The sequence below is a fragment of the Akkermansia muciniphila genome, from assembly GCF_018709685.1.
GTDB classification, from domain to species: Bacteria; Verrucomicrobiota; Verrucomicrobiia; order Verrucomicrobiales; family Akkermansiaceae; genus Akkermansia; species Akkermansia muciniphila_E.
Window position 1 is genome coordinate 1 of the sequence record NZ_JABDHQ010000017.1, and the last position, 45,950, is coordinate 45,950.

Sequence of the window (45,950 nt, forward strand, 5' to 3'; positions counted from 1 at the left end):
CGGATTCCAAATTCGTTATTTGTCGCGGAATGGAAGTGGCGTTTCATCATTTCCAACCACATATCCCATAGACACCATGAAGAAAACATTATTCATTCTGGCAACCATGGTTGCGGCGGCCGTTGCGGCCGAAGCCTCTACGGTTCTGATCTCCTTCGGGATCAATTCAAACAGTGGCACTGCCGTTGTGGACGGCACGTATTTTGGAGAAACTGGGCAAAAAGTGAACACGATTTCGATCAGCGGAAGCAGTGGAGTTAATTCTGCAAGCCTGGTAACTACTGGCGGAGCCAGTTCCGGCATTTCCCTGACGACTAATGGGGGTTGCTGCGGCGCCCCAGGTGTGATGACCGATTCTTCCGCCAAGGCGTCTGCACTGGGTACCAGCGATAAATTCTACGGCGTCTTCGGTGTGGACATGTCCTTGGGGAATTCCATGGGGGGAGTTCTTAATTCCAGCAATGATATAAGCATGCAGATGTCGGGATTGTCCATGGGGACTTATACCCTCACCATTCTGGCAGGCCGTGGAAATTCGTTCAATGGAGGAATTTCCACGTACAGCATTGGAGGAGATGGGATCGGCAATATCTCGGCCAGCCTGGACGATTATTCCGTGGATTCCGGCGCATCCCGAAATGGCACTTCCATTTCCGCCAATACCGATAATGGTAAATGGGTATTGATGACCTATACATTTGAAGTTACGGCAGACAATACTACTCTGAACATCAACAGTAGCGGCGCCCAAGGAAATATCAACTGTCTGGCGCTGGCCTCCGTTCCGGAGCCGGCCACGGCCAGTCTCGGCCTGCTGGGCCTGGGCGCTCTGCTGATGCGCCGCAGGCGCGCGTAATGTTGTTCTTCATGCAGGCGCCGGCGGTTCGTAAAAGGGACAGCCGGCGCCTGTCTGTTTACGGAAGGGAAAATCATGATGAGAAAACTGAATTGGTGCGGATGGATTCCGGCCGCAGTGGCCGCCTGCTGTCTGGCTCATGCGGAAGAAATAGGGATAGGGGTGCTGAACGGAGCTGCTGCCACGGAGACTGCATTCCAGCAGGCGCAGCCCGGAACTGTGGCGGAGGAAGGGAAAACCTGGAATTTCATCAAGCCCGCGGCCAATGCCACGACGACCGCCTCCGCCCTGAAAACTACGGAGGGAGTGTCCACGGAAGCCTCCTGCGCCATCAAGCCGGGTTACTGCGCCAGCAACGGCGTCTTTGCGCCAGGCAAAAACCGCGATTATCTTCTCATGGATTCCTGGGCAGGCATCCGGGGGACGGAAAATGTCGTGATTTCCCAGCTTCCGGAGTCCATGGCGGAATACTGCCATGTGGAAATTTACGGGGATTGCAATGATTCGGACCGGGACATGGTTTATACGGCCAACGGCCTCTCCGGCGTCATTCAGGACCGCGGCATGTTTTCCGGCGCTTTTCAGGAAGGTGCCAACAAGCTGACGCTGAAATATGTTCCGGTAACGAACGGGACCATCACCATCACGGGCAACGGGGCTTCCCTGACCCGTTCCGCCATCAATGCCGTCCGCCTGGCGGCGCCCTCTCCCGGCATCGTGTCCTTTACGGCTACTCCTGCGGAAATCATGGAAGATTCGGCTTCCGGAGCCGTGCTGAGCTGGAAAACCTGGAAATGCGGAGCGGTCACGCTGAGCACCAGGGACGGGCAGGACATTCCGGCCACCACGGAGAACGGCGCAGGCTCCGTCACGGTAAAGCCCGGAACCACGACGACTTACGTTCTCCGCGCCGCTTGTGAGGACGGGACCGCTTCCACGGAAGAAGTAACGGTGACTGTCAAGAAGCAGGAACCGGAGATACTTCTCTTTGAATCGGACAAAAAGAGGATTGTTCCCGGCAGCCATGAAAAGGCCACCCTGACGTGGAGCACGGTGAAGGCGCAAACCCTCACCCTGACCGCCAATGGAACGGAGGTGCCCGTCACCAGCACGGCGGGCGCCGGCAGCGTGCAAGTGGCTCCTGCGGAAACCACGCAGTACACGCTGACGCTGACCGCGGCGGACGGCACGGAGAAAAGCAAGTCCCTGATCATTTCCGTTCTGGCGGAGAATACGCCCAACGTTCTGGTGTTCCTGGTGGACGACATGGGCTGGCAGGATACGTCCGTGCCATTTTACTACAAGGACGGCCAGCCCGTCATCACGGAGCTGAACTCCTTTTATAAGACGCCCTCCATGGAAAGGCTGGCGGCGCAGGGGATGAAGTTCACGAACGCCTACTCGTGCCCCCTGTGTTCTCCGGGCCGCACGTCCCTGATGACGGGGAAGACCTCCGCCCGCCACCGGGTTACCAACTGGACGGCCGTGAATGCCCCCACGCTGAATGAATTCAGCGGCGGGCTCCCCCACATCCGGGCTCCCCAGTGGAACATGGCCGGGATGAGCCAGCAGGAGATTCCCCTCCCCCGGGTTCTTCAGGAAGCGGGTTACAGGACGATTACGGTAGGGAAGGCCCACTTTGCTCCGTCCAACCAGCGTTATTCCAATCCGGCCAATCTGGGATTTGACGTCAACATTGCCGGCTGTTCCGCCGGGCAGCCCGCCTCCTACCGGGGAGAGGACCATTTCGGCTCCGGGAATACCCATGTTCCGGACCTGGAGGAATATTACGGAACGACCACGGCGGAAGACAGGAAGAAGAATTTCCTGACGAATGCCCTGACGCTGGAGATGAAGAAGCAGATCAAGGCCGCCGTGGATGATAATGCGCCTTTCTTCGCGTACATGACCCATTACGCCGTGCACCAGAGGCACGACCAGCCGGACCCCAACGGGGATTATGATACCTACCCCTCGGGAACGACGTTTGAACCGGGAGTTTCCATCGGCGGCAACCTCCGCAACTTCGGCACCCTGATCGGGGGCATGGACAAGTCCCTGGGGGACCTGATGGATTACCTCAAGGAGCTGGGTGTCGCCAACAGGACGCTGGTCATCTTCATGTCCGACAACGGTGGGGACGCACCCATCCAGCAGAGCTATGACGGGAATATTCCGTGGCTTGAGAAGATAAGCGCCGTGGCCCCCCTGAGAGGACGCAAGGGCAGCCGGTATGAAGGGGGAACGCGCATCCCGATGATCGTGGGATGGGCGGAGGCGGACCCCTCCAGCTCCATCCAGCAGGAATACCCCATTCGGCAGAATGCCGTGAACCATGACATCGTGGCTATTTGGGATATTTATCCCACTATCCTGAATATGCTGAAGCTGAAGGTTCCGGTGGGCCAGCAGGTGGACGGGGAGGATATCAGCCCCTATTTCAGGGGAGACGCCTCCTTCCACCGCACCCAGAAGATATTCCAGCATTTCCCCCACCACCATTCCTACGCCAATTTCTATTCCACCTACCGGGATGGGGACTGGAAAGTCATTTACAATTACATGGACCAGTACGCCCATACGGACCTGTATTCCGGCAACGGCTACAAGACGGCGGGCCGCTTCCCGTGGCAGCTCTTCAACCTGAAGGACGATATAGGAGAGAGCAATGACCTGGCCCGGGACCCGGCGCAGCAGGAACGCCTGATGCGCATGGCGCGCGCCCTGATCCGGGAGCTCCGGCAGGTGGATGCGCAGTATCCCGTGCTTACCAGGAACGGCCAGGCGGTCGGCACGGCCTATATCCGCATGCCCGACCTTCCGGACGTGGATTCCGACGGGGACGGCGTTCCCGACCTTGTGGAAGACGCCAATGGAAACGGCCTTGTCGACCCCGGGGAAACGGACCCGGACGATGCCTCCTCCGTGGTTCCCATCCGGCAGTAAACCTCTCACCAACTGGACAAGACTTATGAAGAAAACACGTTGTTTTTCCGTTCTTTCCGGCCGTCTGGGCCTTCCCGGGGCTGCCCTTGGGGCCGCCGTCCTCCTTTCCGGGGCGCTTTTGCTGGCGGATGTGCTGGTCAATGCAGGCGGAGGTTCCAGCAATGCGGATAAAACCGGCAACGGCGGCGGCACGCTGGATTACGGCCGGGTCACGTTCTCCGGTTCCGCCTCCTATGACAACAATACGGTGCGCGGCTTCTCCCAGGGCGGAGCGGTTTATGCCGGCTCCGTGGTGCAGCAGGCCGCCGTTTCCTTTTCCGGCAACAGGGCGGAGCAGGGCAGCGGCGGGGCCATGTACAGCCGTGGAAACGTGCAGATAGCCGCGGGTTCTTCCTTTTCCGGCAACGCGGCCGGCCATAATGGGGGCGCCCTGTGCCTGGACGCCAATGACGGCGAGGATGAGCGCACCGTGAGTGTGGAAGGCGGCTGTACCTTTTCCGGCAACAGCGCCGGCAATCTGGGCGGTGCCGTTTATGTCTCCGGCAACAGCGCCGCGGCTCCCACCGTGCTCAATCTCCGTTCCACGGATTCTTCCCGTCCCGTTTCCTTCAGCGGCAATTTCCGGGGGCGTTCCGTGGGGGCTGCATCGGGCGGCGTGCCCAACTCCATCACAGTCATGGGCCATGTGCGCATGGTGGCGCATGCGGACCGGGACTGCCTGGTCAGCATGGAAGATCCGCTTTATTCCTTCGCCGGGTATTCCTCCACCTCCAGCCTGAGGAAGACGGGGGACGGAACGCTGGGCTTCGGCGATGGCGTTTCCCTGTGCCATTTTCCGGTAAGCGTGGAAGGCGGGACGGTGCGGCTCGGCACGAATGCCGCCATGCGGGGGATGACGCGGCTGGACGTGGCTGCGGGAGCATGCCTGTCCTTTTCTCTTCCCCGGGACCCCGGCCGGGAGGCCAAGTGGAGCGCGGAGGGGCCCGTCTCCCTGGACGGCGGTGCGGAGGTCCATGTGGCTCTCCCTGCCATGGACGGGAAGGAACGGGAGCAGAGCTGGAAGCTGGTGGAGGGTACCACTCTTTCCATGGCGGCGCTTCCCTCCGTTTCCTATGACGCCGCCAGCGCGGAAGCCTGGAAGCAGGCGGGCGGTTTTTCCCTGAAACAGGAGAATACGGCGGGTAAAAGCGCTCTGGTGCTGGCGTGGACGCGCACGCCTTCCCCCTATGACCAGTGGAAGAAAGACCATTTTCCCGATGGAACGCCGGAGGACCAGACGGCCCCGGACGCCTGCCCGGCGGGCGACGGCATCACCAACCTGATGAAGTACGCCACGGGGCTGGACCCGGACAAGCCCTGCGGAAGCGTCACAGCGCTGGCGGCCAGGGAGGAAAACGGGGGGCGCCGCCTGGCGCTGGAATGGCCCGTGAACCCTGCGGCCACGGACGTGACGTTCAGCGTGGAAAGCTCGGAAGACCTGGTTTCCTGGAGAGAAGAGGCGGTGATTGAGCCATCCGGAAACCGGGCTGAATACCTTGATACGGTGGTGATAGACGGCAATGCTCCGGCGCGGAGGTTTTTACGGCTGAAGGTGACCAGGGAATAGGCCGCCTTCCCCGCTGATTCTCCGGGCGCAGATAGATGCGGCGCAGGCTCCACGGGGTTTCAGGACAGGAGCGGCCAGCCCTTCTCCCGTTCTGAACCGCCATAAGCAAAGGGCTGTTTCACACGCGGTGAAACAGCCCCTGAAAAGGAATAACGGCAAAATGCCGCAAGTTATTTGGAGAGCACTTTTTGAACGGCGGCGACGACGTTGTCCACGTTCATGCCGAGTTCTTCCAGCACCTGTGCGCCGGGTGCGGAAAAGCCGAAGCGGTTGATGCCCACGGCTTCACCCTGGCAGCCCAGGTATTTCCACCAGAGATCCGTGACCCCGGCTTCCACGGACACCCTCTTCGCGCAGGAGGAGGGGATCACGCTTTCCCGGTATTCCGCGGGCTGGGCGTCAAAGCGGAAGAAGCTGGGCATGGAAACCACGCGGATTCCTTCTCCCACCTGTTCCGCGGCTTTCAGGGCCAGTTCCAGTTCCGAACCGCTGGCCATAATGACGGCTTTCAGTTCCCCCTGTTCCCGCCGGGCGATGTAGCCGCCTTTCAACACGCCCTGGCGGCGCGTTTCCACGGGAATGTCATTCAGGGTGGCGACCTTCTGCCGGGTCAGGATCAGGGCGGTGGGACCCTCGGCGCGCTGCAGGGCGGCCATCCAGGCTCCGGCGGTTTCTTCCGGGTCTGCCGGACGGATGACGTCCAGGTTGGGAATCACGCGGAGGCCGGAAACGGTTTCCACCGGCTGGTGGGTGGGGCCGTCTTCGCCCACGGCCACGGAATCGTGCGTCAGGATGTAGGTGACGGGCAGGCCGCTGAGGGCGGCCACGCGGATGGCGCCGCGCATGTAGTCCACAAACACGCAGAACGTGGCGGCGCTCACGCGGAACAGCCCGTCATAGGCCATGCCGTTGCAGATGGCGGCCATGGCATGTTCGCGGATGCCGAACCAGAAGTTGCGGCCTTCCGGATTTTCCGCGGAGAAATCCCCCGCGCCGGAAAGGTAGTTCTTGTTGGAGCTGTACAGGTCCGCGCTGGTGGTCAGGAACCACGGGTCCGCCTTGGCAACGGCGTTGATGGCCACGGAACCGGCGGAACGGGTGGCGTCACTGTAATCCGCGGGGAAGGGGGGGATGTCCTTGTCCGTGATGGCGGCGTCCACTCCCCTGGCGCAGGCGTCCATGCCGGAGTCCAGCTCTGCGGCCAGTTCCGGATAGGTGGCGCGCCATTTCCGGTACGTGGCTTCCCAGGCGGTGAAGGCGGCTTCCCTCCCGGCCCGGAGGCCGTTGAAGAAGCTGCGGACGTCTTCAGATACATAATAGCGTTCCCCCGCGGGAATTCCCCAGTTGGCGTGCGCTTCCTCCTGGAGCTTGGCGCCGCCTTCCCCGTGGCCCTTGGTGGTGCCTTCAATGCCGGGAATGCCTTTGCCGATGACGGTCTTGGCAATGATGAGCTGGGGCTTGCCGTTTTTGGCCGCCTTGGCGGCTTCCACCGCTTCCGCGATGGCCTTGAGGTCATGGCCGTCAATCTGGCGCACGTCCCAGCCCAGGGCTTCATACATGGCGCGCGGGTCCGCAATCTGGGTGCGGTCCGCCGGGGCGTCCAGCGTGATGTCGTTGGAATCGTAAATGAGAATGAGGTTGTCCAGTTTCAGGACGGCGGCCAGGGCAATGGATTCGCGGGCCACGCCTTCCTGAAGGCAGCCGTCCCCCGTCAGGCAGAAAACGTGCTGGGTGAAGATGTCCATGCCGGGCCTGTTGAACCGAGCGGCGGCGCGCCTGGCGGAAAGGGCGAAGCCTACGGCGTTCGCAATGCCCTGGCCCAGGGGCCCCGTGGTGCATTCCACACCCTCCGTATCCCGGAATTCCGGGTGGCCGGGCGTGATGGACCCCTTGTGGCGGAAGCCTTTGAGGTCTTCAATGCTGATGTTGAATCCCGACAGGTGCAGCCAGCCGTAAAGGAACATGGAGCCGTGGCCGGCAGAGAGAATGAAGCGGTCACGGTTGAGCCAGCGGGGCTGCGCGGGACAGATGTTGAGCAGATCGCCGAACAGGACGGCCCCGATTTCTGCGCATCCCAGCGGCAGGCCCAGGTGGCCGGACGCGCAGTCGTGAACGGCATCCATGGCAAGTCCCCGCGCCTGGTTGGCGGCTTTTTGGAGAAGGTCAAGATTCATGCCCGGGCAATATGAGCAGATCAGCCACATATTGAAAGCCTAAAATGCGTCTCCGGCAACAGGGCGGAAACGCGGAAAGCGTTGAAGATGGAAGCGCCGGACATCCCCTCCCGGAAGCGCCGGACATCCCCTCCCGGAAGCCCCAGGTAGCCCGCCCGGCATGCGCTGGCGGTTCAGGCCATGGTGCTGCGGGGTAGCGTGGCGGGCGCCTTACCCCATTTCTCTTTCACGGCTCCATTTGACCCTGTTTTTGATGGCTCTGGCCGGGTTCCCCGCCAGAACGGTGAATTCCTCCCGGAAGGGTTTGGTGACGACCGCTTGCAGGCCTACAACCGTATTTGCCGGGATGATGGCGTTTTTGGTGAAAACGGCTCCCTGCCCAATCCAGCAGTGGTCGCCAATGAAGACGCCCTGCGGCCGGCCGTTGAGCAGTTCCCCGGTGTCCGCGTCCATCAGGCGATGTGAATCGTTTGCCCAAATGGTGATTTTGGAAGACAGCATGCAATCGTTCCCAATGAGGCATTGGCCGCCCGCAAGGACGACCGTTAGTCCTTCGATGCTCGTTGAATGGCCGATGGACAGGGCGCTTCCGGATGCCGCCGCCAGAATGCTCACATTGTTCCAGTGGCTGTGATCGGCCGCGGAAGAGCCGAATTCCATTTTCACGCCGCGGACATGCTTCCAGATGTGGATGGAAACATTGTTTAAGGAGAGCGGGGCATGGAAGATGAGCGTGTTGTGTTCCCCCTCAATGTTGAGCCGGACGGAACCGGGAATCTGGAACGGCTCCACAAGCTGTTTTTCTCCGGAAGGATGAATGAGAAAAATACGGTTTCCTTCCGGGTTCACGTACCCTTCTCCCCCTGGCTTCAAGCCCAGGCGGATACGGCGTTTCTTTCTTGTTTGCGAAGAAAAAGAGAGGCTGCAATAGATTGCTGCAAGAAAACGGTTCATGATGAAAAACCCGATTCTTCATCGAGAAAAGCACTGTCCCGGATTCTCCATTCAGGGTCAAGTGGAAAAATGGTGGAATGGGCCGCCTCCGGAACGCCGGTTTTCCAGGCGCGGCGGAATTCCCCGGTCCGTTTTCCCCTCCGCGGAAGGAGGCCGGAGGCAGGTTGCCTTCCTTCCCGGGATTTGAAAGAAACTTTGTTGACACCATTGAAAAAATTAGTTTATAATAATTATAAATAAAAAACCATGAGCGATCAAAAGAATTTGACAACGTCGGTCGGGGCTCCCGTTTCTGATAATGAAAACGTGCTTACGGCCGGCCCCCGCGGCCCCATGCTGTTGCAGGACGTATGGTTCCTGGAAAAGCTGGCCCATTTTGACCGTGAAGTTATTCCGGAAAGGCGCATGCACGCCAAGGGCTCCGGAGCTTTCGGCACCTTTACGGTGACTCATGACATCACCCGGTATACCAGGGCGGCGCTGTTTTCCGGGGTGGGCAGGAAGACGGACCTGCTGGTGCGGTTTTCCACGGTGGCCGGGGAGAGGGGCGCGGCGGACGCGGAACGGGATATCCGCGGCTTTGCCATCAAGTTTTACACGGAGGAAGGCAACTGGGACCTGGTGGGCAACAACACGCCGGTTTTCTTCCTGCGTGACCCGCTCAAGTTCCCGGACCTGAACCACGCCATCAAGCGTGATCCGCGCACCAACATGAGGAGCGCGCGCAACAACTGGGACTTCTGGACCTCCCTTCCGGAAGCCTTCCACCAGGTCACCGTGGTCATGAGCGACCGCGGCATTCCCGCCTCCTACCGCCACATGCACGGCTTCGGCAGCCATGCGTTCAGCATGCTGAATGCGGATAACGAACGGGTGTGGGTGAAATTCCATTTCAAGACCCAGCAGGGCATCAGGAACCTGACGGATGCGGAGGCGGAAGCGATCATCGCGAAGGACCGTGAAAGCCATCAGCGGGATTTGTATGAAAGCATTGAACGGAAAGACTTCCCGCGCTGGACGATGTACATCCAGGTGATGACCCAGGAGCAGGCGAAGGCATGCCCCTTCAATCCGTTTGACCTGACCAAGGTATGGCCGCACGGGGATTACCCCCTCATGGAAGTGGGCGTGCTGGAACTCAACCGGAACCCGGACAACTACTTCGCCCAGATTGAGCAGGCGGCGTTCAATCCGGCCAACGTCGTGCCCGGCATCGGTTTTTCCCCGGACAAGATGCTCCAGGGGCGCCTGTTTTCCTACGGGGACGCCCAGCGGTACAGGCTGGGAGTGAATCATAACCAGATTCCCGTGAATGCTCCCCGCTGTCCGTTCCACAGCTACCACCGGGACGGCATGATGCGCGTGGATGACAATGCGGGAAGCACGCTGGGTTATGAACCGAACAGCTACGGGGAATGGAAAGAACAGCCGGAGTTCCGGGAACCGCCGCTCGAGCTGGACGGCGCGGCCTGGCACTGGGATTTCCATGAGGACGACCATGACTACTATTCCCAGCCCCGTGCCCTGTTCCGCCTGATGACGCCGGAACAGAGGGAAGCCCTGTACGGCAATACGGCCCGCGCCATGGGGGATGCGCCGGATTTCATCAAGCAGCGCCACATTGACCACTGCATGGAATGCGACCCGGAATACGGGGAAGGCGTCGCCAGGGCCCTGGGCATGTTTCAAGGGTAGCCGTACCCGCTGAACCTTTCCCGGGCGGAAGCTTCCTGTTGCGGAAGCTCCCGTCCGGTTTTTTCTGGTGTTGGGGCGCCCTGTCCGGCGCTTGCCGGGAGGAGGTTCACAGATGTTCCGGACCCCGGAGGCCCTTCTGCCCTTCTTCCGCGAAAATGGAAGAGAAGCGCACAGCTCCGGCGTGCAGAAGGGAAAGGGCCCCGGGCATGGTTCCACCATGCTCCCTGCATGCGGTCGAGTCAACGGTTGTCTTTTGCCGGAAGTCTTTGTTACTCAAAAGTTATTTTGAATGAAACCTCCCGGGGGAAAGAGGGGGCGGGATTCGCAAGGTTTTTTTGATGGAGGGAAACCGTTCCTGATTCCTGAGCCATGCGGCAGCCGTTTTTCCGGGAAGGGACGGCACCGCCGTGCGGATGGGACTTTGGCCGGGAAGAACGTGCTTTCTTCTTCCCGCAGGAACGGCGTGTGAGGTATAATAGGGCAGACGTATGAAAATCGTAGTGAAGGTAGGGACGGGCGTGCTGACCCGTGAAAACGGGACATTGGACGGTTCTTCCATCGTGCATCTGGTGAGCGCCCTGGCGGACCTGATGCAGCAGGGGCACCAGGTGGTTCTGGTGAGTTCCGGCGCCGTCGGTTCCGGAGTGTCCGTGCTGGGGCTGCCGTCTTATCCGCAGGAGTTGTCATTGAAGCAGGCCTGCGCGGCGGTGGGGCAGACGCGGCTGATGCAGACGTATGAGAATCTTTTCAGCCATTTTGACGTGGACGTGGCCCAGCTTTTGCTGACGGCGGAGGATTTGAAGCGCCGCCGCCCCAACGTGCAGGCCACGCTGATGCGCCTGTTTGAGCACGGCAGGATTATCCCGATCGTGAATGAAAATGACACCGTTTCCGTGGAAGAACTGAAGTTTGGGGATAACGACATTCTTTCCGTCCACATGGCGCGCATGGTGGGGGCGGACGCCCTGTTCATCCTGACGAGCGTGGACGGCCTGTATCCCCCCGGCGGCAGCCGTGACGCCATCATTCCCCGGGTGGAGGATGTGGACGCCGTCCTGGCGTTTGCGGAGGATGACCGTGGCCGCTTTTCCATGGGCGGCATGAGCGCCAAGCTCCAGGCCGTGCGGGAGGCCGTGAATGCGGGCATAGGCACTTACATGATGCATGGGCGCCATCCGGAACGCATCAGCCTGCTGCTGGAGGGTGGTTCGGAAAGCGCCGGAACGTTTTTTGTGCCGAAAGGAGCGGGAAGATGAGTGCGGAAAATCCTCTTGAACCGACGGGACGCGCCGCCCTGGCGGCTTCCCGGGAGATGCTGGCCCTGGGGCCGGAGGAAAAGGCGGACGCCCTGCGCCGCATGGCCGCGGCGGTACGCTCCGCCGCGCCGCGCGTCTTGCAGGAGAACGCGCTGGATATGGAGGAGGCCGGGGCCGCCGGGCGCAACGCCGCGTTTCTGGACAGGCTGCTGCTGACCCCTGACCGCGTGGAGCGCATGGCGCACGGCATGGAGCAGGTGGCGGAACTGCCCGACCCCGCGGGCGACTGCATCCGTGAGTGGACGCGCCCGAACGGGCTGCATATCAGCCAGGTGCGCGTGCCCCTGGGGGTGATCGGCTTTATTTATGAGAGCCGCGGCACGGTGACCTGTGACGCCGCCGCCCTGTGCCTGAAGTCCGGCAACGCGGTCATTCTGCGCGGCGGGAGCGAGTCCCTGCGCACCAACCGCGTTCTGGCGGAGGTGTTGCGCGGCGCGTTAAAGGAGTCCGCCGTTCCGGTGGACGCCCTCCAGCTTCTGGCTTCAGGCAGCCGTGACGAGGTACGGCAGTTGTGTGAGCTGGATTCCTGCCTGAACGTCATTATTCCGCGTGGCGGGAAGGGGCTTATCCGCACTGTCATGGAATACGCCAGAGTGCCCGTGCTGAAGCATTTGGACGGCGTTTGCCATGTGTACGTGGACGCCGCGGCGGACCTGGAGATGGCCGTCAACATCCTGGACGACGCCAAGACGCAGAGGCCGGGCGTCTGCAACGCGGCAGAAACCCTGCTGGTGGATGCCGCCGTGGCGGAACGTTTTCTTCCCATGGCGGCGGAACGCATGCGCCTGCGCGGCGTGGAGTGCCGCGTGTGCGGACGGAGCAGGCCGTTTTTCGGTCCGGAAGCCGCCGCCGCGTCAGAGGAAGACTGGTCTGTGGAGTATGAAGACCTGATCCTGTCCGTAAAGGTGGTGGACGGCGTTCGCGGCGCGGTGGAGCATGTGAACCGCTACGGCTCCCACCACAGTGATTCCATCGTGACGGAGGATGCGCAGGCCCGTGATTATTTCATGCGCCGGGTGGACAGCGCCTGCGTTTACCATAATTGCTCCACGCGGTTCAGTGACGGGGAGGAGTTCGGCTTCGGCGCGGAAATAGGCATAGGCACGGACAAGTTCCATGCGCGCGGGCCGATGGCCCTGCGGGAGCTGACCTCCTACAAGTACGTTATTGAAGGCAGCGGACAAATGAAGGACCCCTCCCGGATTCCGGGGAAGAACCACTCCTGAACAGGCGCGCCCGCCATGAAAAAGGGAGCACCGCAGCATGGCCGCGATGCTCCCGCTTGTACACACCCCTGAAGAGGTCCGGTCAGAACGTCATCCGGTAGCCGATGCTGCCGTTGACGCTGCTGGCCCGGCTGCGGAAGTCCGCATTAACGTCCGCAAAGACGGAGCTTGTGTAACCCACCGGAATGGTGAGCCCCGCGCCCACTTGTAAGCCGGTGGCTCCTTCCCGGGAGCCGTTCACGCGGAAACCCGCTCCCGGCGCGCCCGCGGGCGTCAGCGCAGCCGCCGTCTTCCGGTCGCCCAGGTTCTGAACCACCTGTGCCCGCAGTTCGCCCATGCAGGCGCGGCCCGCCAGGTTGCTGGAGAGTTCCCCCCGCAGCCTGCCGCCCAGCCCCACGGTGCCGTAGGTGGATTCCATGTCGTCCACGCTCATGCCCAGGCCGCCGGATTCCGTAAAGCCGTCCATGCGGCTCCTGTAGACGGAGGCGTTTGCCAGGGGCTGGAACACGGAGGTCTTGTTTTCGTTCAGGTACAGGTCATAGGTGCCTTCATAAAACGCGCCGTAGCTGCTGCCGCTGGTGCTGCCGTGCATGGTGTACAGGGCGCCGGGAACGCCCGCCGTGCGGTCCAGGGAGGCATCATTCCACCCGTAAGTGAGAATGACGTTGTGGGCCCAGCGGCCGGACTGGATGCGGAAGAACAGGTTGCCGTAATAGGAGTCCAGATCGCCGTTCGCCATGTAGGCGTCCAGGTCCCCGTAGCTGGCGGAGAAGGCCGCGCCCCACACGAAGCTGTCGCTGCAAGTGACGTCAAAGCCGAAGGTGCCGCCCCAGGTGTTGAGCTTGTAGCCTGATTCGTCCGTGCGGTCGTCCAGCTTGCGGTAGCCGCCTTCCCCTTCAATCCAGGCGTTGAAGCGGGGCAGGTCGTCATTGATGTACTGTGTGGAGGCTCCCATCTGGGTGAGACGGTTGCGCAGGTGCAGCACCTGGTCCTTCAGGGCTCCCTTCTGGGCGGAGTGCAGGGCGGTCACGCCGCTCCCCGCATAAGAGGAAAGGGCGGATTGGATGGTGCCCGCGTCTCCCAGGGCCTGGGCCGTTCCCACGGCGTTCAGGAATTCCAGCATGGCCGGGGTGATGTTTTCCGGGGAGGAGGTAACGGCCCACAGGCTGCCCGCCGCGGCTTTCTGGTTGTCCGTGGAGGCGTAGCCCTTCAGCGGGCTGTCCCCCAGTTTGGTGAAGTGGACCTGGAACAGCTTGCCGTCGCCGGAGACCAGCTTGTCGATACCGTAAACCAGGTTGGCGAAGCCCGCATAAGTCAGATTCACCATGTCCGCGGTCCAGGTATCCCCGTCAGCCGTGACCAGGCCGTTTTCCGCATAAAGGGCGTTGACGGTGAATTCCGGCAGAATGGCCCAGTCCCCGGCGGTGCCGAGGCCGTAAATGCTGACATTGATGGACGGTTCCGCCCCGGTGATGCGGATGGAGCCGTTTTCCGCCTTCACGGAGGCCCAGGCGTTGTCCGCCGTGTGGGCCAGCGTTTCCGTATTCACGGTAATATCCAGGGTGGAGCCGGAAGCCAGGTCCGCCGCCACGCCGCCGTTATTGCCGGTCAGCACCAGCTGCACGGCCCTCTGGTTGGGATTGCCGCCCAGGTACAGCTTGCCGTTGGAGGCGACGGAAAGCGTATTGGCCGTGGTGTCGTTCAGCAGGGAGAGGTCCGCCGTGACGTCCGGATTGGCGGCGTCACGGGTATTGCTGCCCAGGGAGATGTCCCGGTAGGCCATGGAGCCGTCCGCGGCCAGGCCGCTGTCTCCCAGGACCAGGTGGCCTCCCGCCTGCGTATGGCTGACGTCCACATGGCCGTTCCCGGAGGAGAGGATGATCTGCGTGCCTTCCCCGCGGTGGGTGATGGAGCCTGTGCCGGTGATGTCCCCCTTGAAGGAGTAGGTTTTGCCGTCGCCGGAGGCCAGTTCCAGATGGCCGTCCGCCCCCAGGTGGAGCGCGCCGCCCTCCCGGTCCTGGTGCAACCCTTCCAGGGCAATCGTGGAGCCGTCCCGCAGGAGCAGGCTGCCGCCGCCCAGATGGAGCAGTACGTCTTCTCCCAGGTTGCTGTCCGCGCCCAGAATCAGGTTGCAGTTGTCCAGCTTCAAGGTTCCCGTGCCGGTGATGGCAGCGTTAAGCGTCAGGTCTGAAAGCGTGTCCCTGGTGATGGTGAGCAGGGCGCCCCCGTTCAGGTTGACCGTTCCGGAGCCCGTCAGGTCCGTAGCGGCCAGCGAGGCGGAATTCAGGGTCAGCGCGGCATCCTGTTCCACATTCAGCGCGCCGGAAATGATGGAGCTCTGCGTCCGGTTTTGCAGCACCAGCTCCCCGGCCTGCACGTCCAGCGCGGAGGCGGTGACCCGGCCGTCAATGGTCAGCCTCTGGCTACCGTCCTTGACAAGCTGTGCCGCCCCTTCAATGGAGCCTGCGTAAGCGGTATTGCCGGGTTTGTCCGGGTCTGCGGAGGTCTCATTCAGCAGCGTGATAACCACGCCGCTGTCCGTCCCGGTATTCACCATGGCATCCGATTCCGTTCCCGCCAGGTAGCGGAGGGTGGTCTTCTTGTCTTCCGGTGCGGTTGCCCCGGACAGGTTGATATTCAGCGTTCCGTTGTTGGTGACGCTGGGCGTTGCCCCCAGCGTGTCGGAGGAGGTGATGGTCTTGATGCCGCTTTTGTCAATAATCAGGGCGTCCAGCTGGCCGAAGGAGATAATCACCTGGCCGCCTTCCGTCCGGGTGATGTCCCACGCCATGCCGTTGTATTCGCTCAGCGTAATGTAGTTGGTATCCGCATGCAGCGTGCCGTTGGTGATGTGGAAGGCGTAATCCCCCGGAGCGGTGAGCAGGGCCACGGCATCCGCCGTCAGCGTCAGGGTCAGATTCCCCAGCGTCAGGCTGGAACCGGACGGGTCGTTGAACAGGATGGCTCCCGCGCCGTCCGCGCCCATGTTGGCGGCGGAAAGCCTTAACTGGGTATCCGCACCGGACAGGTCCGCATGGCCCGTCAGTCCGGAGATGGTTCCGGCGCCCGCTCCCATGTTGATGGAGTTCAGCTTGCTGCCGTCCAGGCCCCCCAGGTTGATGTTTCCGGTGATGCCGGAGACGGAAACGCTTTTGGCTCCCAGTCCCGCCGTGTTGGCAAGCGCCCCGGAGGAGATGGAGATGCTGCCGGATACGGCCTGCCCGGCCAGGTCCAGCGTTCCTCCCTCCACCCGGTAGGTTCCGGTTCCGGTGTCTGCGGATTTGAGGGTCAGGTTGTGCGAGGTGCGGATCGTGCCATTGTTGGTGATGTCCAGCGTGGCCCCCTGGTCCCGGTTGAACCGGAGGGCGGAGCCTTCATCCACGGCCAGGGAGGTAACCGTATCGCCCAGGGCCAGGTCCAGCGCGAGGTCCGAATTTCCGGTGACCTGCACCTGGTCAAAGTTCTGGAGCGTTCCCAGGAAGCTGGCGGCGTAGTGGTCGAAGACGAGCTTCTTTTCCCCGTTCACCGTTCCGCCTCCCTTGCCGTCGATGGTGCCGGCGTATTTGTCAAACTTGTGTTCGGACCCGTCTCCGGTGGTGGCGGCAATATCCTTCAGGGTGATGATGGTGCCTCCGTTGATGGTGCCGCTGGCCTTGTTGCCGCTGCACAGGAGCGTCCATGCCCAGTTGTCTCCGTCAGCTTTCCCCAGGATGGCGTCCGTTCCGGTAATGGTCAGGCTGGTTCCCCCGGAAATGGTGCCCTGCGTCTTGTTCCCGGCGTAAATTTCATTCATGAACGTCCCGCCGTTGATGTAAAGGGAAGTGGAGCCGGAGATGGTCTTGGCCCCCGTGTAAAGGCCGCCGAAGATGCGGTGGGAGAACACGCCGTCATTGAACACCAGGGTGATGTCTCCGTCCACGGCGGTGGCGTAGGCTCCCGCCACGGAGGTGCGGTCCGCCTCCCCGTTGGTGAAGGAGGTGTCATAGGTTCCGGTGGAGGAGGAGAATTCCAGGTAAATGTTCCCGTGGACGGTACCGCCGTTGACGACGCCGAATACCGTGGATTTGCCGATGGCTCCTTCCGCCAGCCGCAGGTGGATGTCCCCGTACAGGTCGCCCGACGTGTGGCCGCCTATCCAGCCGTTATTGCTGCTGATGCCTTCCCCCAGCGTCACCCACAGGTCCTGGCGGCTGTCCGCGCTGCCGTAGGCTCCGTTGTTGGCGTAAATAAATTTGGTGCTTCCCGTTCCCGTGATGACGGCAATGTTGGAGCTGGTGCCGTTGCGGACATTGTACGTGGCGTTGGCTCCGGCCGTGGCTATGGCGGTGGCGGCGGCATCCGTGGTCCATTCAATCATGCCCGGTCTAAGGAGGGATGGTTTTCCTCCGTTTACCAGGTAGAGGGCTTCCGGGCCGGTGATGCCGGCGGTGGCGGGAGCGTAGGAAAGGGAGCCGTCCAGCGCCAGATTGGAGAGGATGGCGTCCAGCGTGCCGGAATAACTGAAGGTGAGCCCGGAGGAGCTGGCTCCCGCCGCCGTCTGCGCTTCACCGATGAGGACGTCCCCCAGCCAGATGTAGTAGCCCGCGCCCAGGCCGTTGGCATTGTCTCCCGCCACGTAGGCCACGCGGATGGCATCCGCATTGGCGGACATGTCCTTGGAGTACAGGATGGTGCTTCCCCACTGAATGTACGCTTCATTAACGTTCAGCGTTCCGTTGCCCAGATTCAGGGAGAAATTGTTCGTGGTGTCCCAGCCGCCCGTGGCGCCGTTGCCCAGGCGCAGGGTGAAATCCACCGTGTACCCCCCGGACTGTCCCTGGGAGGCGCCCCAGTTATAGGTGAGGGTGCTGCTGCCGGACTTGTTGAAGTTGATCGTGTTGTTGGATATGGTGACGTTGTTGGCGGTAAAGCCTTTGGCCGCCAGCGTCTGCTGGGTGATGGCCGGGGCCTGCCCGAAGTTGACGCCCAGCTCGTGGGCGGCTTTCCTGGCCTGTCCGGCGGAACGCCCGGCGTAGCCCATGCCCTTGGCCATGTTGCCGGCCATCAGGAGGTCTCCCTGGGCATTGGGGTGCAGGCCGTCCGCCGTGGGATTGTTGAACATGGAGCGCACCCCGAAGAAGGGTTTGGAGCTGGCCACGTCAATGATGCCCGCATTAATATCAATCACCTTCACTCCGTTGGCGGCGTTTTTAGCGCCCCATTCTTTCAGGGATTCGTTGTACGTGGCTACGGCCTGGTGCGTTTCATCCATGTTCCCGTTGGCGTGCTGCGTCCAGCAGGGGACGGTCATCACGAAAATGTCCGCCTTGCTGTTGGCGGTGCGGATGGAGGAGACCATGGAATCCATATCGTTCAGCAAAAGGTAGGTCACTCCGTCCAGGCGCAGGTGCAGCGTACTGTTGTTATTGTCGGAAAGGAGGTCGTTGGTCCCGGCCAGCAGGAAAAACGTGTCCGGCGTGTTGGCCCCGGTGAGAGTCTGGCCCGTGTAGGTTCCCCCCTTGGTCTTTTCCGTGCTCAGGCCCAGCCAGTTCTTGAGGTTGGAACCGTTAAACCGCCCGTAGCTGCTGCCGTCCGCCCTGCCGGCTATTTCATAGGCGCGCGCGCTGGCCGCGGAGGAATGCAGATTCTGGAAAACCCTGCCGCCGTAGGAGGTTCCCGCAGCCACTCCGCCGCTATGGTTGCCGGTCATGATACCTTTTTCGGTATAGCTGATACCGTTATCCGCAAAAATTTTGTGCATGGCCCAGCGCCAGGACCCCCCGTTGACGCCATGGGTGATGGAATCCCCCACATACATGACGTTGCCCAGGTCCCCGTTGGAAACGGAGGCGGAGGCCACGGTGGTAAACAGGGCGCCGCAAGCCAGTAAAACGCACCTTAGAAAGAGAGGTAATCTTAAACGCATATCCTAGGCAGTATGCGAATTAAGAATCCGCCCTCAACTCAAAATGTTGAATATTAGTATATTATAAATTTCAACCCATTGAAATTGAAACTGTTGGACTAGGTCTGGTCTTTTTAAAACTTGCTTTTTCCCCTGATTTTTGCAGGGCTGGGGCTTCACCCCTGCTTTCAGGAGTAAAGGGCGGATTCTTAATCCGTTGCCGCATTAATCGCAAAGGCACTGGTTCATGTCCAGCGCGGGGTTGTCCGGAATGGAGTCGCTGACGATGACGGCGGGAACGCCGGCTACCGTGGTATGGGGCGGGACGTCTTCCAGAACGACGGAGCAGGCGGCGATCTTGGCGCAGGCGCCGATGGTGACGCGGCCCAGGATTTTGGCCCCCGCGCCGATCAGGACTCCGGATTCCACAATGGGGTGGCGGTCCCCTTCCTCCTTGCCCGTGCCGCCCAGCGTGACCTCATGCAGGATGGATACGTTGTCCCGGATGATGGCGGTTTCCCCCACCACGAAGCTGGTGGCGTGGTCCAGCAGGATGCCGCAGCCGATGACGGCCGCCGGGTGGATGTCCACCGCAAAGACTTCACTGGCCAGGCTCTGGAACTGAAGGGCCATGATCGTGCGCCCGTGCTTCCACAGCCAGTGGGAGATGCGGTACGTGGTGATGGCGTGGAACCCCTTGTAAAAGAGCAGGGGCTCCAGCGGCGTGCGGCACGCGGGGTCCCGGTCCACGATGGCGACCAGGTCATGGGCGATCTGGCTGAGGATGTTCTGGTCTTCCGCCAGCGCCTCCCGGATGAGGGGCTCAATCAGTTCCCGCGGCATGTCCCGGCGGGAAAGCTTGCGCGCCAGCCGCGCCGCGATGGAGGTGGCCAGGGAATTGCGGGACAGGCACACGTCATCCAGAATGCCGCGCATGGAGGGTTCTTCCTCCGCCGCCTCACGGGCGCATTCCACCACCCAGTCCCATACTCCGTTGATCACGCATTCGCAATTGGTGCAGCGGCGGAGTTTTGTGCGTTTCAGGCTGGTCATGGCTGGCGTAAAGGTTGAAAAAGGAAGGAGCGGCCTTCCGGGCTGGAAGGCCGCTCCCCCATGAGTACCAGAGTGCGCCGCGTTTGAGAACTGGAAAGTACGTCCTATGGTGCCGCGCAGGATTTGCCCGTTAGCCGAAGATCACGTGGAAAATGTTCATGAACCAGGCGTCCACGGACCATGGGCCGGGGCCTGTCAGCAGCAGGGCAAGGGCGCAGCCCGCATAAAGAAGGTGGAATTCCACGCCTTCCCCGGCTTTTTTTCCGGACCAGTTGGCAAAGTAGCCATTCTTGACGTGCTTGGTCATGGCGACGGCCATCAGGATGATGGCGGCCAAGGCCGCGAGACGAGTGAAGAAGCCCAGCGCCATGCAGATGGGCGCGACGAATTCCGTGACCATGGCCACTTTCGCAAAGAAGGGCGGAATGCCCATTTTTTCCGTAAAGGCCAGGTAGGTTCCATTCCATCCCGCGCCGCCGAACCATCCGAGCACCTTCTGGGCACCGTGGGGCCACAGGATCATGGCCAGAGTGAGCCGGAGGACCAGCAGCCCCCATGCCGCCGCGATGATAGTAATGGAATCAATGGTATCCATGAATTTGAAATGATTGAAGAAAAGACCCTTTTCTTGTCTGCGCCGTTCATTGCGTGGAATAGGAAAGGCCGGAAAAGAAGGTCATTGCCTTCCTTTCCGGCCTTTGAAGCGGAATTGTTGCGGACGGTTCGGTTACCGGGGAATGGAGTGGTACAGTTGTTCCAGAGCCAGCACGCAGTAGGCGGTGACCAGCACGGGGTCCGCCTCCCACCAGCGGTTGTTGGTGTTTACCCAGGAGCCGTCGCTCTTCTGGATGGAGATGAGCTTGCCGGCCAGTTCATCCCGCCAGTCCACCTTGCGGCCGTCTTCCAGCGTCAGGGTGTCAATACCCATGGCGCTCAGCGCCTTGGACATGGCCTGGTAGTAATAGTAAAGGCCCTGGACGCCCATGCCGGGGTTTTCATCCAGGTTGTAGCTGTTTTCCAGCCATTTGAGGGCCAGCTTGACGCGGGGGTCATTCTTGTCCACATTGGCATAAATGAGGGACTGCATGCCGGCATACGTCATGCTGCCGTAGGCCTTGGGCGGTTCCGCCTTGTCAAACGCGGCGCTCTTTTTATCCTTGGCGCTGGCTACGCCCGGACGGTACACGAAGCCGCCGAGCTGGGATTTGTCATCAGACACCCAGGGTTCCTTGTTCACGGCGGGGTTCTGCTGGCAGCGGTTGATGAATTCCGTGGCGGCGTTCCAGTCCAGGTCCGGCTGTTCCCCGTACTTTCCGTCCTTGGCCAGCTTCTGGGAGTAGTAAATGGCTTCCAGCGCCAGGGAGGTGTTGGAAAGGTCCGCGATGGGGGGGGCCTGCTTGTCCCCGTAGCCGATGCCGCCGTTGTAGGGGTTGTCCGGGGCAAAGTGGTTCTGCTGCTTGATGAGGTAGGCGCGGCCCTTGAGGATGGCGGGGGCGTATTCCTCCTTGTTGGCGGCCAGCAGGGCCATCATGCACACGGCGGTGTTGTAGGAGGACATGCCGCGGTTGAAGATGGAGCCGTCCTCCTTCTGGGATTTCAGGATGAAGTCATACCCCTTCCGGATGTATTCCGGAACGGGCTTGCCCTGGTTGGCGGGGTCGCGCATGTAGGCGGTGACCGCCAGGGCCGTCAGGGCCGGGTAGGAGGGCTGCGCCCAGTAGCCTTCCGGGTTCTGCTTGCTCTTCAGGTATTCGTTTCCCTTTTCAATGGCGCGCAGGATTTCCTGGCTGATGGAGGCGTATTTGGAGGAGGCCGCTTCTCCGGGAACGGCCGTCAGGGTGGTCTGGCCGAAGGCGGCTGTGCTCAGCGCGGCGGCCAGCGTTAATGTAAGTATGGATTTAAACATGATGTTTTATTGCTTGGGTTGGACCGGTTTCTGGGAAATGGTGACGGTGACGTTCGTGCCCAGGGGCAGGTTCTTCTTCGGGTTGACGATCCAGCCCGTGTCGTTGACGCCGTCATGGAAGTCGCCGATGTAGTTGATGGGGGAAGTGCGGCTGGCGAAGATGGAGATTACTTCACCGCTCAGGCTGGCCTGGTAGGCGCCTTCGTAAAAGAAGGAGTTGGTGTAAAGCCAGTCGTTGGGGTCCAGCCCCTTCCGCGTCTGGGAATTCACGACGATGTCGGAAAAGTCGCTCTTCTGCTCCTTGCCGTTCTCCGTGTAGGTCATGACGACCTGCACATAGCAGTCCGCATAGTCCGCGGGCTTGGGCTCCGTGAAGGGGAGCCATTCAAAGTTTTCATCCCGCACGGGGAAGAACTTTTCAAAGCGGTGGAATTTGAGCAGCGTCATGCCCAGGCTGATGTGCAGGGGGTCCGCCTCCGTCACCAGCAGGGATTCATGCAGCTTGCCGTTGGGCATGCAGCAGACGTATTCCAGAATGCCCTCTTTCATGTTCACCTGGGCCTGGAAGCTGACGGTGCGTTCCTTGTGGTTCACGATCACGTTGCCGATCTTGATGCGGTGCTCGTCCAGGGGCTCGAACTTGGGGACCGTTTTGCCGTCCGGCAGGGGGATTTCCCGCGGGGCTTCCTCCGGCGCAGGGGCCTCCGGGGCGCCCGCGGGGGCGGAGACGTCCTGCGCATGGGCAAGGCCCCAGGAGCAGGCAAGCAGGGTGATCGTAAATTTCAGGAACATATTTATGGGAATTAGATTGTAAAAAGGAAAGCTTCGGTTCAATGAAAAAGGCATCCGTGATTGATTTGTTACTTTTGAATCACGGATGCCTTAAAAAGTGGGAGGGGGGCGGTTTTTAGACCAGTTTCATTCTGGCGAGGTCCTGAAGGTCAATGATGCCTACGGGAGCCATCTCCGCGTTGAGCACCACCAGGTCGTCAATGTGGCGGTTGCTGACGGCCTTTACCGCCTCGGCGGCCAGGTCGTCTTCCATCACGTAGATGGGGTTGCGGGTCATCAGGCCGCTGACGGGCTGCTCCCCGATGAGGGGATTGGCTCCGTATGCCCGGACAAAGTCCCCGTGGGTGAAGATGCCGGCCAGCTTGTTGTCTGCCGTCAGCAGGATGCAGGCGCCGGTGTGGGCGGTGGTCATGGCCTTCAGGCAGTCGTTCACGGAGGCGGTTTCCGGCAGGATGGCCATTTCTTCTCCTTTTCGCATGATGTCGCCCACCTTGGTGAGCAGGGCGCGGCCCAGGGAGCCGCCGGGATGGCGTTTGGCAAAGTCCCGCGCGGTGAAGTGGCGCGCTTCCACCAGGGCCATGGCCAGGGCGTCCCCCATGACGAGCATGGCCGTAGTGCTGGAGGTGGGGGCCAGGTTCAGCGGGCAGGCTTCACGGGAAACGCCCGTGTCCAGCACGATGTCCGAGTACTTCGCCAGGGAGGAGGCCGTGTTGCCCGTCATGGAAATGATGGGCAGTTCAAAGCGTTTGATGAAGGGGAGAAGGGCCAGCAGTTCCGTGGTCTCTCCGGAAAAGGACATCGCGATGCAGACGTCCCCGTCCTGGACAATGCCCAGGTCCCCGTGCAGGGCGTTCAGGGAATCCAGCAGGACGGTGGGCGTTCCCGTGGAATTCAGGGTGGCTACGATTTTGGCCCCGATGTTGCCGGATTTGCCTACGCCTACAATGACAATCTTGTTGCCGCGGTCCAGCGCCCGGGACATGAGGTCCACGGCCTGGTTGAAATTGTCATCCAGCCGGGACAGGACGCCGCGCAGTTCTTCAATCTCCATTTCAAAAACGGATTTGGCGCGTGTTAAATGATTCATATCTGGCGGGAATGATGCCAGATGCCCCTGTGGGCGTCAATTTTTCATTGCGGCTCCCTCACGCCCGTTTTCCCGGCATTTGCACGCGGGATTGGGCGCCAGGGGAACGGTGGTGAAACGCATGCGCAGCGTATCTGCGGAGAGCATGGCCCCCACCAGCGGAGAGGGAATGCCGGCAAGGTATTTTACCGCTTCCAGGGCCTGGATGCAGCCGATCATGCCCGCGTGCGCGCCCAGGATGCCGGCGGCGGAGGCGGTGTCTTCCTCCTCCATGGGCGTGCCGGAAGGAAAGAGGCAGCGGTAGCAGGCGGTGCCTTCATGCGGGGCGAATACGGCTACCTGGCCCAGGAACCCTTTCACGGCTCCGTACACCAGGGGGAGGCGCAGGGCGCAGGCGGCGTCCGCCATGGCGAAGCGCGCCGCGTAATTGTCTGAAGCGTCCAGGACAAGGTGGCACCCCTCCAGCAGGCTTCCGGCGTTTTCCGGGGTAAGCCGGGTACAGACCTCCATGACGTTCACGGCGGGGTTTAATGCGCGCAGGCTCCGGGCGGCGCTGGCGGTCTTGGCCGTGCCCTCCGCGTCCGTGGCGTGCAGGATTTGCCGCTGGAGGTTGGAGAGGCTGACCGTGTCCGGGTCAATCAGGGTGATGCTGCCCACGCCTGCGGCGGCAAGATAAAGGGCCGCGGGGGAGCCAAGCCCCCCGAGGCCCGTCAGGGCGACGTGCGCCCGCTTGAGTTTTTCCTGGCCCTCCTCACCCAGTTCCGGAAGGGAAAGATGCCTTGCGTAGCGTTCGGTTTCTTCCTGGGTGAGGGGCATTGCGCTTATGGGATTAACGGCGGGAGGAGCTGCCGCTGAAAGCGTACAGGAGCAGTGTCCAGCCGGAGAAGATCAGTTCCACCGCAATCAGGGTGCCGATGAACCAGGCTGTGGATTCAGGCCAGCCGAAGATGACCATGAGGCCCAGGATCAGCGTGATGATGACGTTGAACAGGCGCCAGCCGCTGGCGGCCAGGGAACGGGTCTGGAACCAGATGGCACCCTGGAAGACGGCTGCGATGACCAGCCCCCACCCGATGATGAGCGTGGTGATGGCCAGGGAGACATTGGGGTCCCTGAACAGGAACCAGCCGGCGATGCCGTACAGGATGGCCGTCACCAGGTTCCACCAGCGGGAGGAGGGAACGGTGAAGGTGTGGATAAGCCGGACGACGGCCAGGATCATCAGCATGATGCCGATGACCCAGATGAAGCTGGCCCCGACAATCCAGGGAGAAGCGAGGGCGATGAAGCCAAGAAATAGCTCGATGACGCCAAGGATACCCATCCACCATGAGTTGCCGGATACCGAGGAGCTGCTGACTTGAGGTTGAGTTGTCATATGGCGGTATGACCGGACCCGCAGCGGAAACGTTGAAGAATGACGATTTTATTTGCCGGGGACCGCCGCCTGGGGAGTGTTTTTCGGGTCCATGGTCTTCAGCAGCTCCGGGGTGACGTTGATCAGCACGGGGCCGCTCCTGGGGTGCGCCTGCGGGGGCACGAAGTAGGAGAACGCCCTGGCGGGAAGCTGCCCCGGGATTTCCGGCATGATGTACACTTCCACGAGGACGGCGCCTTTCTTGCCGTTCGGGCTGTCCGAGAAGTTCAGCGTGAGCGAGTTCGTGCCGTCCCGCAGGCCGCCGGAGATGACTTCCGCCAGGCGCGTGTTGTCGAATTCATGGGGAGAAATGTTATTCACGTTCGCCTTCACGGTGCGGCCGGGGCAGTCCACCAGAATTTTTGCGATGTATTTGGGCGGCGGGCAGACGGGCGGCACGGCGGGAATTTTCCCAAGAGGCTGGAAGCCGTCCTGCTCCATCAGGACGGTGGCGTCTCCGCGCTTGAGGCGTTCCTTGACGGCGGGCAGGCGGGTGAGGTTGAAGAAGCGCGCCTGGTCATATTTCCATTTGCCGTTTTCATGGGTGAACAGCAGGACCAGGGCATTGGCGTCCGTAGGTTCCTGGCCCAGTCCCAGGTCTACCTTGCCGTAATAGGTGGCCGCGGCCGTGGGGCCGTCCACCACGGAGCCCACGTACATCAGCGAGACGAGCGCGGGGGGGGCCATGGGCTGCCGGAACAGGGAGGCGGGGAAGGGGCGTTTCTCGGAAACGGCCAGATTGCGCACTTTCACCTGGCGGTAGGCGGAGGTGGTGGCCCTCCACCCGTCATAGTTGCCGCGCAGCAGGTGCAGGCGCCAGGTGTTGTAAGCCACGTCCAGATCGTCCCTCAGCTTGGCGTCTCCGGGCTGCGGAGCGGCGGATGCGGAAGTGAGAAGGGCTGCGGCGCAGCACGCCATGGTGAGAAGGGAACGAAAAGTCATTACACGATTATTTAGACATCAAACTTGCGCGGAGTGCAACACAATTGCATCATGAAGCCGTTCTTATGGAATTGTTCACGGAAGCCGATCATCTGGCGGAAGCCCGGTACAGGAAACTGTTGCGGGACCAGCCCGGCTTTGTGTGGAGGCGGTTTGCGGACGGGGAGGAGCTGATGGCGTATGTCTTTTTTCCTCCCGGCCATGATGTGGACGCGTCTGCGCCCTCCGTGCTGTTCTTCCACGGCGGCATGTGGGTGGGCAAGAGCCTGGGTGACTTTGTGCCCTGGGCATTGCACCTTGCCCAGCAGGGAATTGTGGGCATCATTCCCATGTTCCGCACCTGGGGCGCCTATGAGGTGGAACCCATGGACATTCTGGAAGAGGGCCGGGAAGCCTGGGCCTGGGTGTATGAAAATGCCTCTTTGCTGGGGCTGGACCCGGGGCGCATTACCGTGGCGGGGAGTGATGCGGGCGGCCTGATGGCCCTGCATGCGGCCCTGCCGGACCATCCCGCGCGCTGGTCCCTGTTCCGTAAAAAGACTCCCCTTCCTCCCGGTCCCGCCGCTGTGGCCCTGTTCCGCGGCGTGTGTGACCTGGCGGCGCAGTCCGCCTTTAAGCTGGGCGGCATGATGCCGCCGGACCAGCGGGATGCCGTCAATCCTCTGCGGCGCGTGCAGAAAGGGCTGCCGCCCCTGTTCGCCAGCCATGGCGGAAGGGACAGGCTGCTGCCGTGGCGCAACAGCGAGCGGCTGGCGGACCTGTGGCGGAAAAAGAAGAACCGCTCCAGATTTGAGCTTCTGGATGTGGCGGACCACACGTTTTACCATTTCAATGTGAATGCCGCCTACTTTGAGCAATTGCTCAACAGTTGGAGCTCCTTCATGGTGGAGCAGGGCATCTGGGAGTATAACGAGGGGATGGATGCCGGACTGCTGGGCTGACCCGGAGAGGAATGTCCGGTGGATGTGCCGCCCGTGAAATATGCGGAGGGGATGGGGTGCTTTCCTGTCAGCGTCCACCCAGCATGTTCTCCCGGATTTCCTGCATGTCCCGGCGGAAGGCGGGCTGCGTCTGCGGGGTGGGCGGCTGGATATCCCATTCCTTCATCTTTCTGCGAACCTTGAGGAAAGCCTCCTGTTCGCTGGCGCCGTATTTCTTGCAGACGGTGGAAAGGGTCAGTTCCGGTCCCGTAAAGTGCCCCTTCAGGAAGAACGGCAGGTCGTGCTGCCAGGCGCGCCGGAAATCCTCCGGGCATCCCTCCGTGCTGATGGGGGAAAAGAGCGCCTTCACCTGGCTTTCCCGGATGCCTCCGCTGTTCATGCAGATGGTGGTTTCCATGTAGGCCAGCGTGAATTCCAGCATGACCCGTTCAATGGACTGCCTGGCCTTGGCCAGCTGGGCCGGGGTCAGGCCCATGACCTGCGCGCGCAGGGTGGCCAGGGCGTTCAGAATGGCCTTGGGGTCTCCGCAGGTGCGCGGGTCCATGCGGGGAATTTGTTCATCCTCGTCGTAAAGGGGGATGGGCGGGCGCACCTGGGGATTGATCTTGAACAGTTTGCCCTGGAGCCGTTCCCGGAGGTCCTTCAGGCTCACGCCGTACTTGCGCAGGACGGGGGCCGCGTAATTGCGCCCCGGCTTGTCCGTCTGCCGCAGCCATGCTTCCTGAAAGTCCGCGGGGCATTGCTGGAGCCCCGCCGCCAGCATGGCGTTCCGGAAGTCCTCCGCCTTGGGAGTCTTGTTGGCATAGGCGTGGGTCCATTCCATTTCCAGCATCCAGATGGCGGTCAGGCCCAGGAATTGTTCAATGGCCTGTTTGGGTTCCACGGTTTCCGGCGCCGGGAGGGCGGAGGCCGGGGTATGCCAGCAGAACGGGAGCAGAAGGGCGGAAATCAGCAGGGAGCGCAGCGTATGCATGGGGAAGAAGAATTGGGTGGAGAGGACCGGCATCATTCAGCCGTCACCGTGACGTCCAGCGGACGGTCGGAGACGGGGAATTGCAATTCATAAAAGCCGTTCCCCAGGTCTTTGACAGGGGTATTTCCCGCCTTGACGGCGCCTTTCCCGTGCCAGACGACCACCGGGCCGGATTCCTTCACGCGGAAACGCAGCGTGTCCGCCCCGTATTCCGGAGCGGCGTCCAGGGCGCACGGGGAGAGGAACTTGTCACCCCTGCCGATGACGGCCCAGCCCCGGATGATGGGGGCCATGATGAACAGGCGGTCCTTGAAGCCCGTGAGCTCCACGTCCAGCTCCGGCTGTTCCTGGGTCAGGGCGCGGCCGCCTTCTGCGGAATAGGCCGCGATTCCTTCCGGGGGAAGGCTGGCATACGCCTCCGCCGCCTTGCCGTTCAGCAGGGCTGCGGCATTGTTGTAATCCGTCAGGGAAATCCTGCCCCGGACCGGTTCCGCCGGAGAGGGGTGCCTGAGGTTGTACAGGACTACGGCGGCGCTTTGGTCGGGCAGGGGGGCGATCACCCGGTAAAGGCGGTTCTCGTTCATGGCGTCCAGAAAGACGGAGTCCGGCAGGGGAACGGCGGGAGCCAGCGGGCGCAGCAGCAGGCCGTCAGACCACACCAGGGGCATGATATGTTCCGGGTTCAGCTTGTCCGCGGGGTCTGAAAGATAAACAGGACCGCCGGAAACGGCTTTGGAGACGGCCATGAGCCGCGCGCTGGTGGGGTCCGTGGAGTGGAACATGTCATGGTCCGGCCACGCGGTCTGCCCCAGCCAGAGCGTATTGGCATAAGACTGGAGGATGTGGGACTTGCCCATGGCTTCATCCCCCAGCTTGTAGTCAATACTGCACCGGGTGACGGCGCTGTAGCGGGTATTCTGGATATTGACGGTGCCCTGCGCCATGCAGTTGACCAGGTTGAGCCCCATTTTCCGGCAGGCCTGCTCCAGGGCCTCCGAGCACTTGGTATTGTGGTGCACCGGGTTGTCCAGACCGTCCGCGTGCTTCAGGTATTCCGCCTGAACGTCAATCTTCACGAAGTCGAACCCGGCGTCCTTGACGGACTGGAGGAACGGGCCGTAAAACGCCCCGGCTCCTCCGGGACCGTCACCGGGAAGGATTTTCCCCTTGGAGGTGGTGACCAGCCCGCGGGCCGTCTGGGCGTCCAGCCGGTGTTTGGGGTGGATGCCGTTCCAGAGGCCGTAGTAGCAGTGCCATAACCCCATCCACTTCAATTTGGGGCTCTTGTGCTTCATCAGTGGCGCCCATCCCTGGGGGAACTTGCCCTTGTTGGTCTGGAAGCTGATCAGTTTAAGGCCCTCCTGGCTCTGGAAGCCGTCGTCCACCAGGACCCACCGGACGGGAACGGGGGAGGCCTCCAGCTGGCTGGCCGTGTGTTCAAGCAGTTTGGAGGAGATATTCTTTTTATACTGCTCCCAGCTGCACCAGCCCAGGTATTTGAACGGTTCCGGGTAGGCCTTTTTTTCACGGGGGAAGGTTCTTCCCTTGATGAAGGGGAGGGAGAGGGCCTTGCTCCATGCGGCGGAACAGGCGCGGTAAATATCCTTGTCCACGGCAGTGACGGCCAGCACTGGCTGCGGCTTGACCGTGGAAGTTCCCAGCGTACCGTATTCCACCAGGAATTTGCCGTTTCCATCAAGCTTCAGCCACGCGAGGGAATCAGGAGTAGCGACGGGGAGCACCGCCATGAAACGCCCGTCCTTCAGGTGGAACAGTGCAAACATGGCATGGTCCCCGGGCTTGGCGGTGCTGGGGTTCGGCTTGCTGTCCAGCAGGTTGCCGGGGTCCGTCTTGCCGAACCAGGGCAGAACCCGGTTGCCGTCTCCGGGCCAGCGGCCCCGGTCCGCTGAAAACCAGCAGAAGGACTGGTAGGGAGGGAGCGGAAGGGGACGTGCGGTTTTCCCCGGCAAAGGGGTAATGGAGGATATCTGGGTCTGGGCTGCGGCGGTCCAGGCGGTCAGGGCCGCCAGGACAAGGGCCGGGAAGGTGAACGCTCTCATGGGATCATTATTTTAAGTTAGAGGGAGGACGGAGGGGCTCGCAGGGAGCCGTTAAAGAAGTGCGTGTCTCTGTTCTCAGGAAAAAAGACGTTGCGTTATGATGGCAGAGCATTTCCCGGAGACGAGCAAAAAATGATTTTTCCGTTCCGTTTCCCTCCTTTTTCCTGTGAAGACGGATTGTGAATCCGGGGTCAATTTAAAAAGAGATGAATCCCTGGTTTTCCAATGATTTCACCAGCCGGGAATAGTTCATGCGCCACTTCCGGTTTAAGTAAACATCCCGGGTTAATGAAAATAATAAGTTCCTGTTGAATATATTGCATCATTGATGAAATTTCACGGATTCACAATCCGATATAGAAATCCCCAAGGGGATAAGGTTTCATGCCTGGGTTTTTGATCGCAAAACGCTCCCGGTAACGGATTTGCGAAGCATGGAGGCAATAATTGCAACCGTTGGCTCCCCCGTTATAATTCCTGATATCATGAAGAAAACTCTAATTATTGCCTGTTGCGCTCTGGCTGCCGTATCCGGTTTCAGCATGGCGGCAACCTATCAATGGACGGGCAACGGTGACGGCTCCTCCTGGACGGACGCGGGCAACTGGTCGGAATCCGGGGTGCCTCCCACCACTCTTGGTGCGGGAAACAGCATCATCATTAACAGTGACGCCTCCATATCCACCGCCGGGGCCGGAAACTTGAATTACAAGGGCATTGACCAGCTTGTCCTGAAGGGTACGGGCACCCTCAGCAACAACACGGGCGGAGCCTTGATCCTGGGAAATGTGGAGATGGATAAATCCTTCACCCTGTCTTCCGGCAATACGCAGCTGTGGGGCAATCTGGCGATTGATTCCGTTATTAATTCCGGAGCCTTGGGTGGGGGATTGTCCGAGGGGTATGTGTGGGATTTCGGCCTGAACGGGCGCCTTGCGACGACGAGCCTTTGGATTAATGCAAACGGGGGTACCATTCAGGCCGCCATTGATCCGTATACCACCACGGGCGCCTTTGGGACGGTGGTGCGTGAACTCCTGGGGCAGAACGCTTCATCCTCCTCGGGCGGCAACGGCTTTGATACGGTGGACTATGTGGTCAGGGATGCCGAGGGGAATATCCTGACCCGTGCGGACGGTCCTTTGGAGGCCACTGCCGAGAATGTGGGGAAGTACTGGATTACCACCAATGGGGGAGCGTGGGCCAACGTGAAGATTCATTATATCACCGGGGCGGCTCCCGTTCCGGAACCTGCCGCGGCCGGCCTTTCCGCCGCCGGACTGTTGTTGGCCCTGCTGCGCCGCCGCCGTATGCGCTGAGTCCGGCATGGCCTGCGCCTGATTTTTTGAACATGCCTCCCCCATATGGGGGAGGCATTTTTGTTTGTCTGCCTGTGCATGGCTCCGTTTTCCCGTGGTCCGGGAAAACGGAGGTTTTTAAGTTTTACGGAGTCCGTAAAATTTCCCTGGAAAGGCTGTTACAGTTTAATGAACAGGCTGCGCCGGAAGAAGGCGAATAAAACCAGCCATTGCAGCAGCAGAAGGGAGACGGCGAAAAAGACGGGCTGCACGGAAGGAAAGAAATCCGCCGCGCCGCTGAAAATGCGCCTGTTGAGTTCATGCACGTTCACCAGGGCGTGAATCAGGTACGCGGCCAGCGCGTTCAGGCCGATGATGCGGAGGGGGAAGGCCCATGATCCGCCCTTCCACACGTCCACGGCCAGGTGGAACAGGGACAGGGCGATCAGGGAAGCCCCGGCGGCGGCCAGAATGAAGGTGCCCGTCCACATGTTTTTGATGATGGGATAAACGCCGTCCAGCGCCAGGGCGGCGCAGAACAGCAGGCTGCCCGCGGCCAGCGTCAGAAGGCAGAAGCGTACGGGCCGTTCCCGGTTTTTCCGGAGCAGGCTGCCCGCCAGCCAGCCTGCCAGGCACAGCGCGGCGGCGGAGATGATGCAGAGCGGTCCCTCCGGATCAAAGGTTCCCCCGTGCAGGCGGCCGGGGAGCCAGTGCGTGTCCACCCATGAATTGACGGAGCCTCCGGACGTGAAATTGCCGCCCGTGAATTGGAGGACGGCCACCAGGGCCAGCAGGGCGGCTCCCGCGGCGGCCACGGAGCCCTGCCGCCGGAGCAGCAGAATGCAGGTGCCCGCGATGGCGCAGGAAAAACCGATCAGCCCCAGCACGGAAGCATACCGCATGTCCTCCGTCCACGTGAGCGTTCCGTTGACCAGCATCCCCAACAGGGCCAGGATGAGGGCGCGTTTCCATATCTTGAGCAGTCCCGGAGCGGCGGGGGCGTTCCCGTCCGTATGTCTCGCCAGGGAGAAGGACATGGAAACGCCGGAGATGAACACGAAGACGGGGAACACCAGGTCATACAGCCGCAGCCCGCCCCAGGCGGCGTGGGTCATCTGGCGTCCGGCTTCCTGAAGGAAGGCGCTTTCCGGGTTTCTGGAGGCCAGCAGCAGGACCAGGGCGTCCAGTCCCAGGATGATGAGCATGTCCAGACCGCGCAGGGCGTCCAGGGAATGCAGCCTGGTGGGGCGGATGGGAGCTGAAGAAGGGGAATTCATGGGGGTGCGGAAGTAGAACGGCAAGAAGTACGGCAGGAAAAGGCCAGGTTTATCAGGATTCCTGAAAACATGCCGGAACGGAGGGGAATCGTGCTTGATTTCCACGGGGGAAGAAGGTAAAGCAGGCCGCATGCCGCGCGCCCCTCTCGCTTTTCTCCTTTTCATCTGCGTCTCCCTGTTGCTGGCCGCCTGTTCCTCCACGCTGAAGACCCCGCATGGCAAGCCGCTGATGAAGGATGGCAGGTACGTTTCTTCCTATGACGCTTTTGTGGCGGACCCCCAGTACCGCTTTACGCGTGACATCTGGTACCATGACGGGCGCATCCGGCAGGCGCAGACGAAAAACAGCAAAATCGTGGTTCATCTGAAGGACCAGCGCGGCGTGCTGTGGGTGAACGGTGAACCCGCCATGAATTTTCCCGTGTGCACGGGCAAATCCACCCATGAAACGCCCCGCGGCAGGTTCTCCATCATCCAGAAGGATGCGGACTACCGCTCCCGGTCCTACGGCAGCGTGTTTGATGCAAGCGGCGTGTGCGTGAATTCGGACGCCACTTCTTCTTCCCGCGTTCCGTCCGGCGGCAAATTCATTGGCGCCAAGATGCCGCTGTGGATGCGCATTCACGGGGGAATAGGGCTGCATGTGGGCACCGTGTACCGGGATGCCAACTCCCACGGGTGCATCCGGGTGCCGGTGGAGGCATGCCGCATTTTGTTTGACAAATGCGGCATGGGAACAACCGTAATAATTCAGGAATAAGCGCGAGCGTGAATAATCGTTGATTCCTTACAGCGCATCTGTCACACTCCTGCAAGCTGATGAAAATGAAGGTTCTGATACGTTCCCTGGTATTGCTGGCCGGGTTGGCCGCGTGGACGGTGGATACGGCCTGGGGACAGTCCTCTGCCCGCCATTCGTCTTCCCGTGGGGGGACGCCCGTGCGCCAGGCCGCCGGGGAACAGCGCGCAGAGGATGACGCCGTGGAAACGGTGGACCTGGGGGATAAGAAGAGGGAACCCGGCACGGCTTCCGGTGAACGTGAAGGCGTGGCCGACGCCCCGGAAATGCCCAGGGAGACGGACAAGGAGCAGAACGGCCTGGACTCCCTGTCCCTGATACCTTCCCTGAATGGAGGCCGGCTGGACGCGGCGCGGGAGGCGCATACCAGCACCCGGCCTTCCGCCCGGACCATGGCCCTGCTGATTCCGGCCCCGCGCGGTCCCATCCTGGACCGCCATGGAGAGCCACTGGCCGTGACCACTGTGGCCTACCAGCTGGCCCTGCGGTTTGAAATCTTTGAAGATCCCGACCGCTCCCGGGTGGTGGAGTTCGGACGCAACTGCCTGGAACAGGCCAAGAAAATTGCCGGAAAGGCGTGGTCCTTTTCCGATGACCAGCTCTGGAAGCACTATGAGCACCGCCGCTGGCTGCCTCTTCCCCTCACCAACGTCATTCGCGCGGAAGAAGCGGAAAAAATGAAGGACAAGGTGAAAGGGGTGCGCGGCCTCCAACTGCTGCCTATCTACATCCGTTCCTACCCGGAAAAGGCGATTGCCGGGCACATCATCGGTTATGTGGGGTCCAAGGGGAAACTACCCACCGGCCCCATCAACCACATGGACCCCCTCTGGGAACAGGTGGAAGGCCGTGCGGGGCTGGAAAAGGAATTCAACAAGGATCTTACAGGAACGCCCGGCGTGTGGCGCCTGATGTTTGACGAGGACGGCAACAAGATTCTGGACGAACTGCAAATACGGCCCAAGCCCGGCGGCGCGATCGTCACTACCCTGAACCTGAAATGGCAGCAGGACGCGGAACGCATTCTTTCCCGCGGCAAGAGGCGCGGCGCCATGGTGGTGCTGGACTGCGTGACGGGTGAAGTGCTGGTGATGGCCTCCACGCCGTCCTATGACCCGAACATGTTCATCCCGAACATTTCCCAGAAGGATTACGACGCCCTGCGCAACGACCCCGCCGGGCCCCTGGGCGCCCGTGCCTTCCAGGGGCGCTACCCCCCCGCCTCCACCTTCAAGGTGATGACCGTGGCCAGTGCGCTGAAGAACAACAAAATTACGGAAAATACGCAGATTTACTGCCCGGCGGCCATCACCATCGGCAACCACGTCTTCAACAACTGGAGCAAGACGCCTCTGGGGGACATCAACTGCATCCGTGCCCTGGCGATGTCCAACAACCCGTTCATGTACCAGATGGGCCTGAAGCTGGGGGCGGAAGCCCTGATGGATACGGCCCGCGCCTTCGGCCTGGGGGAACGGACGGGCCTCCCCATTCCGGATGATCCCGGCCTGGTGCCCACCAGTGAATACATGATCCGCAACTACAAGCGTGATTTCATGTCCGGAGACGCCGCCAACCTGTCCATCGGCCAGGGAACCCTGCTGGTCACGCCGCTCCAGGTGGCGCACATGATGTCCGGCGTGGCGAACGGCTACCTGCCCCGGCTCCAGCTCATCAAGCAGATTCAGGACGGCAACGCCAACGTCATTTACGCCCCCAAGCCCCAGGAGGTCCAGCGCCCCCTGCCAGCTTATGAACGCGCCCTGGCCAGCGTGCGCAAGGGCATGAGGGAAGTGATTGAAAACGGCACGGGGGGCCGCGCGCGCCTGTCCTATTCCAGCATTGCCGGGAAGTCAGGAACAGCCCAGTGGGGGCCGGAACGGGAAGACAAGCGCCTGGCCTGGTTTGCCGGATTCATGCCTTGTGACAATCCCCGTTTCGCCTATGTGGTGCTGTATGAAGGCCGCGCCCACGAGCGGCTGGGCGGCGGCGCTGCCGCGGCTCCCATCGTGAAGGAATTTTTTGAGACGGAAAAGAAGGACATCAAGGCCATCATTGATCCTCCCAAGGATGACATTCCCGTGGCGGAACCGGTGGAGGAAACCCCTGAAACGGCCGCTGCGGCCCTCCGGGAACGCGGGGAATCCCCCGCCGTGGTGCCGGACAACCTGCCTCCCGGCCTGTATGATCCGGAAGGAATGGAGCCCATCAAGGTTCATGAAATACCCGCAGACCTGGATGATTCTTCCGATGCGGAAATCAAGGCTACTCCGGTAGGCGGCTCCCGCTCCGCCGCGCCGTCTGCGCCTCCCCTTTCGGAAGAACCTTCCGCCGCTCCCCTGAGGCCCCGCCGCGGTGATTCAGACTACATTCCGGGCCTTCCCCGGCAAATCCCCCGCAACCTCAACCATTCCTCCCCGGTGACCGCCCCGGCGCCGAGGGCCCCCATGCCGGAGGATGACATTCCCATGGCGGAGCCGCTTTAAGACGGCTTCCGCTGGGAGCGCCTGCTCGGGAAGGGCGTTTTTCGTACGGTGTTTCCCGGGATGCCGCGGCGTCCCATGTCATTGCTGTTCTTCATTATGCTTGCGTGGTTGGGGAGAACTGCCTATATATGCGGATGATGCACGTCGATGAGACTGCTTCCGCAAGGAACGGCGCTTTTTGCCGGATGGCATCATGACCCCCCACGTTTCAAGATAATGAAAAAGCATTATTTCTACTCCATACCCTGTTTTGCGCTGACTTGCGCTCTTGCCGCCTGCTCTGACGACAATAAATCCTCTTCCGCCAAGGCCGGACAGGACGCCGCCGGCTTAACCCCCGCCGCCGCGCTTGACCCCTCCGCCTCCGTTGCCTCCGATCTGGTGGCGAAACGTGCCGAACGGCTCGGGCTGGCTGCCCTGTTCCCCAGGGACATGGGCATGGTGACCGGTGTTTACGACATTCCCGGCATCATTAAAAGCGTTCAGAATCTGAACATGGTCAAAACCTGGGGGAATTGCTCCGCGGAACAGAACGCTGATGAATCCGTTGCCATTCCGGGAGAGGACGCTCCCAAGCCCGTCCGGGCCAAGTGCTCCGTCAACAGCCCCGTCATTGACGCGATGATCGGCTTCGGTCCGGAATGGGCTCCGTGGATGGACAGTGCCCAGTCCGCTTTTACAGGCATGGGATTGCACCAAATGAAAGGAATTCTGTCCGGTTATAAGCTTTACCAGGATTTAATCAATGGTAACAAGAAAGCCAGTGACGCAGAAGTGGAAGTAATGGGCAACAGGTATACTGAAATGCTCATTAAGTGGATTGATTTGGTGGATCTGCGCCCCTCTCAGGCCGCGACGGCTCCCGTAATGGTAGCCGCCAAATTGACGCCGGAAGCCCTTGCCCAGGCCAAGGCTACCCTGAAGGACGCCAATCTTCCGGAGGACATGGAACTGCACGGCATTGTTTCCCTGTATGACAAGACCTACAACGGCCTGGCTTGCAAGGTGGCGGAAGTGGACTGCAAGAAACTGCGGGCGAAACTGGAAGAAAGGTTGGAAGAGGCTAAAGCCCAGATAACCGTCTCCCAGGAAAATCTGGACCGCCTCAAGGCAGCCCTCAAGCGTCTGGACGAATCCCGGCTTTATGTAGCCGTTGGCTTTGTGGACGACACCCTGGTGGGCTTTGTGACCACCAATCCTGAAAAGCAGGTCCGTCTGGCCGCTTCCCCCCAGGACTCCGTTCTGGCGCGTCCGGATTTCTCCATGGCTGACGCCCAGCTCCAATATCCTGCCTATGGCCTGATATTTGCGGACAAGGCTTGCGCCAAGGGTCTTATTAACCTGGATATCGCCTACTACAAGGGCATGTTCACCGGGTTGAAAGACCTGATGCAGACGGTAGGCACTGACTGGAAAATTACCGATCTGGCTCCTTCCATGGCCGCGCTTGATTCCATGAAGGGCAGCCTCCTCGGGCTGTATGAAAAGGTGGCGCAGAATGCTACGCCCGTTTCCTACTACGCGTGGCAGGACCAGGGGGTGCATGTGGAAGCCTGCACGTATCCGCTTGAATTCTACCTGCTGGATGCCCCCTCCTCCATGAACTCCGTCCGTCCCGGTGCGGATACGGTGCTGTATTCCTCCTTCCGCATCAATCCGCAGATTGTCGACATGGGTTGCACCCTGTATGAGAACATCGCGCAGATCGTCTGGGATTACGGCAATGCGTACATCTCCAACCCGAAGCATGACGTAAGCGACCAGATCCGCATGGTTGCCCCCATGCTCCAGATGGCCCGGCCCACCATTGAAGAACTCTGGAAGGCGTACAAGACCGCTCTTTCCGGCATCACGGACTCCGGCGCTTACATTGTGGACATGAAGGGCGCCCCCAGCCCCATGCTTAAGAATGTTCCGGCTCCGCGCTTCTCCCTGGTATATGAGGTGAAGAACCGCGCCGCTCTGGGAGAGGCCTGGCAGAAAGTGACTGACGCCGCCAAGACCATCGTTACCCTGGCCAGCCAGGGCAAGATGACGGAACTCCCCGCTCCCAAATCCTCCGTGGAAGGGGATGTCACCACGTATGATTACGAGTGCCCGCTGGGCGCCGACCTGAATCCGGTGGTGGCCGTGACCGACACCCGCTGGGCCGTCAGCATGCCCAAGGCCTTTGGCATGGAAGTCATCAAGGAATCCATGAAAGCCCCGGGGCAGGTGGCTCCGCTGGAATTCCAGCTTAACCTGGTTCCGGTCCGGGACGCCCTGAAGACTGCCGCGGAAGGCAACAAGGATATTCAGAAAGCCGTGAAAACGCTGGACGTGATCACTTCCGACGTCACGGGCGTGCACGCTACCGGCCGCAAGGGTGCGGACGGCAGGGACGTGTACCACATCCACGTGATTTCCGCCAAGTAACAGAGGCATCAAATTGAACTGACGGGCTTCCGGGGAGAAATTCCCGGAAGCCTTTTTGCTGGCTGGCTGGGCGTTCGTGCCGTTCCGGAACCCGGGCTTGAAAATTCCCTGGTGGCTGGAAGAAAATGCGGGGAGTGTCCTGCGATCCCTTTAAGATTGTATACAAATGTTCATAATCTGCGTGCGTGCCAAGTTTTGGACTTGCCAAGGGAACGGGGAGAGTACACAATTAACACCGTCAAATAAAGGGAAGTTTCCCCTTTTCCCGTATTTACAGGAGTTGGCGCGAGTAATGGTGAAAGACAGACGATGAGCAGATTTTTCCAGTTCCTGTGGTTGGCGGCGTTGGCGGTGCCCGGCATGATGGGCGGCAGCGCCTGTGCGGCGGAGGAAGGCGCGGGGCACGGACTGGAGCAGGCCGCCCCCCAGTTGTTTTCCATCCCGCTTCCCGGCGGCATTGAACTGCCGGTGTCCAACTCCATGCTGATGCTCTTTCTGGCGGTGCTCCTGATAGGCATTGTGGTATGGTCCGCCACCCGCGCCATGCGCATCCTGCCCTCCCGGCTGCAAAATGCGGTGGAATACTTTTTTGAGACCCTGTACAACTTTGTGGAGTCCCTGCTGGGGCCGCGCCTGACGCGCAAGTACTTCTGGTACTTCGGAACCATTTTCACCATCATCCTGGTCAGCAACTACATGGGGCTTCTCCCCGGGGTGGGCACCATCACCTACAACGGGGTGCTGCTCTTCCGCGGCGCGAACGCGGACATGAACGTGACGATGTTCCTGGGAATCTTTTATGCGCTGATGTGGCTTTACTGGTGCATCCGGGAGCAGGGGGTGAAAGGTTTCTTCATCCACTTGTTCGGGCCCAAGGGCAGGCTGCCCGGTTTCATGGGGTTTGTGCTGGTGCTTATCTTCCTGTTTGTGGGTCTGGTGGAGGTCCTGAGCATCACGATCCGCCCGATTGCCCTGGGCGCCCGTCTTTACGGCAACATTTACGCCGGGGAAACGATCATTGAGACCATGGCCAATATGTTCGGCCCCGTGCTCAGCTCCCTGTGCGTGCTGCCGTTCCTGGCCATTGAACTGCTGGTGGGCTTCATCCAGGCCCTGGTGTTCCTGCTCCTGACGGCTATTTTCCTGAAACTCCAGGTGGGGGACGGCGACTCCCACAGCCACGCGGGCCGGGATGAACAAAAGCTGCCCGTACCGGACAGCCTGCCGCCCGGAAAGGCTTCATGAACCGCACCTTCAACTTTCCGTTCCGGACCATGGGCAACCTGTGGGGGAACGTTCAACAAAAACATAAAACCATACAATAACATGATTGATCCTACTGCAATGACCTCCCTGGCCGAACTGTCCGGGAACGTGGGCTTCGGCCTCGTCACCATCGGCGCCGGCATCGGCATCGGCCTCATCGGCGCGAAAGCCGCGGAAGCCACCGGGCGCAACCCCGGCGCCTCCTCTCCCATCATGGTGATTGCCATTACGCTGGCCGCCCTGATTGAAGGCGTGGCCCTGATCTCCATCTTTGTGAAATAACCCGGACGTTCCGTTCCCGGAGGGAGCTTTTTCCGCTCCGGGGCGGCGTAGCCGTTCCTGCCGGTCCGGAAAACTTCCGGCATGTTTCAACCCGTTCATTTTATGCTGAATCTCATAGCCGACCAGTCCTGGAATCCCTTTGCGCCCTTCGGGGTGACAAGCTGGGAGCCCTTTCTTGCCAACCTGATCGCCTTCATCCTGATGGTGGTGATCCTGCGCTACCTGGCGTTCAAGCCCATCCAGAACGTTCTGGAAAAAAGGCGCCAGCGCATTGAAGAAGGGGAGGAAATGCGTGAGGAAAGCGAACGCCAGCTTGCTTCCGTAAAGGAGCAGACGCATGAAATGCTGGTGGAGGCCGGGGAAAAGGGACAGGAAAAAATAGAAGCCGCCAAGGAAGCCGCCTCCCGCCTGCTGGAGGAACAGGAAGCGGAGGCTGCCCGGAAGGCGGAGGAAATTGTCAAAAAAGCCCGGGAGCTTGCGGAACTGGAACAGCAGAAGGAACGCGACGCGCTGAAAGAGCAGTTCGGCCAGCTGGTGGCCCTGGCTACGGCCCAGGTCACCGGCAAAGTGCTGACGGAAGAAGACCAGCGGAGAATCAACCGGGAAGCAATCGACAGCCTGGATTCCTGAAATAATTTATGAAAATCGGAAAGGACACGCAAAATGCCGCCCGCAGGCTGTTCCGGCTCTGCCTGGACGGTAATACCGTGGCGGAGGACCGCGTGCGCCTGATCGCCCGGAAAATTGCGGAGCGCAAGCCGCGCAATTACGAGGCCCTGCTGACAGCCTTTTCCCGCATGGTGGAATATGCGGTGAAAAGCCGTACGGCCACCATTCAAAGCGCCGTGCCGCTGACGGAGGAGGAACGCTCCCGGATTCAGACGAAACTGGCGGCCAAATACGGCGACGGACTTTACTACAACTGGGAAGTGGAGCCTGGCCTGCTGGGAGGCGTCCGCATCCAGGTGGGCGACGATGTGAAGGACGGCTCCGTGCGTTCCAAAATTGACCGCCTGGCCGACCTGGCCCGCACTCTTTCCAATTAACTAACGAACTTTTTTCCCATGAGCAACATACTTCAAGAACTCGAAGCAGAAATTAAAAAAGCCACGGCTACCGTCAGTCAGGAAAACGTGGGCGTCATCCGTTCCGTGGGGGACGGCGTCGCCAAGATCGAAGGGCTGAGCGACGTGATGCTCAATGAAATGATTGAGTTCCCCGGCGGCGTGATGGGCCTGGCGATGAACCTGGAAGAACATGAGGTGGGCGCCGTGATTCTGGGGGATGATTCCAACTTGAAGGAAGGGGACCTGGTCAAATGCACGGGCCGCCTTCTCTCCGTGCCCGTGGGCCGTTCCCTGCTGGGCCGCGTGGTGAACACGCTGGGGGAACCGATTGACGGCAAGGGACCGATCAAGGCGGAAGCCTACTACCCCGTGGAAAAGATCGCCTCCGGCATTATTTCCCGCCAGCCCGTCACCGTTCCCGTGCAGACGGGCATCCTCCCCATTGACGCCATGATCCCCATCGGCCGCGGCCAGCGTGAGCTCATCATCGGGGACCGCGCCACCGGGAAAACCGCCATTGCCATGGACACCATGATTGCCCAGGCGGAGCAGAACCGCATGGCGGAGGAAGGCAGGCTGCCGGACCACCAGCCGCTGTACAACATTTACGTGGCCATCGGCCAGAAGCGCGCCAACATCAGCCGCCTGGTGGCCAAGCTGGAGGAAACCGGGGCCATGAAATACTCCATCGTGGTGGCGGCCTCCGCCTCGGACCCCGCCGCCATGCTCTACCTGGCCCCGTATGCCGGCTGCGCCATGGGGGAATACTTCATGGACAAGGGGGAGGACGCCCTGATCGTTTATGACGACCTCTCCAAGCATGCCGTGGCCTACCGCCAGATTTCCCTGATTCTGCGCCGTCCGTCCGGGCGTGAGGCATACCCGGGGGACGTCTTTTACCTGCATAGCCGCCTTCTGGAACGCGCCGCGCGCATCAACAAGGAACACGGCGGCGGCTCCCTGACGGCCCTCCCCATCATTGAAACGCAGGCCGGGGACGTTTCCGCCTACATTCCCACCAACGTCATTTCCATCACGGACGGCCAGATCTTCCTGGAAACGGACCTGTTCTACCAGGGGGTGCGCCCCGCCATCAACGTGGGCATCTCCGTCTCCCGCGTGGGTTCCTCCGCCCAGACGAAAATCATCAAGAAGCTGGCCGGCTCCATCAAGCTGGACCTGGCCCAGTTCACGGAATTGCAGGCCTTCGCCCAGTTCGGGTCTGACCTGGACCCCAGCACCAAGGCCAAGCTGGCCCGTGGGGAGCGCATCGTGGAGCTTTTCAAACAGAACCAGTATGAGCCCAAGCTGCTGGGGCTGGAAGCCGCGGACCTGTACGCTATGCAAAAAGGCTATTTTGACGACGTTCCGGTGGACAGGATCAAGGAATGCCAGAATGCCTGGGAAGCCTACATGCAGGACCAGCATCCGGACCTGCTGGAAAGCATCCTGAAGGAAAAGGACCTGACGCCGGAAATAGACGCTGGGCTTAAAACCGCTATTGAATCCTTCAAGCTCAGCTGGAACTAACCACTACGGGAGCACTGAACCATGGGCAACCTGAGAGACATCAGACGCCGGATCAAGTCCGTCAAAAACACGTCCCAGATCACCAGGGCGATGCAGATGGTGGCCTCCGCCAAGATGCGCCGCGCCCAGGACCAGGCCGTGAAAGGGCGCCCCTACATCCGCGCCCTGGCGGAAGTGCTCTACCACCTTCAGGATGAAATTGACACCAGCACCAGCCCGCTGATGCAGACCCACGGCGGCGCGGACCTGGTGCTGCTGGTGAATACGGACCGCGGTCTGTGCGGCGGCCTGAACGCCAACCTGATCAAAATGGTCAGGGAACACGCGCCGGAAAACGCCCACTACGTCACTATTGGCCGCAAGCTGAACGCCGCGCTGGCCAAATGGAATGAACGGCTGGAAGCCACCTGGAGCCTGACGGACCCGCTCTCCCTGCTGGAATTGAAGCCGGTGTTCGACTTCATTGTGCAGAAATTCAAGGCGGAGGAATACGGGCGCGTCTTCATTGCCTTCTCCGGCTTTGTGAACACGATGGTGCAGAAACCCATCTTCCGCCAGCTTCTCCCCATTGAAGCGGAGCCGCTGATGAAAATGGCGAAGGCCGGAGGCGCGGCCCTGGACGGGGAAAACGCCCACAAGCAATTCCTGCTGGAACCCAGCCCCTCCGCCCTGCTGGATACCATCCTGCCCCTTTACGTCTTCCACGGCCTGGTCCAGATCGTGCTGGAAGCCCGCGCGTCCGAGCACTCCGCCCGCATGGTGGCCATGAAGGGCGCCACGGAAAACGCCAAGAACATCATTGACGGCCTCACCCTGGACTACAACAAGGCGCGCCAGACGCAGATCACCAATGAACTGCTGGAAATCACCACGGCCATGCGCGCCATGGAATAACGCCGGACTCCGCTTCTTCACCCACCTTTCAAACAGAACCCTCACCCCTCCTATTTCAACACCAAGTTTTTCTCATGATGAATAACACAGGCACTCTCGTTCAGATCATCGGCGCCGTGGTCGATGCGGATTTTTCCCGGGCTGAAACGCTTCCGGCCCTGCTCAATGCGCTGGAAGTGGACTATGAAGTTGACGGAAAGCGCAAGACCCTGGTCCTGGAAGTCCAGCAGCACATTGGTGACGGCTGGGTGCGCGCCGTGGCCATGAGCTCTACGGACGGTCTGCGCCGCGGCATGCCCGTGCGGGATACGGGGCACCCCATTGAAGTGCCGGTGGGGCAGTGCGTCCTGGGCCGCATCTTCAATGTGCTGGGTGACGCCGTGGACGAACGCGGCGCGCTTGACTGCGCCGGAAAAAAGAGCATCCACCGCAGCGCCCCCCCGCTGGAGGAACAATCCACCAGCACGGAAGTGCTTGAGACGGGAATCAAGGTGATTGACCTTATCTGCCCCTTCCTGAAAGGCGGCAAAATCGGCGCCTTCGGCGGCGCGGGGGTGGGCAAGACCGTGCTCATCATGGAACTCATCAACAACATTGCCAAGGCGCGCAGCGGCCTCTCCGTCTTTGCCGGGGTGGGGGAACGCACCCGTGAAGGGAACGACTTGTACAATGAAATGATAGAATCCGGCGTGATCAATCTGGAAAAGCCGGAGGAATCCAAGGTGGCCCTAGTGTACGGCCAGATGAACGAGCCTCCCGGCGCCCGTCTGCGCGTGGCCCTGTCCGCCCTGACCATGGCGGAATACTTCCGCGACGAGGAGCACAAGGACGTCCTTCTCTTCATTGACAACATTTTCCGTTTCTCCCAGGCGGGGTCGGAAGTGTCCGCCCTGCTGGGCCGCACGCCGTCCGCCGTGGGCTACCAGCCGAACCTGGCGGAAGAAATGGCGGACCTTCAGGAACGCATCACTTCCACCAAGCACGGTTCCATCACCTCCATGCAGGCCGTCTACGTTCCTGCGGACGACCTGACGGACCCGGCCCCGGCCACCACCTTTGCCCACCTGGACTCCACGGTAGTGCTGGAACGTTCCCTGGCCGCCCAGGGCCTGTTCCCTGCGGTGGAGCCGCTGTCCTCCACCTCCAAGGCCCTGGCCCCGGAAATCGTGGGGAATGAGCACTATGAGGTGGCGCGCGGCGTGCAGATGGTGTTGCAGCGCTACAAGGACCTTCAGGACATGATTGCCATTCTGGGCATGGACGAGCTTTCGGAAGAAGACAAGCTCATCGTGAGCCGCGCCCGCAAGATACAGCGCTTCCTGACGCAGCCGTTCCACGTGGCGGAAGTCTTCTCCAGCATTCCCGGCGCTTACGTGCCCGTCTCGGAAACCGTCCGCGGCTTCAAGGAAATCCTGGAAGGCAAGCTGGACATGGTTCCGGAAGATGCCTTCTTCATGCGCGGCGGCATAGATGACGTCCTCAAGGAGGCGAAGGATGTCAAATAACCCCTTTTCCCGCAGTTCCACACCATGAGCATGGAGTTCAAAGTCATTACCCCGGATGAAGTGGCCGTCGCCGCCACGGTGGAATACGTGTATCTGCCCGGCAGCCTCGGGGAGATGGGTGTGCTGGAACACCATACGGCCCTGATCACCTCCCTGGAACCGGGGGAACTCCGTTACAAGCCCCTGGACGGGCCGGAGGAAAGCATGGTGGTGGGAACGGGTTTTGTCCAGGTCAATGACGACCACGTCCTGATGGTGACGGACCTGGCCCTCAACTCCTCCCAGATTGATGAAGGCAGCGTGGAACGGGCCATTCAGGAAGCGCAGGAAGTGCTGAAGGCCCGCTCGGAAATGTCCCGCGAGGAACAGGCCCGCTTTGAGGCGAACCTGACCAAGCAGATCATGATGCTGAACTTCAAGCGCAAACACAAATCCCCCGGCAGATGATGGCGGAAGACTGGAACGACACGTTTTACGACCTTTTCCGCGAGGCGGTGGGGCGCTACCATGAAGGCCACAGGAATGTGGACGGCTTCTTTACGGACCAGGAAATCATCTTCCTGTCTTCCATCGGCTGCCGTACGCGGGAGCTGTTTGACTTTGTGGAACTCTATGCCCGCACGGGAGAACCTTCCCCCACCACGGTGCTGCTGATCGCTGCGGCGCGCAGGGACTTCTTCCTGACCATCCAGCATGGGCAATTTTACCAGGGCAAGCCCGTCATCGGGTATGACCTGCCGGGCTTCGGCGACGAACTCAGCGGCCTTCCGTACCTTCCGCGCCTGATTGCCAAGGCGCGGGCCAAGCTGGTCGGCTCCATGGGGGATGATGTCATCTACTGCTGTGAGAACGACCGCCGCTTCCTCCGGGAACACGGCAACATTCATCCCGCCGATTTCCTGCGGGTGGTCTGGGCCGCAGGCGATAGTGACCCCAAGGTGTACGACTACGTGCGCCAGTGCACGCTGAGTTCTACGGCCAAACCGGTCGATGGTGAATGATATTTGTGCATCGTGACTCCCTTTGGTGGGAGAAGGCTTGATGAAGCAGAGCGTTTGTAGAACTGTCGTTCGGTTAGACGGTGCTTCCAGGGAAATCTTATAGGAGGAAAGAAAGTTCGCTGACCGGCGGTATCTAGCGTCATGGATATGGATGATCAGATGTCTTGTGCTTGATTGGGACTTTAAAGCTAGTCACCGGAAAAATCTGTATTGTCGCCTTGATTAATCAAAAGAATCAGAAGAAGTATTATGTATTTATACCTATGTTGATAATATTATTGTGTATTTGAATACCATAATAC

General features: G+C 60.8%; 34 protein-coding genes. 20 read left to right on the plus strand and 14 right to left on the minus strand.

Annotated elements, in window-relative coordinates:
* The 3 genes from HHJ06_RS10085 to HHJ06_RS10095 form a co-directional block, all read left to right on the plus strand.
* A partial coding sequence (locus tag HHJ06_RS10085) for a PEP-CTERM sorting domain-containing protein (RefSeq protein ID WP_215429344.1) occupies positions 1-856 on the plus strand: 856 nt, incomplete at its 5' end.
* 75 nt (positions 857-931) lie between these two features.
* Positions 932-3,802, plus strand: a complete 2,871-nt coding sequence (locus HHJ06_RS10090; RefSeq protein ID WP_215429346.1) for a sulfatase-like hydrolase/transferase — start codon at positions 932-934, stop codon at positions 3,800-3,802.
* A 25-nt stretch (positions 3,803-3,827) separates the two neighbouring features.
* On the plus strand, positions 3,828-5,408 hold the full coding sequence (locus tag HHJ06_RS10095) for a hypothetical protein (RefSeq protein ID WP_215429348.1): 1,581 nt from the start codon (positions 3,828-3,830) through the stop codon (positions 5,406-5,408).
* 170 nt (positions 5,409-5,578) lie between these two features.
* Here the strand turns inward: HHJ06_RS10095 and tkt are convergent, their stop codons facing one another.
* Positions 5,579-7,582: a transketolase gene (gene tkt / locus HHJ06_RS10100; protein WP_251841497.1), complete on the minus strand. Its 2,004-nt coding sequence runs from the start codon at positions 7,580-7,582 to the stop codon at positions 5,579-5,581.
* Between the two features lie 210 nt (positions 7,583-7,792).
* The gene (locus HHJ06_RS10105; protein WP_215429352.1) at positions 7,793-8,536 is read right to left on the minus strand and encodes an acyltransferase; all 744 of its coding nucleotides are present in this window, start codon (positions 8,534-8,536) and stop codon (positions 7,793-7,795) included.
* Positions 8,537-8,782: 246 nt separating this feature from the next.
* Between HHJ06_RS10105 and HHJ06_RS10110 the strand changes: the two genes are divergently transcribed.
* The 3 genes from HHJ06_RS10110 to HHJ06_RS10120 all read left to right on the plus strand — a co-directional run bounded on the left by HHJ06_RS10110 (position 8,783) and on the right by HHJ06_RS10120 (position 12,773).
* The gene (locus HHJ06_RS10110) at positions 8,783-10,231 is read left to right on the plus strand and encodes a catalase (RefSeq protein ID WP_215429354.1); all 1,449 of its coding nucleotides are present in this window, start codon (positions 8,783-8,785) and stop codon (positions 10,229-10,231) included.
* A gap of 488 nt (positions 10,232-10,719) precedes the next feature.
* A complete protein-coding gene (proB, locus tag HHJ06_RS10115) occupies positions 10,720-11,487 on the plus strand; it encodes a glutamate 5-kinase (protein WP_215429362.1) in 768 nt (255 codons plus the stop codon).
* The gene (locus HHJ06_RS10120; RefSeq protein ID WP_215429364.1) at positions 11,484-12,773 is read left to right on the plus strand and encodes a glutamate-5-semialdehyde dehydrogenase; all 1,290 of its coding nucleotides are present in this window, start codon (positions 11,484-11,486) and stop codon (positions 12,771-12,773) included. Before proB ends, HHJ06_RS10120 begins: the two co-directional genes overlap by 4 nt.
* An 82-nt stretch (positions 12,774-12,855) precedes the next feature.
* On the opposite strand, the gene HHJ06_RS10125 is transcribed toward HHJ06_RS10120, so the two are convergent.
* The 9 genes from HHJ06_RS10125 to HHJ06_RS10165 form a co-directional block, all read right to left on the minus strand.
* Complete coding sequence (locus HHJ06_RS10125; RefSeq protein ID WP_215429366.1) at positions 12,856-18,678, minus strand: autotransporter domain-containing protein; 5,823 nt, start codon at positions 18,676-18,678, stop codon at positions 12,856-12,858.
* Positions 18,679-18,882: 204 nt separating this feature from the next.
* Positions 18,883-19,710, minus strand: coding sequence for a serine O-acetyltransferase (cysE, locus tag HHJ06_RS10130; protein ID WP_215429368.1), 828 nt, complete (start codon positions 19,708-19,710; stop codon positions 18,883-18,885).
* 130 nt (positions 19,711-19,840) lie between these two features.
* On the minus strand, positions 19,841-20,305 hold the full coding sequence (locus HHJ06_RS10135) for a DoxX family protein (RefSeq protein ID WP_215429370.1): 465 nt from the start codon (positions 20,303-20,305) through the stop codon (positions 19,841-19,843).
* A 132-nt stretch (positions 20,306-20,437) separates the two neighbouring features.
* Positions 20,438-21,616 carry a prenyltransferase/squalene oxidase repeat-containing protein gene (locus HHJ06_RS10140; protein WP_215429372.1) on the minus strand — a complete coding sequence of 393 codons (1,179 nt, stop codon included), beginning with the start codon at positions 21,614-21,616 and terminating at the stop codon, positions 20,438-20,440.
* A 6-nt stretch (positions 21,617-21,622) separates the two neighbouring features.
* Positions 21,623-22,408, minus strand: a complete 786-nt coding sequence (locus tag HHJ06_RS10145; protein ID WP_215429374.1) for a YdjY domain-containing protein — start codon at positions 22,406-22,408, stop codon at positions 21,623-21,625.
* A 115-nt stretch (positions 22,409-22,523) separates the two neighbouring features.
* Positions 22,524-23,495, minus strand: coding sequence for a KpsF/GutQ family sugar-phosphate isomerase (locus tag HHJ06_RS10150; protein ID WP_215429375.1), 972 nt, complete (start codon positions 23,493-23,495; stop codon positions 22,524-22,526).
* Positions 23,496-23,531: 36 nt separating this feature from the next.
* Positions 23,532-24,311: a HesA/MoeB/ThiF family protein gene (locus HHJ06_RS10155; protein ID WP_215429377.1), complete on the minus strand. Its 780-nt coding sequence runs from the start codon at positions 24,309-24,311 to the stop codon at positions 23,532-23,534.
* 13 nt (positions 24,312-24,324) lie between these two features.
* Positions 24,325-24,873 (minus strand): HdeD family acid-resistance protein, encoded by a 549-nt coding sequence (locus tag HHJ06_RS10160; RefSeq protein WP_215429379.1) that lies wholly within the window; start codon positions 24,871-24,873, stop codon positions 24,325-24,327.
* 48 nt (positions 24,874-24,921) lie between these two features.
* The gene (locus HHJ06_RS10165; protein ID WP_215429381.1) at positions 24,922-25,854 is read right to left on the minus strand and encodes a hypothetical protein; all 933 of its coding nucleotides are present in this window, start codon (positions 25,852-25,854) and stop codon (positions 24,922-24,924) included.
* A 65-nt stretch (positions 25,855-25,919) separates the two neighbouring features.
* Between HHJ06_RS10165 and HHJ06_RS10170 the strand changes: the two genes are divergently transcribed.
* Complete coding sequence (locus HHJ06_RS10170) at positions 25,920-26,795, plus strand: alpha/beta hydrolase (RefSeq protein WP_215429383.1); 876 nt, start codon at positions 25,920-25,922, stop codon at positions 26,793-26,795.
* A gap of 67 nt (positions 26,796-26,862) precedes the next feature.
* On the opposite strand, the gene HHJ06_RS10175 is transcribed toward HHJ06_RS10170, so the two are convergent.
* The gene (locus HHJ06_RS10175) at positions 26,863-27,768 is read right to left on the minus strand and encodes a hypothetical protein (protein ID WP_215429385.1); all 906 of its coding nucleotides are present in this window, start codon (positions 27,766-27,768) and stop codon (positions 26,863-26,865) included.
* 32 nt (positions 27,769-27,800) lie between these two features.
* Entirely contained in the window at positions 27,801-29,828 is a 2,028-nt protein-coding gene (locus HHJ06_RS10180) for a Sip1-related alpha-galactosidase (protein WP_215429387.1), read from the minus strand.
* Positions 29,829-30,313: 485 nt separating this feature from the next.
* Here HHJ06_RS10180 and HHJ06_RS10185 point away from each other — a divergent pair, with 485 nt between their 5' ends.
* Positions 30,314-31,147, plus strand: a complete 834-nt coding sequence (locus HHJ06_RS10185; RefSeq protein ID WP_215429389.1) for a PEP-CTERM sorting domain-containing protein — start codon at positions 30,314-30,316, stop codon at positions 31,145-31,147.
* A 158-nt stretch (positions 31,148-31,305) separates the two neighbouring features.
* Here HHJ06_RS10185 and HHJ06_RS10190 read toward each other — a convergent pair whose 3' ends face one another.
* A complete protein-coding gene (locus HHJ06_RS10190; RefSeq protein WP_215429391.1) occupies positions 31,306-32,403 on the minus strand; it encodes an acyltransferase family protein in 1,098 nt (365 codons plus the stop codon).
* Between the two features lie 130 nt (positions 32,404-32,533).
* Here HHJ06_RS10190 and HHJ06_RS10195 point away from each other — a divergent pair, with 130 nt between their 5' ends.
* The 12 genes from HHJ06_RS10195 (at position 32,534) to HHJ06_RS10250 (ending at position 45,648) form a co-directional block, all read left to right on the plus strand.
* Positions 32,534-33,163 carry a L,D-transpeptidase gene (locus tag HHJ06_RS10195; protein WP_215429393.1) on the plus strand — a complete coding sequence of 210 codons (630 nt, stop codon included), beginning with the start codon at positions 32,534-32,536 and terminating at the stop codon, positions 33,161-33,163.
* A gap of 65 nt (positions 33,164-33,228) precedes the next feature.
* A complete protein-coding gene (locus HHJ06_RS10200) occupies positions 33,229-35,688 on the plus strand; it encodes a peptidoglycan D,D-transpeptidase FtsI family protein (protein WP_215429401.1) in 2,460 nt (819 codons plus the stop codon).
* A 216-nt stretch (positions 35,689-35,904) separates the two neighbouring features.
* The gene (locus tag HHJ06_RS10205; RefSeq protein ID WP_215429403.1) at positions 35,905-38,103 is read left to right on the plus strand and encodes a hypothetical protein; all 2,199 of its coding nucleotides are present in this window, start codon (positions 35,905-35,907) and stop codon (positions 38,101-38,103) included.
* A gap of 309 nt (positions 38,104-38,412) precedes the next feature.
* The gene (gene atpB, locus HHJ06_RS10210; protein ID WP_215429405.1) at positions 38,413-39,348 is read left to right on the plus strand and encodes a F0F1 ATP synthase subunit A; all 936 of its coding nucleotides are present in this window, start codon (positions 38,413-38,415) and stop codon (positions 39,346-39,348) included.
* An 81-nt stretch (positions 39,349-39,429) separates the two neighbouring features.
* The gene (locus HHJ06_RS10215) at positions 39,430-39,651 is read left to right on the plus strand and encodes an ATPase (protein WP_102712081.1); all 222 of its coding nucleotides are present in this window, start codon (positions 39,430-39,432) and stop codon (positions 39,649-39,651) included.
* Between the two features lie 102 nt (positions 39,652-39,753).
* Entirely contained in the window at positions 39,754-40,281 is a 528-nt protein-coding gene (locus HHJ06_RS10220; RefSeq protein WP_180972286.1) for an ATP synthase F0 subunit B, read from the plus strand.
* 8 nt (positions 40,282-40,289) lie between these two features.
* Complete coding sequence (locus HHJ06_RS10225; protein ID WP_215429408.1) at positions 40,290-40,697, plus strand: F0F1 ATP synthase subunit delta; 408 nt, start codon at positions 40,290-40,292, stop codon at positions 40,695-40,697.
* 18 nt (positions 40,698-40,715) lie between these two features.
* Positions 40,716-42,248: a F0F1 ATP synthase subunit alpha gene (gene atpA, locus HHJ06_RS10230; protein WP_215429410.1), complete on the plus strand. Its 1,533-nt coding sequence runs from the start codon at positions 40,716-40,718 to the stop codon at positions 42,246-42,248.
* Between the two features lie 21 nt (positions 42,249-42,269).
* Entirely contained in the window at positions 42,270-43,142 is an 873-nt protein-coding gene (gene atpG, locus HHJ06_RS10235; protein ID WP_215429412.1) for an ATP synthase F1 subunit gamma, read from the plus strand.
* 77 nt (positions 43,143-43,219) lie between these two features.
* Entirely contained in the window at positions 43,220-44,647 is a 1,428-nt protein-coding gene (gene atpD, locus HHJ06_RS10240; RefSeq protein ID WP_343206619.1) for a F0F1 ATP synthase subunit beta, read from the plus strand.
* A gap of 24 nt (positions 44,648-44,671) precedes the next feature.
* Positions 44,672-45,094, plus strand: a complete 423-nt coding sequence (atpC, locus tag HHJ06_RS10245) for an ATP synthase F1 subunit epsilon (protein ID WP_102712071.1) — start codon at positions 44,672-44,674, stop codon at positions 45,092-45,094.
* Positions 45,091-45,648: a DUF5069 domain-containing protein gene (locus HHJ06_RS10250; RefSeq protein ID WP_215429417.1), complete on the plus strand. Its 558-nt coding sequence runs from the start codon at positions 45,091-45,093 to the stop codon at positions 45,646-45,648. Before atpC ends, HHJ06_RS10250 begins: the two co-directional genes overlap by 4 nt.
* The last annotated feature ends 302 nt before the right edge of the window (positions 45,649-45,950 follow it).

Coding starts and splice junctions, on each gene's coding strand:
- atpA (WP_215429410.1), top strand. CDS start 40,716: ATGAGCAACATACTTCAAGAACTCGAAGCAGAAATTAAAAAAGCCACG.
- atpG (WP_215429412.1), top strand. CDS start 42,270: ATGGGCAACCTGAGAGACATCAGACGCCGGATCAAGTCCGTCAAAAAC.
- HHJ06_RS10205 (WP_215429403.1), top strand. CDS start 35,905: ATGAAAAAGCATTATTTCTACTCCATACCCTGTTTTGCGCTGACTTGC.
- HHJ06_RS10175 (WP_215429385.1), bottom strand. CDS start 27,768: ATGCATACGCTGCGCTCCCTGCTGATTTCCGCCCTTCTGCTCCCGTTC.
- atpC (WP_102712071.1), top strand. CDS start 44,672: ATGAGCATGGAGTTCAAAGTCATTACCCCGGATGAAGTGGCCGTCGCC.
- HHJ06_RS10180 (WP_215429387.1), bottom strand. CDS start 29,828: ATGAGAGCGTTCACCTTCCCGGCCCTTGTCCTGGCGGCCCTGACCGCC.
- HHJ06_RS10150 (WP_215429375.1), bottom strand. CDS start 23,495: ATGAATCATTTAACACGCGCCAAATCCGTTTTTGAAATGGAGATTGAA.
- HHJ06_RS10215 (WP_102712081.1), top strand. CDS start 39,430: ATGATTGATCCTACTGCAATGACCTCCCTGGCCGAACTGTCCGGGAAC.
- HHJ06_RS10200 (WP_215429401.1), top strand. CDS start 33,229: ATGAAGGTTCTGATACGTTCCCTGGTATTGCTGGCCGGGTTGGCCGCG.
- HHJ06_RS10120 (WP_215429364.1), top strand. CDS start 11,484: ATGAGTGCGGAAAATCCTCTTGAACCGACGGGACGCGCCGCCCTGGCG.
- HHJ06_RS10190 (WP_215429391.1), bottom strand. CDS start 32,403: ATGAATTCCCCTTCTTCAGCTCCCATCCGCCCCACCAGGCTGCATTCC.
- HHJ06_RS10135 (WP_215429370.1), bottom strand. CDS start 20,305: ATGGATACCATTGATTCCATTACTATCATCGCGGCGGCATGGGGGCTG.
- HHJ06_RS10090 (WP_215429346.1), top strand. CDS start 932: ATGATGAGAAAACTGAATTGGTGCGGATGGATTCCGGCCGCAGTGGCC.
- HHJ06_RS10155 (WP_215429377.1), bottom strand. CDS start 24,311: ATGCCCCTCACCCAGGAAGAAACCGAACGCTACGCAAGGCATCTTTCC.
- HHJ06_RS10140 (WP_215429372.1), bottom strand. CDS start 21,616: ATGTTTAAATCCATACTTACATTAACGCTGGCCGCCGCGCTGAGCACA.
- atpD (WP_343206619.1), top strand. CDS start 43,220: ATGAATAACACAGGCACTCTCGTTCAGATCATCGGCGCCGTGGTCGAT.
- tkt (WP_251841497.1), bottom strand. CDS start 7,582: ATGAATCTTGACCTTCTCCAAAAAGCCGCCAACCAGGCGCGGGGACTT.
- HHJ06_RS10170 (WP_215429383.1), top strand. CDS start 25,920: ATGGAATTGTTCACGGAAGCCGATCATCTGGCGGAAGCCCGGTACAGG.
- HHJ06_RS10225 (WP_215429408.1), top strand. CDS start 40,290: ATGAAAATCGGAAAGGACACGCAAAATGCCGCCCGCAGGCTGTTCCGG.
- proB (WP_215429362.1), top strand. CDS start 10,720: ATGAAAATCGTAGTGAAGGTAGGGACGGGCGTGCTGACCCGTGAAAAC.
- HHJ06_RS10160 (WP_215429379.1), bottom strand. CDS start 24,873: ATGACAACTCAACCTCAAGTCAGCAGCTCCTCGGTATCCGGCAACTCA.
- HHJ06_RS10195 (WP_215429393.1), top strand. CDS start 32,534: ATGCCGCGCGCCCCTCTCGCTTTTCTCCTTTTCATCTGCGTCTCCCTG.
- atpB (WP_215429405.1), top strand. CDS start 38,413: ATGAGCAGATTTTTCCAGTTCCTGTGGTTGGCGGCGTTGGCGGTGCCC.
- HHJ06_RS10165 (WP_215429381.1), bottom strand. CDS start 25,854: ATGACTTTTCGTTCCCTTCTCACCATGGCGTGCTGCGCCGCAGCCCTT.
- cysE (WP_215429368.1), bottom strand. CDS start 19,710: ATGACCAGCCTGAAACGCACAAAACTCCGCCGCTGCACCAATTGCGAA.
- HHJ06_RS10145 (WP_215429374.1), bottom strand. CDS start 22,408: ATGTTCCTGAAATTTACGATCACCCTGCTTGCCTGCTCCTGGGGCCTT.
- HHJ06_RS10105 (WP_215429352.1), bottom strand. CDS start 8,536: ATGAACCGTTTTCTTGCAGCAATCTATTGCAGCCTCTCTTTTTCTTCG.
- HHJ06_RS10220 (WP_180972286.1), top strand. CDS start 39,754: ATGCTGAATCTCATAGCCGACCAGTCCTGGAATCCCTTTGCGCCCTTC.
- HHJ06_RS10185 (WP_215429389.1), top strand. CDS start 30,314: ATGAAGAAAACTCTAATTATTGCCTGTTGCGCTCTGGCTGCCGTATCC.
- HHJ06_RS10110 (WP_215429354.1), top strand. CDS start 8,783: ATGAGCGATCAAAAGAATTTGACAACGTCGGTCGGGGCTCCCGTTTCT.
- HHJ06_RS10095 (WP_215429348.1), top strand. CDS start 3,828: ATGAAGAAAACACGTTGTTTTTCCGTTCTTTCCGGCCGTCTGGGCCTT.
- HHJ06_RS10125 (WP_215429366.1), bottom strand. CDS start 18,678: ATGCGTTTAAGATTACCTCTCTTTCTAAGGTGCGTTTTACTGGCTTGC.
- HHJ06_RS10250 (WP_215429417.1), top strand. CDS start 45,091: ATGATGGCGGAAGACTGGAACGACACGTTTTACGACCTTTTCCGCGAG.